The sequence below is a fragment of the Diaminobutyricimonas sp. LJ205 genome (assembly GCF_009755725.1).
GTDB lineage: Bacteria > Actinomycetota > Actinomycetes > Actinomycetales > Microbacteriaceae > Ruicaihuangia.
The window spans coordinates 57,222-113,820 of record NZ_CP046619.1; the positions used below are offsets into that span (position 1 = coordinate 57,222).

Consider the following 56,599-nt stretch of genomic DNA (forward strand, 5'->3'; position numbering starts at 1 on the left):
CAGGGCGGCAACCGTGGTGGCGGCGTACTGGCCGGTGCCGACCAGCAGCACGCGGGCTCCAGCCCAGTCGGCGATCCGGCTGGCAGCCAGTTCGAGGGCGAGTCGCACGAGCGAGCGACCGGCGCCGCCGAGGGCGGTCTTGGTCTTCACGCCGCGGCTGGTCTTGGTCGCAGTCTGGAACAGTTTCTCCAGCGACGGCGTCGAACTCCCCGCCTTGCGTGCGGTCTGCAGCGCCCGGCTGACCTGGCCGGAGATCTCGTCCTCGCCGACGACGACCGACTCCAGGCCCGCGCTGACGGAGAACAGGTGGTGGGTGACCGCGTCGCCCTGCAAAACCGAGGCGGACGAGCGAAGTTCTTCGGTGCTCACCCCGGCCGCCTCGGCGACGAGGGCGACGGCATCCGGATGTTCGGTGTCGAGGTAGACCTCGAACCGGTTGCAGGTTGAGAGCACGACCGCGCCGTCCACATTCGCGCCAAAGTTGCCGGCAACACTCGGCGCGCCGACCGACAACTGTTCAAGCAGGTCGAATCCGGCGTTCCGGTGATTGGAGGTTACGCAGACGAGCACGTCTGACATTTTATGCTGAGGTTCCTGTGTCTACGCTTATGCGGTGCCCCTCATCGACACTCACCCGCTCATGGACGGCCATACGGCGTCGTCTCCGCTGATTCGCGCCTACCGCGGAGACCGTCCCGACACGCTCCCGGTGTGGTTCATGCGCCAGGCCGGCCGCTCGCTGCCGGAGTACCGCGAACTCCGCGGCGACGGCAGCATGCTCGATGCCTGCCTGACCCCGAGCCTGGCCAGTGAGATCACCCTGCAGCCGGTGCGCAGGCACAACGTCGACGCGGCGATCTTCTTCAGCGACATCGTGATCCCGGTCAGGCTCGGCGGCGTTGCCGTCGACATCGTCCCCGGCCGGGGCCCGGTGCTCGAGTCGCCGATTCGCTCGGCAGCGGATGTCGCCGCCCTGCGCCCGCTCGACCCGGCAGTGTTCGACCCGATCCGTGAGGCGGTCGCGCTGACCGTCGCGGAACTGGGCAGCACCCCGCTGATCGGATTCGCCGGCGCACCGTTCACGCTCGCCGCCTACCTCGTCGAGGGTGGTCCCTCCAAGGAGCACCTGCGGGCGCGCACCCTCATGCACTCCGACCCGCACACCTGGGCGACGCTGATGAACTGGGCCGCCGACGCGAGCGGCCAGTTCCTGCGCGCCCAGGTCGAGGCCGGCGCGTCCGCGGTGCAGCTGTTCGACTCCTGGGTGGGCTCGCTCAGCGAGACCGACTACGTGCGCCGGGTCAGGCCGCACTCGAAGCGGGCGCTGGACCACCTGCGCGGGCTCGACGTGCCCAAGGTGCACTTCGGAGTCGGCTCGGGCGAACTGCTGCCCGCGATGCGCGCGATCGGCGCCGACGTGATGGGTGTCGACTGGCGGCTGCCGCTCGACGAGGCCAACCGCCGACTCGGCGGGCAGACCCCGCTGCAGGGCAACATCGACCCGGCACTGCTGGCCGCCCCGTGGCCGGTGCTTGAGGCGCACGTGCGGAGCGTCGTCGAGGCTGGCCGAGAGGCACCGGCGCACGTGGTGAACCTCGGCCACGGTGTGCCGCCTGACACTGACCCGACAGTGCTGACCCGTATCGTGCAACTCATCCACTCACTGTGATGGGCCGGTCGGACGCATGAACGCGGACTTCGTCATCGTCGGCGGGGGAGTGGGCGGCCTCGTCGCCGCCCGCGAGCTCGCTCACGGCGGCGCCCGTGTGATCCTGCTGGAGGCCAGCGACCGGCTCGGCGGACAGGTGCTTCGGCACAACGTCGGCGGGCTTGATCTCGACGCGGGGGCGGAAGCGTTCGCCACCCGCGGCGGCGCTGTTGAGCGGCTGGCCATCCGGCTCGGGCTCGGCGGCGACGTTGTCTCGCCCGCACCGGTCGGCTCCTGGCTGCAGCGCGCGAACGGCAGCGCAGTGCCCCTGCCGGCGACCAGCCTGCTTGGAATCCCGGGCTCGCCGCTGGCCGAAGACGTCATCGCGGTCACCGGATTCGGCACCGCGTTCCGGGCCTACTTGGAGTCGCTGCTGCCCGCGACGTTCGGCGCGAAATCCGCCACCCTCGGTGAATTGGTGCGCCGCCGAATGGGCAAGGGGATGCTTGAGCAGCTCGTTGCCCCGGTGACCACCGGCGTGCACAGCGCGCACCCCAATGACCTGCCGCTCGATCGCGTCGCTCCCGGGCTGCGCATCGCCCTGCTGCGCGAGGGCTCGTTGGCGCGCGGCGTGCGCGACCTGCGGGCGAAGGCACCGGCCGGCTCGCTGGTGCAAGGCCTGCGTGGCGGAATGGGACGCCTGGTCGACGAACTCGTCGCTGACCTGAAGCTCTACGGCGTGGATGTGCGCTTCGGCGCCACCGTCACCTCGGTCGAAGCCGAGGCTGCGACCGTCGGCGGTGAGCAAGTGACCGGACGTGTGATCGTCGCCGCCCCCGGCCTGCTCGCGCCGGCCGTCACCCGTCGGGCAGTGGTCGCCACCCTCGTCGTCGACGCTCCCGAGCTCGACGCGGCGCCCCGGGGATCTGGCGTGCTGGTCGCCGCCGGGGCTCCCGGCATCCGAGCCAGGGCGCTCACCCACCAGAGTGCGAAGTGGCCGTGGCTGGCGGAGCGCGCGGGCGGCCACCACGTGCTGCGCCTGTCCTACGAGCAGGAGCATCCTGACTTCGCCAAGGTCGCTGCTGCCGACGCCGCTGCCCTGCTCGGCACGCCGCTCACCAAGGTCGACGACTTCGCCCAGGTCACCTTGCAGCGGGCATCCGTGACTGAACATTCCGATACCGGCATACTCGCGGTCGGCGAATCGGTCGCCGGAACCGGGCTCGCCAGTGTGGTTGGCCAATCCCGTGAGCTAGCTGGGAACTTGCTGCAAGCCAGCAGCGATTGAAGAAGGCTAGGGTTGTCACCAACTTACGGAACGGAGACCCCCGTGAAAGGCAAGATCCTCTTCGTCACCGGCCTCGCAGTCGGATACGTCCTCGGCGCTAAGGCCGGTCGGCAGCGTTACGAGCAGATCAAGACCCGTGCTGAGAAACTCTGGAATAGCCCCGGAGTGCAGGAAAGGGTCGAGCAGGTCGAAGAATTCGTCAAGGACAAGGCTCCGGATGTCGCGGGCTTCGTCACCGAGAACGCGAAGAAAGTTGCCTCGCAGGTGAAGTCCCGGCGGTCGAGTACCTCCGGTGTAGTGCCGGGGAGCACCACAACCTCGACCTCGAGCAAGCCCGCCTCGACCACCGAGTAGCCATGGCCGACGCGCAAGAACCTCGCCGCGGCCGGCAGCGATCGCTGTTCCAGCTGATCGCCGACGTTCCGGATCTGGTCAAGGAACTGGTGCGACGGGAGTTCGACCTGCTCAAGGCCGAGCTCGCCGCCAAACTGAAGCTCATCGGCGTCGGCGCTGGGATGATCGCCATCGCCGCCGTACTGCTCCTGCTGTTCGTTGGTGTGCTGCTCACCGCCGCGATCCTGGCCCTCTCGCTGGTCATGCCCGGGTGGCTGGCCGCGTTGCTGGTGGGCCTGGTGCTTCTCATCATCATCGCGGTGCTGGTGTTCATCGGTTACCGGTCGATCAAGCAGGCGATGCCGCCCACCCCGACCGAGACCATCGACAGTGTCAAGCGGGACTACTTCGCGCTGCGGGGGATCATCGCCAGGGAGAGCAAGCCGAATACGACCAAGGGGGCTACCCGACTGTGAACGACACCGACCGCTTCAAGGCGGAGGCCACGCGCGCCCGCGCTGACCTGGCCGAAACGCTGGACGCCATCGAGGACAAGTTCAATATTCCGAAGCAATCCAAGCTGTTCGCGGAGCGTGCCAAGACGTCGTATCAGCGGAACCCGGTGCCGTGGATCATCGGCGCAACTGCGGCGTCTATCGTGGTGGTGGGAATGGTGGCTTGGGCCATCTTTTCCGACGACTAAATAGGCAACACAAGGAGCGTCGCGAACACCGTGGCAACTGACAGCGAGACAACTGAAACCCCCGAACTCGGTTACACCCTCTGGGCAGTGTTGCGGCGTGACCCGCTGCGCGCGGCAGCGGGCTCCATCGACGACCTGGCCGACATCGTCACCCGGGTGGACGCCGCAGGCGTCGACATCCGCGGTTTCTACGATGTCTCCGGGATGCGAGCGGATGCCGACCTGATGGTCTGGCTGCACGGGCCGGTGCCCGAGACACTGCAGTGGGCGCTGCGCGAGCTGCGCCGCGCCGGGCTGCTGTCCACGCTGCTGCCGACCTGGAACGTGATGGGCGTGCACCGCGACGCGGAGTTCACCGCCAACCACCTGCCGGCGTTCATGCGCGGCAAGGAGCCGAAGCAGTGGCTCACCGTGTACCCGTTCGTGCGTTCCTACGAGTGGTACCTGCTGCCGGACGACGAGCGGCGGGCAATGCTCGGCAGCCACGGGCGCAAGGGCGCCGAGTTCCCACAGGTGCTCGCCAACACCGTCGCCAGCTTCGCGCTCGGTGACTACGAGTGGATCCTCGCCCTCGAAGCCGATGACCTGGTCGACCTGGTCGACCTGATGCGGCACCTGCGGCAGACCGAGGCCCGGCGCCACGTGCGCGAAGAGGTGCCGTTCTTCACCGGACGCCGCATCGAACTAGCCGACATCGCCGAGGTGCTGGCGTGAGCACCGTGAATCAGGTGCTCGGCGCGACCGAAGCCGCTGCATCCGGAGTCCCGCATGTGACCGAGCCGGTCGCTTACGACGCCATCCTGCTCGCCGGGTTCGGCGGGCCAGAGGGTCAGGACGACGTCATCCCGTTCCTGCGCAACGTCACCCGCGGTCGCGGAATCCCCGAGGAGCGGCTCGAAGAGGTCGCCCAGCACTACCGCCACTTCGGTGGGGTCAGCCCGATCAACGACCACAACCGCGAGCTGAAGGCCGCGCTCGAGGCGGAACTCGCCGCGCGGGGTGTAGAGCTGCCGGTCATCTGGGGCAACCGCAACTGGGAGCCCTACATGAAGGACGCGGTGCTCGAGGCGCACGAACGCGGCTTCAACCGGCTGATCGCCATCGCCACGAGCGCCTACAGCTCGTTCTCCAGCTGTCGGCAGTACCGCGAAGACTTCGCCATGGCCCTCGAGGAAACCGGGCTGCTCGGCACCGTGCAGATCGACAAGGTGCGCCAGTTCTTCGACCACCCCGGTTTCGTCACGCCGTTCATCGAGGGTGTCGAGCGTGCATACGGGCAGCTCGCCGAAGACGGGATCACCCCGGATCAGACGCACGTGCTGTTCGCCACTCACAGCATCCCGAGCGTTGACGCCGAACGCAGCGGTCCCCGCGATCGTGACTTCGGCGAGGGCGGCGCGTATGCCGCGCAGCACCTGGCCGTCGCCGAGGTAGTGATGGCCGCGGCCGCTTCTTCGGTGGTCGAGCCTGCCGAGACCGCTGCCAGCGCGCCCTGGTCGCTGGTTTACCAGTCCCGCTCCGGCCCGTCGAGCATGCCGTGGCTGGAGCCGGATATCAACGACGCGATCGCCGCGCTCGACAAGGACCAGATCAAGGCGGTCATCATCGTGCCACTCGGCTTCGTCAGCGACCACATGGAAGTCATGTGGGACCTCGACAACGAGGCCATGGAGACCGCGAAGGAGAACGGTCTCACCGCGATCCGCGTGCCCACCCCGGGTGTGCACGCCGAATACGTGAAGGGCCTTGTCGACCTGGTGCTCGAGCGGGTCAACGGCACGCCGGTCGAGGAGCGCCCTGCACTGACCGATCTCGGTCCCTGGTACGACGTCTGCCGACCGGGCTGCTGCGAAAACGTGCGAGCGGGCTTCAAGCCGGCCGCTGCGGGGGTGGCCCCGTGACCGCCCTCCGCATCGGCACCCGGGGCAGCGAACTCGCCATGTCGCAGACCCGCCAGATCGTCGAAGAGCTGAAGAAGAAGACCGGGCACGAGGTCGAGATCATCTCGTTCACCACGCAGGGCGACCGGTCCAAGGAGTCGCTGGCTTCGCTCGGCGGTACCGGCGTGTTCGCGGCCGAGCTGCGGAAGGCGCTGCTGAACGGGGAGTGCGACGCAGTCGTGCACTCGCTAAAGGACCTGCCGACCGCTGTGCTGCCTGGCCTCACGATCGGTGCGATCCCCAAGCGCGCCGACGCGCGGGATGCGCTCTGCGCCCGCGACGGGCTGACCATCGACACCCTCCCAGAGGGTGCACGGGTCGGCACCGGCTCCCCGCGGCGCCAGGCGCAGCTGAAGGCGCGCCGGCCGGATATCGAGATCGTCGACATCCGTGGCAACGTCGACACGCGGCTGGGACGCGTGGCATCCGGCGATCTGGATGCCGTCATCCTCGCCGTAGCCGGACTCACCCGCCTCGGCCGCACCGAGCACATCACCGAGATCCTCGAACTCTCCGAGTGGCCGACCGCGCCCGGACAGGGAGCGCTCGCGCTCGAGGTGCGAACCGGCGACGAGAAGCTGGTCTCCGCGGTCGACCACAAGCCCACCCGCATCATGGTCGAGGCCGAACGCGGCGTGCTCGCCCACCTCGAGGCGGGCTGCTCGGCCCCGATCGGTGCCCAGGCGATGATCGAGGACGGCATGCTGTTCGTCTCGGCCCGCGTCTACCGGCCGGACGGCTCGGGTCACCTGACCAGCTCGCACGCCCTGTATGTCGCCGATTCGGCGGATCCTGCCGGCGAGGTCTCGGTGCGGATCGGCGATGAGCTACTCGCCGACGGTGCGGGCGAGATCGTCCCGCTCGGCGGGCGGTCATGACCAAACCCCTGTCCGGCTGGCGCGTGCTCGTGCCCCGTGGCGGTCGCTGGGGCGACTCGGTCGGCTCGCGGCTGCGCACCCTCGGCGCCAGCCCCGTGGTGGCGCCGATGATCAACTTTGCGAGCACCACCGAACCGGAGGAGCTCGCCGCCGCGCTGCGGTCGCTGGAGGATGGCCACTTCGACTGGCTCGTCGTCACCAGCGCGACCACCGTCGACGTGCTCGCCAGCCACGGAACCAAAATTCCCGCGAACACGAAGGTCGCCGCGGTGGGCGAGACGACCGCGGCCGCGCTGGGCCTGGCCGGCTACCGCGCCGACTTTATTCCGGTCGGAGAATACTCAGCGCGCGGCCTGGTTCGCGAATGGCCGATCGACGGTGCGAAGCGAGGACGGGTGCTGCTGCCGCAGTCCGAGATCGCCGAGCCCACGCTGCTCGCCGGACTCACCCGGCTGGGCTTCGAGGTGACGTTCATCTCGGCGTACCGCACCGTCGGCGTTCCCGTCGCGGCGCAGGTGAAAGCGGATGTCGCGGCCGGAGACATCCGCGCGATCCTGGTCAGCTCAGGCAGCGTGGCACGCCAGGTGGCCGAGCAACTCGCGCCGCTGCCGTTGCAAACCGTGGTCGCCTGCATCGGCCCGCGCACCGCGTCTGATGCGCGCGCGGCCGGACTGCCCGTCCACGTCATCGCCGAGACCCGCTCGGCCGATGCCCTGATCGACGCCCTCGTCGAGTATGCGGAGACCGAAGCGTGACCCAGCCCATCGAGCGACCCCGCCGACTGCGGACCACCCCGGCGATGCGCCGACTGGTGGCGGAGACCCGCCTGCACCCGGCCGAGCTGATCCTGCCCATGTTCGTGCGCGAGAACATCACCGAGCCGGTGCCGATCGGCTCGATGCCAGGGGTCATGCAGCACAGCCTGGACTCCTTTCGCGCCGCGCTCACTGAGGCGGCCGAAGCCGGAATCGGCGGGGTGATGTTGTTCGGCGTGCCCGAGCACAAGGATGCGATCGGTTCGGGCGCTACCGCCGAGAACGGCATCCTGAACGTCGCCACCCGGATCGCCGCCAGCGAGGTGGGCGACGCGCTGGTCGTGCAGACCGACCTCTGCCTCGACGAGTTCACCGACCACGGGCACTGCGGAGTTCTCGACGCCCACGGCCGCGTTGACAACGACGCCTCCCTCGAGCGTTACGAGCAGATGGCGCTCGCGCAGGCCGCCGCCGGTTCGGCGCTGGTCGGGCTCTCCGGCATGATGGACGGCCAGGTCGAGGCGGTGCGGACCGCGCTGGACGGGCACGGACTCACGGATGTCGCGATCCTCGGCTACGCGGCCAAGTACGCGTCCGCCTTCTACGGACCGTTCCGCGAAGCGGTGGACTCCTCGCTGGTCGGCGACCGGCGCACCTACCAGCAGGACCCGGCCAACCGTCGCGAGGGTCTCCGCGAGGCCCGCCTCGACATCGAGCAGGGCGCCGACGTGATCATGGTCAAGCCGGCGATGAGCTACCTCGACGTACTCGCCGACGTCGCCTCCATCAGTGACATTCCGGTCTGGGCATATCAGGTCAGCGGTGAGTACGCGATGATCGAGGCGGCCGCCGAGCGGGGCTGGATCGACCGGGAGCGGGCGGTGCTGGAGAGCCTGATCGGCATCCGGCGCGCCGGCGCAGACGCAATCCTGACCTACTGGGCGGTGGAGGCAACGCAATGGCTGAGATGACCGGTATCAACGAGCGGCAGTTCGCCCGCGCCAAGCAGTCGATCCCCGGTGGTGTGAACTCACCGGTGCGCGCCTTCGGCTCGGTCGGCGGCACCCCACGCTTCCTGGTCAAGGCCCAGGGCGCCTACGTCACCGATGTCGAGGGCCGCGAGTACGTCGACCTGGTCGCCTCGTGGGGCCCGTCGCTGCTAGGTCACGCGCATCCGGCGGTCGTCTCCGCGGTGCAGGAGGCTGCCGCAAACGGGTTGTCCTTCGGCGCGTCCACGCCCGGAGAGACCGAGCTGGCCGAACTGGTGCGAGAGCGCGTGCACTCCGGCAGCCACCGGGAGCAGGCGGCGGCCCACCCGGTTGAAAAACTCCGGCTGGTGTCGACCGGCACCGAGGCCACCATGACCGCGATCCGACTGGCGCGCGGTTTCACCGGCCGGGACCTCCTTGTGAAGTTCTCCGGCCACTACCACGGCCACTCGGACTCGCTGCTCGCCGAGGCCGGCTCGGGCGTGGCGACGTTGGCGCTGCCCGGCTCGGCCGGGATCCCCGCCGCTGTTGCCGCGCAGACACTGGTGCTGCCGTACAACGACCTCGCTGCGGTGGAAGAGGCGTTCGCCGAGCACGGGCACCGGATCGCCGGCGTCATCGTGGAAGCGGCCGCCGCGAACATGGGCGTGGTTCCTCCGGCTCGCGGATTCAACCGGCAGCTGTCCCGGATCGCCACCGCGCACGGCGCGCTGCTAATCCTCGACGAGGTGCTCACCGGTTTCCGCGCGGGTCCCGCCGGCTGGTGGGGACTCGAGGCCGCCGAGGTAGTGCCGGATGGCGCCGGCTGGGTGCCCGACCTGATCACATTCGGCAAGGTCATCGGCGGCGGAATGCCGCTGGCCGCGATCGGCGGACGGGCCGACGTGATGGACTACCTCGCGCCGACCGGCCCGGTCTACCAGGCGGGAACACTGAGCGGCAACCCGCTCGCGGTCGCGGCCGGTATCGCCACGCTGCGCGCCGCGGACCAGACCGTCTACGCCCGACTGTCGCAGGTGGCCGACACGGTGTCGTCGCAGGTCTCCGCGGCCCTCGCCGCGGAAGGAGTCGAGCACACCGTGCAGCGCGCGGGCACACTGTTCTCGTTCGTGTTCGCCGGTACGGCGCCGCGGGACTACGCCGACGTGAAGCGGCAACAGGCGTTCCGCTACCCGCCGTTCTTCCACGCCATGCTCGAGGCAGGGGTGAACCTGCCGCCGTCGGTGTTCGAGGCGTGGTTCGCGATGGCAGCGCACGATGATGCCGCTGTGAACCGCATCATCGACGCGTTGCCCGCCGCGGCGAAGGCCGCGGCATCCGCCCGCCCGGCATCCTGACCAACGCAGCGGGCCTCGTTAGAACCCCACCGCAGCCAGCACGTCGGTGAGCGTTTGCGGGCCACCGACGTTCCCCGGCACGACCACGTAGAGCACCTGGTGCCCATCGAACGCGGTCAGGTCCCACACCGAGATGCCCGGGAGCACTTGACCGAGCACACGGGCCGACTCTGCGCCCAGCCCGATGCGGGCGACGTCGGCTGACGTGATGCCGCCCTTGGCAATGACGACATCGACCCGGGGTGCGACGGCACGCACTGCGAGGGTCAGCGACTCCATGACACGACTGCCGTGATCGAGGCTGTTGTGCTCACTCAATCGGTTTCGCTCAGACATGATCATGGCCAGTCCGCGTTCATCGAGCTGTTGCGCTGCTGCCCTGGCCGCTCGGTCGGCGGTCCGGGCGCTGTCCGACAGCGCGTCGGCCGTCGGTACCACCACAGGGTCGCCCCAGATGTCGATGACCGGCTCCATCTGCCGGCTCGCGCCCGCCGTGTGCGAACCGCAGACCAGCAGGGTACGCCGACGCTCGGTCACCAGTGGCGTCGAAAGGAAACCGTCGCTGACGACACCCGCAAGTGCCGCAGCAAGTGGTGCCGCAGAACGCACGACGATGTCACGCCCGGCCTGTTGGGCCGCGGTGATGGCCGCGGCGATCACCGCGATGTCGTCGTCATCGCTGACATCCGGAACCACGACGCTGCCCGCGGGTGCCGAGCCCAGCACCGCCAGGAACAGGCCGTCGCGGATAGCATCCAGCGGGACGTGCACGGCCGGATGGCTGGACTTCTCGGCGACGTAATCGACGAGCCGGCCGCTCGAGAATGGGAACACGGGGTCGGCGGCGTACTCCGTCTCGTGGGCCGGGATCGCCACGCCATCGACCGTGACCAGGTGCATGCCGTCGACGGTGATGCGGCCGCCGGCCGGAAATGCCGGCACGAAGACCATGATCGACCCCTCGTTCGAAAAGACCTCGCTCTCGGCGAAGACGTGCCCACGCAACGTCGAGTCCCCACGGAGAACAAATCGGACGTCCTGACCCAGGCGTTGGGCCGCCTCGAGTCCGTCTTCCCGTACCGATCGAACGAGCGCCACCGCGCTCTCCTCGCTGATGGCTCGCGAGTTGGTCTGGACGTAGACGCTGTCCTCCAGGCGCAGCGCCTCGGTGAGCAAGTCGGCGTCAGACTTCAGCAGCACAGTTACGCCGGCGGCCGACTGTGTGCCGGTTGGGTCGTCGTCGAGAACGATCGTCTTCACGGGGGAGCATCCTTCGCATTCAATTGGTCTGACCAATGTTGACATACCTGACGAGGGCGTCCTAGGGTCGACTCCGGATTGACCACGCGGGGCACCGAGGCGCCGGGGTCGGGTGGAGCGGCATGAACAACAACTTCGAGGATTTCGTTGAACACCTCATCCGGCTCACGACTCCCGATGAGGCTGGGGTTCGCCGGTTGCCCCCTGAGCGCGACTTGTGCGCCGCCCTCGACGTCAGTCGCGCGACCTTGCGCGAACACCTGGCGATGCTCGAGAACCTCGGCGTGTTGCACCGCCGGCAGGGCCACGGCAGCTCCATCGAAGCATCCGACGCCTCGTTCATCCGGACGTCCTTCTCGCTGATGCGTCGCCTGGGTTACCTGAGTGACGACGAGGTCACGCGGGCGCGCGAGTTGATCGAGGGAGCCATCGCGGGCGAGGCAGCGAGGCGAGTCGCCGACGCGGATCTCGACGACCTCCGCAGGTTCGCGACCGACATCGTGAGGGAATCCAGCGCGGGCAACGACGATGCCGCACTCGATGCCGACCTCGCCTTTCATAACCGGCTGTACGAGATCGTCGACAACCCCATCCTCACCATGCTCAATGAGGGACTCAGCCCGGTTCTGCGTGAGCATGTGCGATCGCGCCGTGCCCTGGCAATGCGCGCCGATCCGAAGAAATCGGATGGCCCGATCGTCACCGACACGGTGCACCAGGAAGTCGTCGACGCGCTCGCGAGTCGCGACCCGGAACGCGCGACCGCCGCCATGCGCAAGCACTTTGTCGATTACGAACTGCTCACCACAAACACCGCGACTCCTGGAGACCTGTCATGACTGCCATCAATTTCGTTGGACTCGGAGCGATCGGATTGCCGATGGCGATCCAGCTCGCTCGAGCCGGACACGACGTCACCGGGGTCGATCCGATTCCGGCAGCGCGGGACCGTGCGGAATCCGAGGGCATCACGGCGGTGGCCTCGATTTCGGATGCCGGGGCAGCAGACCTCGCGATTGCGATGGTGGCGACGCCCGACCAGCTCGAGGTGCTCATCACCCAGGCGGCGGACAGCGTCGCTGGCCAGACCTGGGTGATCATGTCAACCGTCGGTCCCGAAGCGCTCGTCGCGCAGTCGAAGCGCCTCCAAGCGGCAGGCGCGACGATCGTGGACGGACCGGTCACCGGGGGCGTGGCGCGCGCGTCGATCGGTGATCTGGTGATCTTCGCGTCCGGCGACCCGGACCTGATCGCCGAAGTTTCGCCCGTGCTGTCCGTGCTCGGCACGGTTCGGATCGTCGGGACGCGACTCGGCGACGGGCAGAGCATCAAGGTCGTGAACCAGCACCTCGCTTCAGTGCACATCGTCGCCGCGGCCGAGGCGCTGAGTCTCGCACGGTCCCTCGGCCTCGATGAGGCAGCAGTCCTGGACCTGGTCGGACCAGGCGCGGCCGGGTCGTGGATGCTCTCCGACCGGGGGCCGCGCATGCTCCTCGGCACCGATGCGCCGGTCATGAGCACTATCAACATCTTCGTCAAGGACAGCGGGCTCGTGAGTTCGGCGGCTGCCGCGGTGAACGCTGACGTGCCGCTGTTGAAGGCCGCGCAGGAGCGCTACCTCGCCGCCGAGGCTGCCGGGTTGGGCCTGCGCGACGACAGCCGGGTCATCGAGACCTACCAGGCCTGACGAACCATGCAGACAGGATTACAGTTTCAGGTTCCGCCCATCGTCCTGGGCACCATGACGTTCGGCGACACCGTCGACCGGGCGACAGCAGCCGAGATCGTCGACGCGGCGCTCGAGAAGGGCGTGCGGTGGTTTGACACCGCGAACAGTTACAGCGACGGGGCGAGCGAGGAGATGCTGGGCGGCATCCTCGGGGCCAGGGACGATGTCATCGTCGCGACGAAGGTCGGCCAGCCGCAGTCGAGTGTTGGCGAAGACCGCCTTCTCTCGCGAGAGAAGGTGCGGCGATCGGTCGAGGCGAGCCTGCGGCGGCTCGGACGCGATCACGTCGACGTGCTCTACCTGCACAAGCCTGATCGCTCCACGCCCATCACGGAGACGTTGGACGAGGTCGCGGCGCTCGCGAGCGAGGGAAAGGTGCGCCAGCTGGGTATCTCGAACCATGCAGCGTGGCAGATCGCGGCGGTGAGATCGGTGGCCGCTGAGGTGGGTGCACCCCCGGTTGCGGTGAGCCAGCAGCTCTACAACGCGGTCGCGCGCCGACTGGAAGAGGAGTATCAGGAGTACGCAGTCACCACCGGATTGCCGACGGTCATCTACAACCCGCTCGCGGGTGGGCTGCTGACTGGTCGCTATCACGCGACGACCGATGCCGCGCAGGGACGCTTTGGGGATGCGCGTAACGCCAAGGAGTATCGCGCGCGGTACTGGAACGAGCGATTCTTCTCAGCGGTGACAACCCTCGCGCAGGTCGCGGACGACGCCGGGATGCCACTACCCGAGCTGGCCCTGCGGTGGACCATCGGCCGTCCCGCGGTGCAGGGGGTGCTCATCGGGGGATCCCGTGTGACGCATGTGGAAGAGAACATCTCCGCGCTCCTGCGGGGGCCGTTGCCCGCCGACGTGTCGGCTGCAGCCGACGAGGTCGGTGCGGAACTCCGCGGGCCGATGCCCGCCTACAACCGCTAGGGCGCAGGATTCCTCTGTTCATCGCTGGTCCTTTCGCGCCCTGGTTAGCGGCAAGATTATCTTTCCTATAGGATTCTTGACCAAGCGGTGAACATCACGCTGAAATCTCGAGTGCAACGGAGCAGTACGCATGCCGACCGAACAGAACGCATACACAGCCGAGACGTGGCCCATCGCCACCTGTCTGCATGGCTTCCCCTCAGTCGATCGAAACGGTTTGGCGATGCACGACGCGCCCGCCGAGGTCTGGGATGACATGCTGGCCCAGGTCGAGGCGGTGGGCTTCTCGATGATCGAGCTGGCCGACAGCCACATCCGCCCGGCCGATCTCGAGCCGGCGCGCCGCGACGAGTTCCTGGCCATCGCGGCCTCGCGCGGCGTCAGCGTGCCCTCGGTGCACCTGCAGCGGCAGAGCGTCATCATGCCGGGTCACGAAGAGCGCAACCTCGCTTACGCGCACCGCACGATCGACGCGGCGGCAGAGTGGGGCATGCAGGTGTTCTCCACCGGACTGCACCAGCCGTTCAGTGACGCGCAGAAGAAGGCGCTCTGGTTCTGGACCGCCGAAGGGCCCAAGGACCCGGACGACAAGGATGTCTGGAACGCCGCAGTCTCGCGGATTCGCGAGCTCGGAAAGCACGCAGCCGACGTCGGGCTTCCGCTCTCGCTCGAACTGTACGAAGACACGTACCTCGGTACCGCCGACAGCGCAGTCCGCTTCGTTGAGGAGGTCGGGCTCGACAATGTTGGCCTGAACCCGGATGTCGCCAACCTGATCCGTCTGCACCGCCCGGTCGAGGACTGGCGTGAACTGTTCGCCAAGACCCTGCCGTACGCCAACTACTGGCACGTGAAGAACTACACCCGTGATGAGTCTGCCGACAAGAGCTGGGCCACCTCGGTGCCCTCGACCATGGAAGCCGGCTTGATCAACTATCGCGAAGTGTTCCGCGATGCGATGGCCCTCGGTTACAGAGGAATCATCATGACTGAACACTACGGCGGAGACAGCCTCGGCATGTGCGCCACGAACCAGAAGTACATCCGCACGCTGCTGCCTCGCGCCTGAGAGAGAAGGAAGAACAATGACACAACGTAAGATCGCCGTCGTCGGCTCGGGATACATGGGTGGCGGTATCGCTCAGGTGTTCGCCCTCTCTGGCGCCACGGTTCGCATCGCCGACATCTCCGAAGAGATCGCCGTCACGAACTACAACCGCCTCATCGAAGAGGCCAGGCAGTTCGTCGCCGATGGATTGTTCCCGGCCGACGCCGTCGAACGACTCGAGGCGAATCTGTCGCCCGCGGCATCCATCGAAGAGGCAGTGGCGGACGCCGACTTCATCGAAGAGGCCGTGCCCGAGAAAATCGAGATCAAGCACGAGACCCTTCGCCGGATCAGCGCGGCGGCGCGCGCCGACGCCATCATCGGCTCGAACACCTCGACCATCCTGATCGGCTCGCTGGCGGAGGCCGTCACCGGCCCGGAGCGATTCCTCGGCGTGCACTTCTCGAACCCGGCCCCGTTCATCCCGGGCGTCGAGTTGATTCCGCACGCCGCCACCGATGACGCGGCCGTCGTGGTCGTCGAGGAGATCGTCGCGGCGACCGGCAAGGAAACCGCGCGGGTCCAGGACTCGACCGGGTTCGTGCTCAACCGCCTGCAGTACGCGCTCTTCCACGAGGCGACGCAGATCGTCGACGAGGGCATTGCGACGCCTGAGGACATCGACACCATCGTGCGCACGACCTTCGGGTTCCGCCTGCCCGTGTTCGGCCCCTTCGCGATCGCCGACATGGCCGGCCTGGATGTTTACGCGTTCTGCTACGCATCGCTGCAGACCCGCTGGCCCGAGCGGTTCGCCACGCCCGAGTCGTTGCAGGCGCTGGTTGATGCCGGCAAGTTCGGCACCAAATCCGGCGCCGGCTACCTGGACGTTCCCGCCGACCGCACCGCGGAGCTGGTCGCCTACCGGAACAAGGCGTACGTGGCCATCAAGAAGCTCATGGACGAGCTTGGCCCCGCGCCGATCCACCCCGCGAATTGAGACTGGAGTACCAACATGACTGCATTTCCTGAAACGCGCACCGTTGTCCTGACGGGCGCCGCATCGCCGCGGGGCATCGGACGGGCGTCCGCCCACTATCTCGCCGAACACGGCTGGAACATCGGAATCATCGACCTGGACGCCGAGGCCGCACAGGCCGTGGCAGCCGAGATCGCCGCCCAGCACGGGGTCAAGGCCGCGGGTGCCGGGGCCAACGTCGGTGACGAGGCCCAGGTTCGTGCCGCCTTCGACAAGCTGGAGGCGGAGCTTCCGCAGATCGTCGGCCTGGTGAACTTGGCCGGTGTGTCCTCCCCCGTTCCCTACCTCGAGGTCACTGCCGAGGAGTGGAACCGCGTGATGGACATCAACATGAACGGTGTCCACTACGCCACTCGTCGGGCGGTGGAGTCGATGGTGAAGAACGGTGTCGGCCGCGTCGTGAGCCTGTCCTCGGTTTCCGCCCAGCGTGGCGGCGGCACGTTCAGCAAGACCGTCTACTCCGCGGCGAAGGCCGGCGTCATCGGGTTCTCACGGAGTGTTGCGCGTGAACTCGGCCACCAGGGAATCACCGTGAACGTGATCTCGCCCGGGCCGATCGACACCGACATCATGGGTGGCACCCTCACCGAAGAGCGCAAGACGCAGATGGCCGCCGATGGGGTGCTTCCTCGTATCGGGACCCCGCGCGACATCGCCGCTGCGATCGCCTACCTCCTCAGCGAGGACGCCGGATTCGTGACGGGGCAGACCCTGAACGTTGACGGCGGCCTCTACATGCATTAGGAGGCGACTGGTATGTCAAGCCCCTGGTCCAAGGGACGCATCCTCTTTCTCGCCCTCGGGATCATTCTCGTCGGCGTCGGGGTCTTCATGATTGCCCCGTCCGTCCTCAGCTGACAGCAGCTGCCCTAACGCAATTCTTTCCACCCATTCATCTCATCCCTCAAAGGAGAGCGGTTTGTCTTCGACATCCACCAATGTCGGCACCGTCGACGTGCTGAATAACCCAACCCTGAAATCGGCCATCTCGAAGGCTGCCAGGCACCTGATGCCGATGCTGTGCATCCTGTACTTCGTCGGATTCCTCGACCGAACCAACGTCGGCTTCGCCCAGGAAGCACTGCAGGTTGACCGCGGCATCTCCGCGGGAGCGTTCGCGCTGGGCGCCGGCATCTTCTTCATCGGCTACGCGATCTTCGAGATTCCCAGCAACCTCCTGCTGAAGAAGTTCGGGGCGCGGTTCTGGCTCGCACGCATCGCGATCACCTGGGGTATCGTCGCGTCGCTGTTCGCGTTCACCACGAACGACACCATGTTCATCGTTCTCCGCTTCCTTCTGGGTGTGACCGAGGCCGGTCTGTTCCCGGGCGTCATCATGTTCCTGTCGGAGTGGTTCCCGAACAAGGTGCGCGTCCAGATGATCGCCATCTTCTACCTGGCGCAGCCGCTCTCGCAGATGCTCGGTGCCCCGCTCAGCGGTGGGCTCATCAGCTTCGGTGACACACTCACGCCTTGGCACGGCTGGCAGGTCATGTTCTTCGTCGAGGGAATCATGGCGGTGATTGCGGGTATTGCCGCAGTCTTCCTGCTCACCAACAGCCCGCAACAGGCGAAGTGGCTCAACAACGACGAGAAGCTGGCACTGACCTCTGCCATGGCCAAGGAGGACGAGGCGAGGTCCTCGGAGGGGCCGACGGGCACCTGGCGCGCGATGACGAACTGGAAGGTGTGGTACTTCACCGTCATCTACTTCTGCCTGCAGATCGCCGTCTACGGGACCACCTTCTACCTCCCGCAGCAGGTCTCGGCGCTGATCGGCCAGGACATCGGCTGGCAGGTAGGGCTGATCTCGGCGATTCCGTGGCTGGTGGGTCTGATCACCTGCTACTACGTGGGCAAGAACGCGAACACCATCCTGCGCCGCCGCACCTGGGGAACGATGTTCTACATCTTCACCGGACTGTTCATCCTCGGCTCGGGTTGGGCCGGTGCGAACGACCAGCCGCTGCTCGGCATCCTGTTCATCACCCTTGCCGTCGGCAGCTTCCTCGCGGTCGGCCCGATCACCTGGTCGTACCCGACGGCGTTCCTCACCGGAACCGCGGCTGCAGCCGGTATCGGTCTGATCAACTCGCTCGGTAACCTCGGTGGATTCGTCGCGCCGATCATGCGCACCGGCGTGAACGAGGCCGTCCCAACCGAGAGCGGCGTGTGGGGTGTCGTATCGCTTGGCGTGTTCGCGTTCCTCGCTGCGGCAATGTTCCTCGGAACGAAGTGGTTCAAGACCTCCAAGGCGGACGAACTGCTCGAAACTCCCGCAGAGCGTTGATCGCCAGAGGCGACTGACGAAACGAAAGCCGGGCCGGATCCGAAAGGATCCGACCCGGCTTTCTTCGTTGCAGCTGATCAGGCGCGCGGTCCGAGAACGTCCTCAGTTCCGCGGCGTGCTCAGTGCGAAATGCTCCTGGATCGTCCGCGCACCATCTCGATGTGCGTACGCATGGCGGCCGCAGCGGCTTCAGGGCCCATCGTGAATGCCTCGACGATTGCGGTGTGTTCGGCGACCGCGTGATCGGCATCGGTGACTCCGCTGAGCACCGTCTGCCGCATCCGGTGAACACGGGTGGAGATCGTCTCGGACATGTCGAGAAGAAACGGATTGTGCGTGCTCTCGAAAATGAGGTGGTGGAAAGCCCAGTCCACCGCGAAATACTCGGTCAGCAACTGAACGGAGACCGGTCCATCCGCGACTCCCGCCTGCACCTGGGCCGCCACACGGCGGTGCTGCTCGAGCGAATCCTCCAGCAGGGGAACCAGAGTCTGCGCGTCACGGGCGGCCAGCTCGGTGGCGCCGACCTCGAGGATCATCCGCGTATCGAACAGCGCCTCGAGTTGATCATCGGCGATCGGTGGGGCGACGCGGTAACCCTTGTGGGCTTCTCGCGTGACCAGGCCGGTGCGCTCCAGCTGAACCAGCGCCTCGCGCACGGGCGTGGGGGACACGTTGAGGTTGCGCGCGATCATGTCGATCGACAGGCGTGATCCGGGTTCGAGGTTGGAACTCATGAGCATTTCCAACACGAGATCGTAGACACGATCTCGCAGACCTCGCCGTTCCAGCGCGAGACCGTCGATTAACGGGTAGACGGTTTCAGGCATCTATACCTCCGAGCCTCAGATCGTATCAGCCGCGGTGATCGGCACGATTCAGCTCGTGCGCCTCATCGAGGATGCTGGAAACCGCCGCCGGGTCATGGGCGAACCGGCCGAGAAAGAGTCCATCCACCGAGTCGCCGATCTCGGTGAGGAGCCCAGGACCCGCGCTGCCTCCGTAGATGACAGCGGAGTTCGGGAAGTCGGTGAGCGCGCGCACGTGTTCCCGCAGGTCGGTGCACACCGCACTGATGTACGCCGGCGAGGCCGGCTCCTCGGCTCCGATCGCCCAGTACGGTTCGTACGCGACGATCACCCTGCCGAGGTGGCCCCGTTCGCGGGCCAGCGCGAGTGCGTCATCGAGCTGCCGGATGCATTCGGCAGCGGCGTCCGACGGGGTGCCCTGCACTGCCTCACCGATGCACAGGACCGGCGCGAGGGAGTTGCGCAATGCGGCATCCGTCTTGGCGCGCACCGTCTGCTCGGTCTCGCCGAACAGGCGGCGCCGCTCGGCATGGCCGACTTCGACGACTCGGCATCCGAGTTCCGCGATCTGGGCGCCGCTCACCTCACCGGTGTAGGCACCGACATCCTCGGTGGCCAGATCCTGGGCTCCGACCAGCGCCAGATCACCGAGGATCTCCCGGGCTGCGGGAACCGACAGGTAGCTGGGCACCACGAACAGCTCAGCCGTGCCTTGAGCGATCGCAGGGTGGGTGCGCGCGATGTCCTCCACCGCGCGGCACCACTCCAACGTTCGGGCGTGGCTGAAGTACATCTTCAGGCTCACGCCGATGATGTAACCGTCGGCCTCGCGGACCGTCACGGTCACACGCCCTCGTAGCTGCAGATTTCCTGGACCTTCTCCTGCGAGGAGCTGGTCTCGTCGAACTCGTAGGTGAGCCACTCGCGAACGTTGCGACGGGCGGACTCGATGCCGATCACGCGCTGCCCCATGCAGAGGACCTGCGCGTTGTTGGACAGGATGGAGCGCTCGACCGAGTAGCTGTCGTGTGCGGTGACCGCCCGAATGCCCTTGACCTTGTTCGCAGCGATTGCGACGCCGAGACCGGTGCCGCAGATCAGGATGGCCCGGTCGGCCTCGCCGCGGGCGACCATCTCCGCAGCCGCGGTGGCGATGCTCGGGTAGTTCTCGGTTCCATTCGCGCCAACTCCGACGTCGGTGACGGATGCCACCAGGTCGTTCTGTGCCAGATCCTTCTTGAGGATCTCCTTGTAGTCGAAACCGGCGTCATCCGACCCGATGACGATTCGCCATGTGTTCATCCCGTGCTCCTTCTGTGCTGGTGGGCGTGCTTCTGCGGGGCGTGCTAGCTGAGAGTGCCGTGGACCCGTTCGGCGATGAGCGCCAGGGAGACGGCACCGGGGTCGGGCACACCCAGGGACTTCTCGCCGTGGTTCCGGGCGCGACCGAGGCCGGGCATCATGCCCGCGGTCGCCTGCGCGGCTTCCGTTGCGGCGGCGGCGGCGGCACGCCAGGAGTCCGCGAGCGGCTTGCCCAGCTGTACCTGCTCGGCAAGGGTGTCAGCGAACGGCACGAGCGCGTCGACGAGGGTCTTGTCGCCGACGCTGGCCTTCCCGTAGTCCATGACGGCCTGCGCGGCGGCGGAGACGCCACTCGCGATCGCCGTCGAGGAAGCGGCATCCGTGTCACTGAGGTGAGCACCGATCGTGCGAAGGATGACGCCCCACAGCGCGCCCGACGTGCCACCCGCACGATCGGACCAGGCGTGGCCCGCGTGCAGCAGCAGAGTCTGGGCTCCGGCGCCTTGCTCGAGCACAGCCGTGGCGGTCTCAGCGGCTGCGCGGGCGCCGCGCTTCATGCCGATGCCGTGATCGCCATCGCCGGCGATCGCGTCCATGCGCCCGAGCTCATCGGCGTTCTCGTCGATCACCTGGCGTGTTGCGGCCAGTGCTGCGGCGAGGCGCTCCGCAGCCACGCGGGACTCGTTCGACGCCTCGGGGAGTGCGGCGGCGACATCCTCTTCGGCAGCCGCGACGATTTCGAGAGCCTGCGCGCTGACCGATCCGGTCCGGAACGCCGGAGTGTCTGCCGGCGCGCCCCAGAGCGTCTCGAGTTCGTCGTCGAGCCACAGCAGGGTGAGGGAGGCGCCGGCCATGTCGAAGCTCGTGCAGAACTCGCCGACCTGGGGGTCGACGAGGGTGACGCCCGCGGCCTCGAGGAGCTCGGCGACCTTCGCGAAGACGACGTAGAGCTCCTCGTTCTTGACCGACCCGAGGCCGTTGAGAATCGGAACGACGCGAGCACCATCGAGGGTGACCCCTTGCGGGACCTCGGCTTCCACGAGCAGTCGCTCGACGAACAACTCGGCGAGACCGTCAGCAGTCGGAATGTCGGTTTCATCGATACCGGGCTCGCCGTGGATGCCGAGGCCGATCGCCATCCGGCCCTCGGGGACCGAGAACAGCGGCTCGTCGGCACCGGGCAAGGTGCACCCGGTGAACGCGACACCCATGGACCGAGTGCGCTCGTTGGCCAGAATCGCCGCCCGTTCCACGCCGTCGAGGTCATAGCCGGATGCCGCGGCAGCGCCGGCCACCTTGAACACGGTCAGGTCGCCGGCGATGCCGCGACGCTTGTGCTTCTCGTGCGGCTGGGCGCTGAAGATGTCGTCGGTGACTGCGACCGAGCGGCAGTCGATTCCGTCCGCGCGGAGGGCGTCCTGCGCGGCAGTGAAGTGCAGGACATCGCCGGCGTAATTGCCGTAGCTCAGCAGCACGCCCTTGCCGTTCTCGCTTGCCCGGGCGACCGACTCGACCTGGTTTGCCGACGGCGACGCGAACAGGTTGCCCATCGCTGCGCCATGCGCGAGCCCAGGACCCACCAGGCCACCGAAGGCCGGATAGTGGCCCGACCCGCCGCCGATGACGAGCGCCACCTCGGGCTCGACCGACCGGTTCACCCGCGAGACGCCTCCCGACACTCGACGGACCCAACGTCCGTTGGCGCGGACAAAGCCGTCGATCATCTCATCGGCGAACGCCGCCGGGTCATTCCATAGTCGAGTCATTCCGCTAACACCTCGTCCTTGAGCTCGTCAAAATACCGATCTCCTATAGGATATTGGAAATTGGACGAGGTGTCACACCGGGCGAGACGGGCCTTGCGGGGACAGGCCGAGCGACACACGGGTGGGCGCCGGCGTCCGTGACGTCGTCGACGTGAGAGTGGCGCTACAGAATCGGCCTGCCGCTAGCGAAACTTCACCCGCGGAAGGTCAATTCGCTAGCGCCAGTGGGCTGCGCGGGGAGAACGAGCGCAGGCGGGAAGTGCGGAGGCTGCGCGAACGAATGGGCGCAGAACCGGCCGGCGCAGAACCGCCGGCGCAGAGCCGGCTTCCGCGGAGCCAGCTAGCGGCAGAGTCGGCCGGCAAGAGCCAGCTAGCGCTTGTCGGCGCGGAACTTAGAGCGCGTAGGCCGGACGAGTACCAGGGGTGCCGGTCGGGTCCGCGGCATCCGTGCCCAGGTGCACGATGCGGTTGTCCGCGTCGACGTGCACGATCGAAGGCTGGAACTCGCGGGCCTCTTCGGGGGTCATCTGTGCGTAGGCGATCAGGATGACGGTGTCGCCCGGATGCACCCGATGCGCCGCCGCGCCATTGATGCCGAGCACGCCGCTGCCGGGCTCACCGGCGATGGTGTAAGTCTCCAGCCGGGCGCCGTTCGTGACATCGACGATCGCCACCTGTTCGCCGGGCAGGATGCCGGATGCCTCGAGCAGGTCGCTGTCCACGGTCACCGAGCCGACGTAGTGGAGGTCGGCGTGGGTCACCGTCGCGCGGTGGATCTTGGACTTCAGCATGGTGAGCAGCATGACTCGTCCACGATACTCGGGTCGAGACATCCTCGGTCCGATTACTGAGCCAGTACGTCGCGTCTGAGCCACGGCGAGGTGGCTCAGACGCGACAGACTGGCTCAAACACCGGATGGGTCAGCCGGGAGGCTCAGCCGAAGAGGATGCGCGCCTCGTCGTAGCGGTCCTGCGGCACGGTCTTCAGCTTGCCGAGCGCCGCCTCGAAGCCGACCGCGATGATCTCGGTGCCGCGCAGCGCGACCATTTTGCCCCACTGCTTCTCGAGGGCCAGGTCGAGCACCGCCATCCCCAGCCGGGTGGCGAGCACGCGGTCATACGAGGTCGGGGTTCCGCCGCGCTGGATGTGACCGAGCGTCGTGGCGCGGGTCTCGATCCCGGTGGCCTCCTCGATCAGTGGCGCCAGCTTCTCACCGATGCCGCCGAGCCGCGGCCGGCCGAAGGCGTCGAGGCCGCGCTCGTGGTGCGGGTCATCCATGGTGTCGAGCTCGAAGCCCTCGGAGACGACGATCAGCGGCGCACGACCCCGGTCGTGAGCGCTGCGCACCCAGGACACGATCTGCTCCATCGAGGTCTTCTGCTCGGGGATCAGGATGGCGTGCGCGCCGGCGGCCATGCCCGAGTGCAGGGCGATCCAGCCGACGTGCCTGCCCATCACCTCGGCGATCATGCATCGGCCGTGCGAGTCGCCGGTGGTGCGCAGCCGGTCCATCGAGTCGGTCGCGATCTGTACGGCCGTGTCGAAGCCGAACGTGTAGTCGGTTGCCGAGATGTCATTGTCGATGGTCTTCGGCACGCCGACGATCGGCAGCCCGGCGTCCGCCAGCCGTTTCGCGGCGGCCAGCGTGCCTTCGCCGCCGATCACGATGATCGACTCGATCTCGTTGCGGTCCATCACTTCGCGGATGCGATCCGGCCCGCCGTTGCTGCCTTCGAATGGGTTCGTGCGCGACGTGTTGAGGATCGTGCCGCCCTGCTTCGAGATACCGCGCACCTCGTGTCGGCCGAGCGGGACGATGTCTTCTTCAAGAACGCCTTTCCAGCCGTTCTTGAACCCGACGAACTGCTGGCCGTGGAGTTGCTCGCCCTTCAACACGGCGCCGCGGATCACCGCGTTCAGGCCGGGGGCGTCGCCGCCGGACGTGAGGATGCCGATCTTCATCTAAGCCTGCCTTCTGGGTGGTGTGCGGGCGCGATTACGCCCGCCAGGGGGTCAGGAAACTACGCTGCTGAGCCTATCGCGAGCGGGTTGCGGGCTCGGTGCGAGCGGTGACTCCGGGTGCCGCCGCACCGTCCGTGCCCGTTCGGTACGACTGTGCCCGCTCGAACGGGCACGGATGCACCGAACCGGCACAGACGCACGAGGACGAACGGACGCTCAGCCCGAGCCGACGGATGCCGCGGCGGTGGCATGCACGGCGCAAGCCACCGCGTCACAGTCCTCACACACCACGAACTGCTCACGGCAAGATTGGTCGACACAGTTGCTCATCCGGCGGGTGGCCGCACCGCAGCCGACACAGCGGCCGAGGACAGCGGCATCCGGGCTGAACTGCACCGACTGCCGCCCGTCGAAGACGTACAGCGATCCCTGCCACAGCCCGGCGTCGCCGAAGCGCTCGCCGTAGCGGACGATCCCGCCGTCCAACTGGTACACCTCGCTGAAGCCGCGGTTCACCATCAGCGACGACAGCACCTCGCAGCGGATGCCGCCGGTGCAGTAGGTCACCACCGGCTGGTCTTTGAGGTGGTCGTACTTGCCGGAGTCCAGCTCGGCGACGAAGTCGCGTGTGGTGGCGACATCCGGAACCACCGCGCCCTCGAACCGGCCGATCTCGGCCTCGAACGCGTTGCGGCCGTCGAAGAAGATGACCTCCTTCTCGGCGACCAGCTCGTGCAGCTCGTCGGGGGAGAGGTGCCGCCCGCCGCCGACGACACCGGAGTCGCCGACCTCGAGCTCGCCGGGAGCGCCGAAGCTGACGATCTCGTCGCGCACCTTGACCACCAGTTTGGGGAAGTCGTCGCCCTCGCCCTCGCTCCACTTGAAGTCGATGTCCTTGAACGGCGCATAGTCGCGGGTCTTGCGCACGTACTTCTTAACCGCGCGGATGTCGCCGCCCACGGTGACGTTGATGCCGTGCTTCGAGATCAGGATGCGGCCCTTCAGGCCAAGCGACTCGCAGAGGTCGCGCTGCCAGAGCCGGATCGCTTCGGGGTCGGCGAGCGGCGTGAAGACGTAGTAGAGCAGGATCTTCGGGGTAGCCACGGCCGTCCAGTCTAGGCTCCCGCGCCCTCTGAACTCGCACCCATGAGGGCGATGGTCACCGGGTGCGCGTAGCCTTCCTGCATGCAACTCGAGTCGACCTACGCGCCCCGCGAGAGCGTCGACCTCAGAGCAACACTCGCCCCGGTCGGGCGCGGCACCTACGATCCGACCTTCCGCTGGGAAGGCCAGAACGCCTGGCTCACGCTGCGCACCGCCGACGGGCCGGCGACCCTGTTCCTGCGCGCCGGACGCGAGATCGCCGCCACCGCGTGGGGGCCTGGCGCCGAGCGCGCGCTCGACTCGGTGCCCGCCCTGTGCGGAGCGGGGGATGACTGGTCGGCCCTCGATGTCAGCGACAACGCGCTGCTGGCCGAGACCTGGCGGCGGATGCCCGGACTCAGGCTGCCCCGCACTGGCCGAGTCTTCGCGGCCCTGGTACCGGCGATCCTCGAGCAGAAGGTCACCGCGGTCGAGGCGTTGCGCGCCTGGCGCCAGCTGGTCGCCAGACACGGTGAAGAACCGCCCGGACCGGCCCCGCTCGGCATGCGCGTGATCCCCACCGCCGCCGGCTTCAAGCGAATCCCCTCGTGGGAGTGGCACAAAGCCGGCGTCGGCCCGCAACGCTCCGCCACGGTGATGCGCGCGGCCGCCGTCGCCGCCTCGATCGACCGGCTCGCCGACAAGGAGGACGCGGGCACGCGCCTCCGCAGCATCCCCGGCATCGGCATCTGGACCGCCGCAGAGGTGACCCAGCGCACACACGCCGACCCCGACGCGGTCAGCGTCGGCGACTACCACCTTGCCGCATTCGTCGGCTGGGCGATGGTCGGCGCTCCGGTCGACGACGACGGCATGCTTGAACTGCTCGAGCCCTGGCGCGGGCAGCGGCAGCGGGTGGTGCGGCTACTGCTGGCCAGCGGCATCCGGAAACCCTCGTTCGGTCCCCGCATGGCGATCCAGGACCACCGCCGGTACTGAAGAGCTGTATGCCGGCCGGTGTTTGATTCACTTCGTCGTGCTTGAGCCGGTGCGCGCTGGATCAATCCCGACGAACTGGCTCAGAACCATAAGAAGGCCTGGCGATCAGGTCGCGTGGACGACCGTGCCCCCGACGATGGTGGTCGTCACTTCTGTGGCGCCGATCTCGTCAATCTCGCATACGAACGGATCCCGGTCGAGAATCGCCAGGTCCGCATGCGCGCCTGGGCGCAGCGATCCGATGTCGGGCCACTGCAGCACTTCCGCGCCACGCGATGTCCACGTCGCGAGTGCCTCTCGCCTGCTCAAGCGGTGCTCGGGCATATCGAGAACCCGGCCCGACTCGGCTAGTTCGAGGCGCTGGGCCAGTTGCACGTGGTCGAACGGGCGGTGCGGTCCCCAGTCGGTGCCAAGCGCCATAGGAACGCCGGCTTCGACCCACTTCGCGAGTGGGGTCGCGTCGCGCAGGAGATGCTCGCCGACTCGCGCGACATACATGTCTCCGTGCGACCACGTGAAGCCCACGCATGTCGTCGCGTTCACACCGAGCGCGGCAAAGCGCTCCATGTTGCGCGGCGACACGATGGGCGCGTGCTGGATCACCCATGCCTTCTCGCGGATCGACGCGGCGACGCGAGGATCTTCGAGCACCCGGAAGACCGCGTCATCGAAGCCGCCTCCGTCGAGCAGGTTGCCCCGAATGCCGTTCTCCGCGCAGAACTCGACGAACGCGCGCGTCTTGTCGAGCGGAACGAACCGCATGCCCGTCGTTGGCTGGCCGAAGGGATCCAGGTAGGGCTCCGCCGAGGGGGCGGTTCCCATCCAAATCATTCCGCCGACGCCTGCCGAGAGGGAATCGAAGCGAAGCCACTCGTCGCCCGGCGAAAGGTGGGAAGCGAGTTTTCCGAGGTTGTCGACGTACTCGTCGACGCTCAGCGGTTGGCGCAGCACGTCGCGAATCTCGTCCTGAAGCGCCCCCGCGACACGCACGGTGAGCGCACCGTCGCTGCGCAGTTGGCGGTAGAGGTCGAGTTCGCCGACCGTCATGTTGTGGGGCTCGTAGATCGTCGTGACGCCGAGCGCGTTAAGCGCCGCGAGCGACGCAATCACCGCGTCATTGCGCTCCTGAGGCTCGAGACCAGCGCGAGGGATTTTGGAGGTGACCTGGCCCCAGTACGGGTCCATGTTGTAGTCGAGGTTGACCGAACCGCGGAAGATCCCCGTCAAGCGGCCCTGAGCATCCTTGTCGGCCCACACGTTCGATACGCGGTCGGGCGTGCGATCGTTGAGTCCCAGAAGCCTCATCGCCATGGAGTTCATCGCGCAGACGTTGGGAACCCGCGGGGCGATGGCGCCGATGATGACGGGGTGTTCGCCAGCCGCCGCGTCGAGCACATGCCGGTCGGGCATGAGCCGTTCCTTGAGGTCTCGGTACGTTCGTTTCACATAGGTGCGGTGCTCGCCGATGGGAGTCGTGATGATCCACGTTCCCGCCGGAATGGTGCGAGCATGCTTCGCGATGCGCTCGGCAATGTCGCGGTGGTCGATCGCGTCGGAGATGTCGATGAGGCTCGCCTCGCGCATGCCGTTATGAAGGGCGTGCGGATGCGTGTCGATGAGTCCCGGAATGACGGTTCGCCCGTCGAGGTCGACTTGGAGCGCTGACTTGCCGGCGCGGGCGCGTAATTCTTCAGCGGTCCCGAGCGCGCTGATCCGGCCGTTCTCGACGAGCACCGCGTCGTACACGCTTTCGTCGTCGCCCATGGGGTGAATCGGCCCGCCATAGAGAAGCGTCGAGCCTTTCGCCGTGATGTCCGACGTCGCTGTCATGTCTCTTCCTCACTAGGTATGAATGCGTACCGATCACAACGCGGCGACACCGTCCAACCGAGGTTGGTGGTGCCACCGCGCCGTGATCGCTAGCGTGAGCCGGCTGGGCGCCCGATCACTTCTTGCTGGTCAGAGGCGCCCAGTCACGACCCTCGAGGGCGAGGAAGCCGTCGAGGTTGTCCCAGCGGTCGTTGCGCACGAAGGTCCGCGCCTGGTCCTCCGCGATGGGAGCGGCGAATAGGACCTCAGCAGCGAGGTGCTGCGCCTCCGAGTAGAACTCGGCGCGCGCCTCGCGCCCATTCGCCTCAGCGCCCTTTTGAAGCACTTCCTCCAGCTCCGGTGTGCACATTCCGGAGTTGTTCGAGTTGGGAATGTTGTCGGGGTTGCAGCGGTAGTAGCGCACGGTGCCCTGCGTCGGGTCCTGGAAGGAATACCCGTTCCACATGATCAGGTCGAACTCGCGGTTCGCCATGCCCTTCTCAAGGAAGATCGGCGGATCCAGGACCTCGAGGTTCACGGCCACACCGATCTCCTCAAGATTGGACTTGATGTACTCCGCAGACGCGATCGCCGTCTGCGCGTTGGCGATGACGACGAGGTCGAGAGAGAAACGCTCGCCACTGGCCGCCGCCGGGTAGCCGAGACGATCAAGTTCGGCCGCGGCGCCCTTCGGGTCATAGGGGAAAAGCTTCCGATAGTCCACGGCGGGGTCATATGCCCACTGGACGCCGAGGGGAATCATGCTGCGAGGCTCCTTCGTGACGCCGCTCAGAGCCTTCGAGCTGACACCCGCGCGATCGATCGCCGTGTAGAGCGCCTTCCGCACCTCCGCGTCGGCGAGGATCGGGTTCTCCGTGGTGTTGAAGTTCATGTTGACGACCGTCGACATGCCCGAATGGTCGTTCTCCCAAACCCACAGCGGGTCGGCAAGAGTGTCGACTAGAGCGGTCGTCGTGAGGAACGGGCTGTACATGCCGTCGACCTCACCGCTCTGGAGCACGAGCCCACGCGAGTTCGCATCGGGGATGATCTGGAAGAAGACCCTCTCAACGTCACCGGTCTCGCGCCAGTAGTCATCGTACTTGGCGGCGACCACGGCCTGGCCGGAAGTGTAGGACTCAAACATAAAGGGCCCCGTGCCGATGGGGTCGAAGTTGAAGTCCGCCGTCAGGATGTCTTGGCCAGCGAGAATGTGCTCGGGGAGCATGCGCTGTCCCGTGAGAATCTCGATGAAGGGACCGGATGGGCGCGTGAGGTGCACCTTCACGGTGTGATCGTCCACGATTTCAACGTTTTCGAGGACCCGCTTGATGTTTCCGCCCGAAGGGTGCAGCTCCATGACGTTCTCGAAGTTGAACTTGACGTCATCGGCCGTGAAGTCTTCTCCGTCGTGCCAGGTGACACCTTCGCGAAGGTGGAACGTGTATTCGAGACCGTCCTCGCTGACATCCCAGCTCTCAGCGAGCGTAGGCACGAGCTCGTACTCGTTCGTAATTCGCACGAGCGGCTCATAGAGCGCCGAGGCCATTACCTGCACTTCGGGGCTCGTCGAGAGGGCAGGGTTCAGCGTGATGGGGTCCGAGGGGATCGGGAAGACGAACGTGACGTCTTCAGCCTCCTCGGTCGAGGGGGATCCGGAACAGGCGGCGAGCAAACCGACGAGCGCGATCGACGCGATGGCGGCGCCCAATCTGCGCTTGCGGCTCATCGTTGAGCGATTCAGCATGGCGACTTCCTCTTCATGGTTGTGCGGATAGTGAGATACAAGGGGTTCTAACGATCAATGGCATTGATTGTCCCGAATATAAGTATTGGATCCAACTTGGTCAAGCATTTATCCCGATCGAAACCGGGTCGTGATCGTCGCCTGTCATCCGGCGCGCTCCTATAGCGACGCGTGGACGAGCGGAACGTCGATGAGGCGCCCCAGCATCCGCTCGACCGCTCGCGCAACACTCAGCAGCCGAGCGTCGTCTCCATGCCGCGCGACGACCTGCACAGCGAGTGGTAGCCCTCGCGAATCGAGTCCGGCCGGGATGCTGATCGCGGGCGACCCGCTCATGTTGAACACGGCCGTGTACTGGCTGAGAAGATGCCGACGCGCGTGAAAGGCAGCGACATCGGTATCGTCACGGCCGGCAATCTCTCCGAGTCTCGGCGCCGGCATCGCGACCACCGGTGTCACGAGCAGGTCGAAGCGCTCGAGCGTCTCCTCGATCTGGGTCCTCACGCGCAGGAAATAGTCCTCGGCAGCCCGTTCTCGACCTGCATCAACTCCGAAGCCGTGGGAGACGTAGAGCCGCGCGTAATTGTTCAGTCGATCAAGGAGAAGCGAAGGGTCGCGTTCGCCGGAGAGCTGCGTGAACATGCGCGACGCCCCGAGGCCAGTGTGATCGAGTGTCGCCTGGAGGTACTCGTCGGTATTGAGCTCCAGGCGTACGTCGTCGATGGCGTGCCCGGCTCCCGCAAGATGCGTTGCCGTGCGTAGCACCGCGTCGCGAATCTCCGCGTCCAGTGGCGCGTCGAGCCAGGGTACGGCCGAGACGCCGACGCGCAAGCCCTCGGGCTCGGATGGCTCCACTATTTGATCCGCGAGCACCTCGAACAGTCCAATGGCGTCGTCGACGCTCCGGGTGAGCGCGAACTCTGCCGCCATGACGACGCCGGTCGTCGGGGCATCACCGCGACGTGGCACGGCGCCGCGGCTCGGCTTCAAGCCGACGAGCCCGCAGTAGGCGGCCGGGATCCGAATCGAGCCCCCAGCGTCATTGGCGTGGGCGAAGGGCACGACCCCTGCCGCAACTAGCGCGGCCGCTCCTCCGCTCGATCCACCGGACGAGTGATGCGGATTCCACGGGTTTGCAACGGGCGCCTGTGAGTCGGGCTCGACGGTTGTGTGAGCGCCGAGTTCGGCCGTGCGGCTGCGCCCTACGCTCACCGCGCCGGCCAGCCGCAGCCGCAGCCAGTACTCGTCGGTGACGTCGGAGACGTTTCCGCGGGCTACGGCGCTGCCCAGCTCGTATCTGCGCCCACGTTCGCGCACGCCGAGGTCCTTACGGAATGTCGGCACACCCTGCAAGGTTCCCGTGGTGGATGGCCGGTCGCCGACGTCGTAATTCGCGTCTGGATTCTCGTAGACCTCATCGATGGCGTGAATCTGCGGCTCGACCCGGTCCGCTGCCTTGAGCGCAAGGGCGCGCACTTCGGCTCCGGTCACTGCGCCGCTGCGGACCTGTTCGGCGAGGTCGAAGACGCCGAGTCGCGAATAGCCGGCGACGTCGAGCATCAGGATTCCCGTGCGATCTCAGAGAGGACGAGCTCCCACACCGAGGAGTCCGGGTCGATGAACTCGAAGTGCCCCACGTTCTCGGCAATCTCCAACCGGACGGAGGGAACCGCGCGAGCGAAGTCCTCCGAGTGAGCGACGGGCACAATGTCGTCGTCGGTACCGTGAATCACGATTACGTCGGCCGCACCGTCCGCCATCGGCAGCCATGGCGCCGCGTTCTCGTAGGCGTCAGGGTGCTCGCGTGGGTCGCCAAGGAACTCTTCGGCCGCACCCTGCCCGAGGTCTTCGCTCCAGGTCCGATAGACGTCAGTCACGGGTGCGAGCGCGATGACGCGATCGATTCCCGTGTGGCGGCTCCCGTGCCAGAGCGCGAGGTGGCCGCCCGCGGAGTGGCCCACGAGGATCGTGCGGGCGATCCGATGTCCGAGCCCCTCCACATAGCGCTTGGCGGCAGCGATGGCGTTCGTCACGTCATTGAAGGTCGTCGGCCAGCCGCCGGCCAACTGACCGATCCCCCCGCTTCGGCGGTATTCGATCGTCATCCCGATTGCCCCCGCGTCGGCCAGGGTTCGCGTGATCCGGCGCGAGCGCGAGCGATTGACCGTCGCCCGCCAGTAACCGCCGTGAATGTAGATGACGAGGTCGAGCTCGGCGCCCACATCAACATTCGCCGGCAGGTAGACGTCGATGACGGCATCCTCGTGAGCGTCGTACGAGATGGCGGCATCGGGCAATGGGTCGCCGAGCTCGCTGTCCACGGCAATGGGCAGCGGCGTCGCTGTCGTCATCTGTGCTGGCCTATTCCGTCAGTCCGCCGAACTCGTCCAGCTTGGCGCGACGGAACAGCTCCTGAACCGTTCGAGTCGCGTCGTCGCGCACGACCTTCTCATCGATGTGGAGGAGTTCGCCATCACGCTTGAGCAGTTTGCCCGCGACCATGACAGTGTCCACCTGCGACGGCTGGACTGAGTTCACGAGTGCGTGGTACGGGTCGACCACGGGAGCGAGGCCGAGCTGGCGCAGGTCCACCATGATGATGTCCGCCGACTTGCCGGGCGTGAGGCTTCCCGTCGTCTCCTCGAGCGCGAGGGCCTTGGCTCCTCCGAGCGTCGCGTACTCCACGAGCTCGCGGGGAGTGATGACCTCCTTCGAGAACCGTGCCTGCTGGTGGCTCATGTGCATGAGCCGGAAGGTGTCGGCCGAACCGGGCGCACTGAGGTGGTCGTAGGAGAGACTCACAACGATGCCGGAGTCGCGCAGGGCATTGAAGGGCATGGGAGTCGAGTACCCCATCGAGGAGTACGGCGACAGGCTGAGCTTGGTACCCATGTCGGCGTGAATCTTCCACGCCTCGTACCCCCACTGGTAAGCGTGCACGAACAGCACGTCGTCGCCTCCGTACTTCACTTCCTGCTCGTAGGTCGTGAAGTTGGTGCCCGCATGGTGAGTGATGCGCAGTCCGTGGCGGCGCGCCTCGACCCACTCCTGCTGGCGGACCTCCTCGGTCGCGGTCGGGAACCAGAAATCCAGTGGCACGTAGGCCACTCGCGATGCGAAGCCGACGGTGGTCAGCTCGTTCTCCCACTGGCTGCGTGCGCGCACGATGTCGGCGAAGTCAGTGATCTGCTCCGGCTTGAAGTCGTGGTGATAGCCGTAGGAGTAGTGGGTTCGAATGCCGACCTCGCGAAGGGCTTCGAACTCGGCATCGACGTGCTCGGGGGTGCGGCAGTTGTGCTCCCAGGCGTGGACGGTCGTCACGCCGCCGTTGATCATGTCCGATGCGGCAAGCCTCACCCCGACATGCGAGTCCTCGGGGCGGTAGTGGGCGCCAAGGTGACTGTGCACCCGGGGGTAGGGGTGCGGAACCGTGCGCCAAAGCGAGTTCCACATGTGGGTGTGGGTGTCGATGAACCCGGGCATCACGATGTGCTCGCTCGCGTCGATCACGGGCACGTCGGCCTGAATGTTCTGACCGACCTCGACGATCTTTCCGTCGCGGACGAGTACGTCGCCCCCGTCGAAGTCCCCGAGCGCGGGGTCGATGGTGAGGACGTGACCGCCCTTGATCAGATAATCGCGACTATTCTCGATGCCGTTCATTGGTTCCCTTTCGTGCATGGTGTTCGTCTGTGCCTGCCGACCTCAGTCGGTCGTTGTCTTCCACTGGTGCGCGTGACTCTGGGTCACTTCACCGCGATCACTCGCCGCACTCTGCACGAGTAGCTCGGGCGATGCGGCGAGGAGCTCCCGCGTGTACGGGTGCTCGGGGGAGTTGAAGAGCTTGTCTTTGGTTCCGTGCTCGACGAGCTCGCCGTGCCGCATGACATAGATGTAGCTCGCGACCTTTTTCACGACGGGCAGATCGTGCGTGATGAAGACGTATCCGATGCCCATGCTCTCGTGAAGGTCCCGCATGAGCTGGAGGATGCCCGCCTTGATCGAGACGTCGAGCGCCGACACCGCTTCATCGGCGACGATGAGCGCGGGCTCGAGTACGAGTGCGCGCGCAATGAGCACACGCTGCCGCTGGCCTCCGCTGAGCTCGTGGGGGTAACGGTGAAGGTACAGGGCCGGATCGAGTCCCACTTGCTCCAGCACCTGCGCGACTCGCTGGGTCGTGTCTCGGCGGCCACGCACGATCTTGTGGAGCCGGATGACCTCGGCGAGCGACTTCTCGACGGTCTTGCGGGGGTTGAGTGAACCCGAGGGGTCTTGAAGCACCGCCTGCACGGAGCGCCGGAATTGCTTCAGGCTCTTCCGATCGATCTTGCTCAGGGGAACATCGTTGAAGAACACTTCTCCGCCGGTCGGCTCGATCAGGCCCAGGAGCATGCGGGCAAGCGTGCTCTTGCCGCTGCCGCTCTCTCCGACGATGGCGACAAACTCGTTCTGACGCACACGGATGTCGGCGTGGCTCACTGCGGCGACGCCCTCACCCCGTCCCCGGCGAGTGCCGAAGACCTTCGTCACATCGTCGGCGCGCAGTTCGACGGCGCCTTCGCCGTTCGCCCATCGCTCGTCGGGGTTCATCGCGATCGAAACGCGGTCTTGTGTTGTCATTCGTCTCGCACCTTTCTCAGCTCGAGTGGAGCTCGTTGGTGTCATCGCTCAGGCTGACCACGCTTCGGATGAGCGCCGCCGTGTACGGATGCTGCGGGTTTCCGAAGACTTTCGCAGTGTCGCCGCTTTCGACGACTTCACCGCGGTAGAGCACGTATACGCGATCGCACATTTGTGAGACCACCGCGAGGTCATGGGTGATCATCATGAGCGTCGTCCCGAGCCGCGATACGCCGTCTGACAGTGACTGGAGGACTTTGGCCTGCACGGTGACGTCGAGCGCCGTCGTCGGCTCGTCCGCGATGATGAGCTCGGGGCTCTTGGCGAGAGCAATTGCGATGAGCACACGCTGACGCATGCCACCGCTGAGTTCAAACGGGTAGCGCCGTCGAAGTTCGCTCACGTTGTTGAGCCCGGCGAGCTCGAGGTACTGATCGATGAGGTGACCGCGTTCACCCTGCTTGACGCTCACGGGCAACGCTTCGTCAACCTGCCTCTCGATGCGCATGGTCGGGTTGAGGAAGCTCAGCGGGTCCTGGAAGATCATCGATATCCTCGACCGGCGAAGATCCTGCACGGCGCTACGGCTCGCGCCGACCATTTCTTTCCCGCGGTAGCGGATCGACCCTTCGACGAGGACCCTTTTCGACTGGGGAAGCAGTCCCGCTATAGCGCGGCCCGTGATCGACTTGCCCGATCCGGACTCGCCCACGATGCCGACTCGCTCGCCCGGGTGAATGGTCAGCGACACGTCTCTCACTGCCTGCACGCTGTCGCGCTCACCGGTAGGGAGGCGAACCGCGAGGTTGCTGACTTCGAGCAGCGGTGCGTTCTCCTGGGACTGGGCGTCCCGGATGCCGGACGCTTCGACTATCGATGTCATCGAGTGCTCCCTTAAGACTTCACGCGGCTCAGCGCCGGGTTGAGGGCGTCGTTGAGGTAATCGCCGAGCATGTTGGCTGCTAAGACGACCACGAAGATCGCGGCACCCGGGAAGACGGCCACCCACCACGCGACCTGCATGAACTGCTGGGCTGAGTGCAACAGGGCGCCCCAGCTCGGGTGGTTGGCGTCACCGAGTCCGAGGAAGGAGAGCGCGGATTCGATCAGGATGGCCCGGCCCACCGTCATCGTCGTGGCGACGAGCACGGGCGGCAGTGCGTTGGGAATGACGTCCGACCAGAAAATCCTGAAGGATCCGAACCCGGCCGCTCTCGCGGATTCGATATAGCCCAGTTCGGAGATCTTCATCGCCTCGGCGCGCATGACGCGCGCGACCTGCGGCCACATCGTGAGGCTCAGGATGATGATGATGAGTCCGACGTTCGTGCCCAGGATCGCCGTGGCGGCTAGCGCAAGAATGAGTCCAGGGATGACCTGGAAGAACTCGGTGATCTTGGTCAGCACCGTGTCTGCGAACCCACCGAAGTAGCCCGCGAGTCCGCCGGCGAAAATCCCGATCGTGAGGCAGATGACGGCGACCGTGAATCCAACGAGCAGCGAAATTCGCCCGCCGTAGAGCATTCGGGCGAAGAGGTCGCGGCCGAGGTTGTCCGTCCCCATGATGTGGTTCATGTTCGGTGTGAGGTGCACGTCGAACGCGGCCGAGTTCGGATTTGGTGCGATCAGGGGCGCGAGAACACAAAGGATCGTGATGATCCCTAGAATCGCGGCGAAGAAGATGACGCTCGGACGCCCAAGCATCTTTCTCAGAAGGGTGTCGCGTCGCGGCCCCCTTTCTCCGGGGATGCTGTGCAGTGAGATCAGTCCCGTACTCATGTCCCTATTTCCTTATCCCCGGCGCCGCATCTTGGCGCGGACTCTCGGATCGAGAATCCCGTAGGTCACGTCGGTCAGCGCGTTCACGATGACGATGATGACGGTCATGATGATGACGATTCCGATGACGACGAGGTTCTCGCCCTTGGTGATCGAGTCGTAGAGCAGCAGGCCCATCCCGGGCCAGCTGAACACCTTCTCGATCACGACCGAGCCGGCGATCACAAAGCCGAGGCTGTAGCCGATGACGCTCACCATGGGGAGCATCGCGTTCAGCACTCCATGGCGGCGGAGGACCTGCAGGCTCGTCAGCCCTTTGGAACGCGCGGTGTCGATGTAGTCCTGACCGAGCACTTCGATCATGCTCGACCGCATGATCCTCGTTTTGAAGCCGAGTTCGGCGACGCTGAGCGCGATGAGCGGAAGGATGAGGTACTCGATTTGGAGTCCGGGTCGACCGAACGGTGCCATTCCTTGCGACGGCAGCCAGCCCAGCCAGAGGGAGAAGACCAGGATGAGCAGCAGCGCGAGCCAAAAGCTCGGGAGGGAGAATCCGACGATCGCCCCGATAGACACCGCGTTGTCGAGTGCGGGCTTGCGGGTGCGGGCGGCGATCGTGCCGAGGATGATGCCACCGAGCGACGAGATCACGAGCGCGGGCAGTGTCAGGATCAGCGTGTTGCCGAGCCTCTCGAGGATCACGTCGGCGACCGGCCGCTGGTGCACGATCGAGTGTCCGAGGTCGCCTGTGAGGAGATTCCCGAGGTAGAGGAAGAAACGCTCGAAGGGCGATTTGTCGAGACCGTAGGCCGCGATCATTCGCTGCTCGAACTCCTCACTGACGGGAACATCCCCGATGAACGCCTTGAGGGGATCTGCGGGCGAAAGCTCCAGCAGGATGAAGATCAACACGATCACCGTGAAGATCAGCACGAGCGACGAGCCGATCAGCCGCAGCAGTCGCAGGGTCCATTGCTTCACCGCTGTACGCTCCTTTGCGCGCTAGTGGGTTGCCGTGTCACGAGAGGTGAGTGGTGCGGATCGGACTCACGCGGAGCGGATCGGCGTGAAGTGCTCGACCCATTCGATCGGAGGGAGGGCGCCCCACTGGTTGACGACCTTCCAGTTGGAGAGATTTTCTCCGGGCTCAGAAATTCGCACTGGGTCGTCCGCGTTCATGACTTCCATCTCGGCGATGCACTCGATGAGGAAGCCCGCTGAGTCGTGGTAGTAGAGGAACAGGTTGTCGCCCGCACCGTGTCGGCCAGGGCCCCACACAAGGCGCCGCTCTTCGGGGATCAGGCTGTCGCTGAGCACCTTCATGTCCTCGAAGGCGTCGAACTCCCAGCTGATGTGGTGCACGCCGCCCGAGTGGCTCTTCACGGCCGCGACGGTGTGGTGGCGGCCGTCGCTCGCTCGCATCCAGGAGATCTCGAACCCTGTCGTCCGCTCGCTGAGCAGGAAGCCACAGCTCGCAGCCATCTCTTCGGTCCACTTCTCGGGGTCAGCAGCGGTGAAGTTGACGTGATCGAGGCACTTCGGGTGCACGCCCGGGCCGTGGTAGCGCATCGCACGATCGCGCGGCATGGGCGTGTGGACCTCGAAGACGAGTCCTTCAGAGGTGCGGAAGGTGACGGACTTGTCGATAACGGGCAGTGACGGCTCTCGAGTGATGATCTCGAGTCCGTACTCGCGGCTGCGTCGCTCGACCTCGTCAACCGCCTCAGCGCTGATTGCTTCGAGGCCACACGCGCGGAACGCGTTTTCCGAGCTGCGGTGGATGACGAACTCCGCGTGTCTGCGGTTCGACGACATCAGGATCTTTTCGTCGTCACGACCCACCTCGCGTGCCCCGACGGTGTTGGCGGTGTCCTGCGCCAGCCGGTCTGCATCAATGGCATCGACGGCCAGGTAGCTGAGTCGCTGAACAAGTGGTCCCACGGGAAGTTCTCCTCTCCGACGTCCTCGTCGGTTCTGTTGGATAGTCGATGCGTCAGGGGAGCTTCTGAAGTCCACGCTGCCCTTCGCATTCACTGTATCTAATATTGTCGATCGTTTCTACTCGGTTGTATCCCTTTTCCGCAGGAGGGAAACTCAACGGCCAACCGCATACCCGAGCCCGCCACGAGGGTCGGCGGCGGCGGTGAGGAATCCGCCTTCGTCACGCGCAACCATGAACACCTTGCCGATGGAACCTGCGGGGCTCGCGGTGACCTTGTGGCCGCGTTTCTCGAGGGCTGCGATCACGCCGGGACCGACGCTCTCCTCGATCGACACCTCGCCGAGAACTTCTCGTCGCGGATAGAAGGAGCCCGGGAAATGCCGGGTATGGAATTTCGGTTGCTCAATGGCGCGCTGCGCGTTCGCCTCACCGCGGAGAACGGTCGCGAGGAACGCGAACTGCCACTGGTCTTGCTGGTCGCCGCCAGGCGATCCGAAGGCAAGCGCGGGGCGGCCGTCGCGGAACGCGAGTGTTGGAGAGAGCGTCGTTCGCGGCCGCCGACCAGGAACGAGCGAACCGGGTAATCCTTGCTCGAGCCACATCATCTGCATGCGAGTGCCGAGCGCGAAACCCAACTCGGGGATGATCGGGGACGAGTGCAGCCATCCGCCGCTCGGCATCGCCGACACCATGTTTCCCCAGCGGTCCACAACATCCAGGTGCACCGTGTCACCGGCGGTTGCCCCCGGAGTCGGCGCCGGATGGGTGAAGTTGGGCTCCGCAAAGGCCGGATTCTCGTAGTTTCTCGTGTCGAAGTGATGGACGTCGGGCATTCTCGGGGATCGCCCATTGGGCGACCCCGGTCGAAACTCGTGCGAGGCGGCATCGCAGATGAGCGCGCGGCGCTCATCGGCGTAGCCGGGGGAGAGCAGGGTTCCGAGGGGGACATCCGTGCTGTCTCCGTACCACGCCTCGCGATCCGCGAAGGCCAGCTTGGCTGCCTCGATGACGAAATGGATGCTCTCTTCATCTCGGGGATTGAAATCGACGCCTTCGAGCAGCGCGAGCTGCTGCAGGAGGACCGGACCCTGGCTCCACGCTCCCGCTTTGAACACGGTGTGTTCGCCCGAGGTGACCGACAGTGCAGCCTCATACGTGGGGCTCCATGCCTGCATGTCCTCGCCGGTAAGGAGCCCTCGGTGTTCCATGCCGTTCGCGTCGCGCTGCTCGCGCCCGCTGAACTGGTCGATCGTTTGCGCGATGAAGCCGGAACTCCACGCCTTGAGCGCCGCATCCAGTTGCGCCTCGCGCCCTGCGGAGCCGGCTTCGGCCTCGCGGACCAGCCGCTCGTAGGTGTCGGCGAGGGCGCGGTTCGTGAACCGTTCACCGGGTGCTGGAACGCGGCCCGCGGGAAGGTAGGTGGCATAGGAGGTCGGCCAGTGCGCGTTGAAGACCTCGGCAAGAGCGGCGATCGTGATGCTCGCCTTCTCGCCGAGCGGGTAGCCGCCCCGCGCGAGCGCGATCGTCGGTTCGAGGACCGTGCGCAGCGGTAGCGTGCCGTAGTCGCGCAGCATCATGAGGAGGGCGGGCGTCGCACCTGGCACGGTGGCGGGCAGGAGCCCTGAACCCGGGATGAGGTCGAGACCGAGCGCATCGAACGCTTCCGGCGTTGCGCCAGCGGGCGCGACACCCTGGCCGCAGAGCACCGTCGGCTGTTCGTCGTTGCCGCGTGCGAACAACGCGACCATGTCCCCGCCCGGGCCGCTCTGATGCGGCTCGATCACCTGAAGGGCAAAGACTCCCGCGACCGCCGCATCGAACGCATTTCCGCCGAGTTCAAGCATTCGCATCGCCAGCGAACTCGACAGCCAGTGGGACGACGATGCCATCCCGAAGTCACCGATGAGTTGAGGCCGAGACGGTTCTGAGTGCATTTCTAGCTTCCTGACGGAGGGGACAGAAGTGGGGCGTTACCTTGCAATACCGACATGCTCGATCGCCCGAGGACGCTCCCGTCATTGGTCACGGGAGTTCCGGCGACAAACGTTGCGAGGCCCGTGATCTTGCTCAGGTCGCTCAACTCGCACTCGAGCGGATTGCGGTCGAGGACGGTGAGATCTGCGGAATAGCCAGGACGGATTCTGCCGCGCGTGGCATCCTCGCCCGTCAGGACCGCGCCGTTGACGGTGATGAGTCGAAGCGCGTCATACCGTGACACCGCCTGGTCGGGCGCAACGACGACTCCGCGTTCGTCTTCCCTGGTCACGACGTGGTGAACGCTGTCCCACAGCGAGATGGGTCGATTGTCGGAACTCAAGACGACAGGTACGCCCGCGTCGGTCAACGACTTGACTGGAACGATGTCATTCTCACGATCTGTTCCGATGAGGTCGCGCGTGTACACACCGCGGTGAAGGTTGTGTCCGGTGACGGTCGTCATCATGATGCCGCACGCCGCCGCGTCTTCTACCTGTCGCGGACTCAGTGAGGCTTGGTGTCCCAGCGTCCACCGCAACCCGTCGATGGGGGCGCTCTGGTGAACCCGCACCATCGCGTCGAGCAGCTCGCTGGTGATACCCGAGACGCGAATGCCTTCTCTCGCGCAGGCGAGAAGGATCTCCTCGAGTCGATCGGCGGGCACCACGGCACCGCTGGAGAATCCCGCCCACCCGGTTCGCGGGTGGTTCGCCGCCTGGATGGAGGCGCGGCGCATGTCGGCGGATGCTTCGAGATAGATTCCGTCGACGCTCGCGAATCCGCGAGCGCGGCGCTCGAGGCGATCATTCCAAGCGGCGAGCGTCGACGAGATGTCCTCGATCTCCGGCCAGTGCGGGCTCAGTGGCAGACGCCCGCGCAGCACTGGGCCGCCTGCGCCATAGCTTTCGGCGTAGGCGTCGAGAACTTCACCGGCCACCCCGTGACCCTCGTAAAAGGCGGTTGTCCCGAACGATGCGTACCGCTCGAAAGCGCGCCCGATCGCGGTGGCGCGCTGCTGAAGACTGAATCCTGGTGCAATGGCCAGCAGGCTGTGTTCGATCAGAGGTTGTTGTGAAGCCTCGACAAACATCCCCGTGGGTTCGCCGCGAGCGTCGCGCACAATTGTGAGGTCTTCATGGGGGGACGGGGTATCGGCCGTGATTCCCGCCAAGCGCAGCGCCATCGAGTTTGCGAACGAGACCTTCCGGGCCTTCATGTTCCAGAAGCCCCAGATTGGCCTGATGAAGACCGGATTGTCGGGGCTCACGAGATCGAGGAGGTGCCGGTCAGGCAGGCGTCCCACAAAGGGCAGGTCGGCATCCGGATAGTCGGGCGGCGTGCCCAGCGGGCGGGTGACCACCCACTCGCCCGGCTCCGAGCCTGCGACGGCCGCGGCAATGACATCCAGCACGTCCCAGACGCTCGAGGCGCCGGCGAACCCGGGGAGATCGTCACCGAGGGTCTCGCGGTCGAGATGAGCGTGCCCGTCGGTCAGCCCCGGCAGGACTGGCCGACCTCCGATGTCGAAGCGGCGCACGCCGCCAAGTTCGTCGGGCAGGGCGCTGCCGTTGCCGTGCACTGATTGGATGACGCCGTCGCTGATCACGACCGCGGCTTCGCGTACCTGCTGGGGAAGTTCCTCATCCATGGCGATCAGCGTCGCGTTCGTCAGGATGAAGGTCGTCGGAAACTCGTCCCCGTGACGACGAGATTCCTGTCGAATGGTGCCCCCGGTCATCGAAGTCTCAACCGACGATCGAACGGCGATGCAGGGTGGAAGCGTCGGTGCAGTTCGGAGACATCTCGCGAGCGCCGGTCATGCGTGCTGCCCTAACCAATAACGGCGGTGGCTTCGATTTCCACGAGCAGCGTGGGGAGCGCGAGTCCGGCCACCTTCACCATCGTCTGCGGAGGGCTCTGGACATCGCCCGTGACCTCTTTGATCGCACGCGCGATCGTGCCGGGCTCGCCAAGCTCCGTCGCGTAGACGGTGCGTCGCACGATGTCGTGCCACGTTGCACCGACCGCGTCCATGGCGATCTTGAGGTTGTTCATGCACGCGATCACCTGGGCTCGCAGGTCGCCTTCGCCGATGACGTTTCCGTCGGCGTCGAACGCCACCTGTCCGGCGAAGTGAATGACTGTCTGCCCCGTTCCAATCGCAACGTGTGTGTAGGCGTCAAGAGCTTTGAGGCCGGCGGGGTTGATCAATATGCGACCCATCGTGATTCCTTCCGTAGAGGCGCCGCCGCTGGCGACCCCGAGGGTTCGGATCCGGAAGGTCCGGTCGGCGTCGTTGCGTGCGTTGAATTCCAACTGGCCAAGATTGTACACACTTTTGGTTGCACGGTATGACGCAGTGATAGTTCGATGGGGTGTCGATCGTGGGCCGGTGGCGCCGCCAGCGTTGCTCGGGAAGCGTCAGCCTGATGTGACCCCGGCGCACACATTCCGAGGCTGATGTGCCGTTATGGAACGGTTGTCTCGCTGCCCTCGAGCGGGAGCGGTTCTCGTCCCGGCGCTCCTGCTATTCCTCGAGGCTCGCGAGAATGAGGTCACCTGAACTAAGGACGTGTTCCATGATTGCCCGCCGGGCGCGAGCCGCGTCGCCGGCCTCGATCGCCTCGCGGATCGCGCGGTGCTGCTCGACATTGCGCCTCATCGAGCGAATGTCCCGACTCAGTTCATTCCAGGTCAGGTTGCGCGGAAGCTGGTGGTGAATCCAGGCGAGTGCCGACGCCAGCGTGTGGTTGCGCGCGGCCTGCAGGATGATCTCGTGAAACTCGTCGTTGGCCTGCGTCCATCGCTGTCGGCCGGCGTCGAGGCTCACATTGTCTTGGGCAACCTCGCGGACGGCGGCCTCGAAGAGTTCCTCCGCGGCGCGGAGGCGATCGATCTGCTCTTGGGTCGCGAACGTTGTGGCGAGTTCCACCGCGAGTCCCTCGAGTTCCGCACGCACGCGGTAGCCCTCTTGGACTTCTCGTGCGGACGGAACCCGGATGCGCGCGCCGCGATTTGGGATCATCTCGGCGATTCCTGTTGCGCTGAGGGATTGGATCGCCTCGCGCACGGGCGTGCGGCTCGTGCCGAACTCTTCGGCGATCTTGTTCTGTCGAAGCCATGTGCCGAGCGGCAACTCGCCCGAGGACACCCGCCGACTGAGTTCAGCTGCGATGCGGTCAGACAGGCCGACACCGTCGTCAGCTTGCCCGTCGTCGCGCGTTTTCGTCACCTGTGTGGACACTGCTCAATAATATCGACTTACCCACGACCTGGCTACATACCGTTGCTTTCTGCATCCGACTCGGGCTTAATAGGATACAATTTTCGTAACCGTCATTCGTGCCATCAGTAAGCGAGATGCCCATGCCCCAGCTCGACCTGCTCCAGATTGCCCTGCTTGTCGTGGCCGGCCTGGGTGCCGGCCTCATCAACACGGTGGTGGGATCCGGGTCTCTCATCTCGTTTCCTGCTCTGCTCGCGCTCGGATACCCGCCCGTGCTCGCGAACGTGACGAACAACGTGGGGGTCCTACCCGGCTCGATCAGCGGGGCGATCGGCTACCGTCACGAGATTCGCGGGGAGTGGAGATCGTTCATTCCGCTCGTCATCTTTGCCGGGATCGGCGGCGCAGCGGGCGCGCTCCTACTGCTCGTCCTGCCTGCAGAAGTCTTCAAGGGTGTCGTGCCCGCGCTCATCGCTCTCGCGTGCGTGCTCGTCATTCTCGGCCCGACCCTTAAGCGTCGGATCGCCGCACGGCAGGTTTTGAGGGGCGCCGAGGGCGGCTACCGAGGGCGACAGCGCGAGCTCGGGCCCGGGGTCCTCACCGCCACCCTGCTGACGGGAACTTACGGCGGCTATTTCGGTGCCGCGCAGGGCGTCATCCTTCTTTCCATTCTTTCAATCGCGCTGAAAGGCTCCATCCAGCGAGCAAATGCCGTGAAGAACATGCTGGCGGCGGCAGCCAACTTCGCGGCCGGCGCCGTCTTCGTCGTCATGACGCCGATCGACTGGTGGGCAGCGGCGATCATCGCCGTCGGTGCGGTGATCGGCGGTCAGCTCGGCGCGAAACTCGGCCGTCGGATCCCCGAGCTCGCACTCCGCATCACCATCGTCGTGGTCGGCTCACTCGCGATCTTCGTGCTCCTGGCCAACTGAGGACGCGCCCGTGGCGAGCCCACCGAGCAAGTTGCAGCGGACCGCACTCTACGCGGGGGGATTTCTCGGTCCCTTCGGCGGGATGATGACCGCGACAATCCTGCCCGAACTCGGTGAGTCCTACGGCATCGAACCCGACCAGGCCGCCGCGTCGATCATGTTCTACCTGTTGCCATTCGCGACGACGATGCTCATTTCGAGCTCGTTGGGTGCGCGATGGGGGGTGAGACGCATGATCCTGATCGCATACGCCACTATCTGTCCCGCAGCCATCCTTTGCGCAATGGCACCGACTTGGCCGGTCTTCCTCCTCGGCTATACCGTGTTGGGCGTCAGCAACGCATTCACAACGCCGCTCATCCTGTCGCTATTCAGTAGCTTCACGAGTCCGGACCGACTCGGTCGAACGCTGGGGCTGTACGGTGCCGTCAACGCCGTCGGGCAGCTCTCCGCACCGCTTCTTAGCGGCGTGCTTGCCGAGTTCTCATGGCGTTACACATTCGTTTGCGTCGCGGGGTTCGCGGTGGTCCTCTGTGTGATTGGGGTTCCCCGGATCCTTGAGCAGCGCAAAGAGCGTGCGCGCGTCCGGTTCTCCTGGGCGCTGGTGTGGCTCTGTGTCACGAACCTCTCCGTCGGCGCGTGCGTTACAGGACTCGGGTTCCTCGTTGCGCTACTGGCGTTCGAGCGTTTCGAGTCGAGTTCGGCTGAGCGCGGCATCATTCTGATGGTGGGTGGCGTCGCAGCACTTGTCCTTGCGCCCGCGACCGGTGCCATCGTGGACCGCTGGGGCTCTCACCGCGTGCTCGTTGCGAGTCTCTTCATCAGCGCTTTGTCGGTCGCCCTGATGCCCTGGGCACCGAACGCGCCGATACTCGGGGCGCTGTGGGGGTGTGCAACAGCCGCAGGTCTCGCCGCGTGGCTCGGCGTGAATAAATACGTACTCGGGAGTCCGTCGTCACGCGATGCCCTGTCATCGGTTCAGTCGTTCCGGTTCTTCGGCGCCGGCCTTGCTCCGATGGTGTTCCTGCCGATCTATGTTTCAGAGTCGGGATGGGGCTTCCTCGTGCCCGCGCTTCTCATACTCGCGACGTTGGCGGTCAACGCCGTGTTCCGGCCGACGAGCACGTCGTAGCGGTCAACTGCTCGTGAACAGGCAGCGGTTCGCACCGGCGAAACCGCATGATTTCGGACCACGTTTGACGCCCAGCTTGTGGCATGCCTACAGCGAAACCATGAAAGCGCTGCCGTATACGTACCCTGAACCCCGTGAATCTGCTCTGGCGCACCATCCTGCATTCCTGGCTTTCTGCCCGCCGACCGAAGGTTGGGCCGTTCGACGTCGTGAGCACCCCGTTCCGCGTGCTGCCCACCGACCTCGACATCTATCGGCACATGAACAACGGCCGCTACCTGTCGATCGCTGACATCGGCCGGTTCGACCTGCTGCGGCGGAACGGGCTGTACGCCACGATGACCAGGCTCGGCTGGTATCCGGTGGTGGCCAGTTCGACGATCAGCTACCGCCGCTCGCTCATGCCGTGGCAACGGTTCGTCGTCGAGAGCCGGTTCCTCGGCTACGACGAGCGCGCCGTGTACCTCGAACAGCGCTTCGTGGTCAAGGGCGAGGTGTACGCCCGCATGTACATCCGCGGCCGGTTCCTCAAGCGCACCGGCGGGCACGTCTCGATGGACGATCTCATCGCCACCATCGGCGTCGCACCCCACGAGGTCGAGGTGCCGGAATGGCTGCTGCAATGGGGCACGGATGTCGCGCTGCCCAGCACCCGGATCCCGACGCCGAGCCACTGGGAGTGAGCGGTGGGAGGGGCTACGCCGTGAAGCCGTTCGCCAGGCCGTAGGCGCGCGACACCAGCTCGCGCAGCACGGACTCGTCCACGTCCTCGAGCTTCTTCACGTAGACGCAGCCCTTGCCCGTGGTGTGTTTGCCCAGCTTCTCGAGCAAGGGCAGCAGCTCCTCGTGATCGAGCAGCCCATAGAACGTGATCGCGGCCTTGCGAGGCGCGAAGCCGACCTTCGGCCAGTCTCCCTCGCGCCCGCTGGCGTACTTGTAGTGCTGTGAGCCGTAGCCGATCATGGTCGGGCCCCACATGGTCGGAGCATCGCCGGTGGCGTCACTCATCAACGCCAGCACGCGCTCGCCCTGCTCGCGCCGCTTGTCCTCGGGAATCGTCTGAATGAACTCGGCGGGTGCGACCTCAGTCGGCACGGTCTTCGGTTCGTCTGCCATGGTCACATCTTCTCGTAGTACCCAACGAGCGCCGGGTAGTAGTCGTCCCAGATCGGCATCTCATCGCCGAGCCAGACCGCCGCCAGCCGGTCGAGGTAGTAGTCCCAGCCCGGGCCGATCTCGGCAAGCGCATCGCTCGGATGCAGGTAGTGCTGCAGGGTCAGTGTGGTGTTGCCATCCTGCTCGATCAGGGTGACCGCGAGCCGCCAGGTTCCGCCGCCGGCGGCGCCGAGCTCGAGGACCATATAGCGGGGCGGGTCGCAGCCTAGGATGGTAACCATCTCCGGGTCGTCGCCCTCCTCGGTCATCACGAAGGCGATGGTCTTGCCGACCCCCGCCCTGCCGGTCCAGGTTCCGATCCACTTCCCCAGCAGCGTGGACTCGGTCAGCAACGGCCACACCTCGAAGGCCTTGGCATCAAACGCCCGGCTCAGAGTCAGCGCGAGGCCCTGGCTGTCTTTCGCCAGGAAGCCGGATCCGCGGCGGTCAGTGGAAACCATGGTCGAACACTCCCTGGGGGTCGTACTGGGCACGGATGTCCGCCAGCCGGTTCACCGAGGGCAGCAGAACGGGTGCAATTCGGGTTTGCAAATCTGCAATATCGGGCATATTCGCCACAGTAGCGACGAGCGGCCCCCCACGATAGGGGGCAATCAACCGATCGAAGACTCCAGCACCGCCATCGCCGCATTGTGCCCGGCGATGCCGCTGACTGCGCCGCCGCGTCGGGCGCCGGATCCGCAGAGCAGCACGCGTTCGTGCTCGGTCGCGACCCCCCAGCGCTCGGCCGGGGTGCCGAGGTTGTCGTCGTCTTCGGCGAAGGGCCAGGCCAACGGGCCGTGGAAGATGTTGCCGCCCGGCAGGCCGAGGGTCGCCTCGAGGTCCCGCGTCGTCTTCGTCTCGATGCACGGATTGCCCGCGGCATCCGTCATCAACAGCGGTTCGATCGGCTCGGCGAGCACCGAGTTCAGCGAGCGGAGTGCGGCGGCTTGCCAGTCATCGCGGCTGGCGTCGATTCGGTCGGGCGCGTGCAGTCCGAACAGGGTCAGCGTCTGAGCCCCGGTCGCGCGCAGCTCGGGAGACAGGATGGTCGGGTCGGTGAGGGTGTGGCAGTAGATCTCCGCGGGCAGCAGCTCCGGCATCCGCCCTGCCGCCGCCGCATCGTAGGCGTCCTGCAGTTGCTGCCAGCCCTCGTTGATGTGGAAGGTGCCGCCGAACGCGGCGACCGGGTCGACGTCGCCGTGCAGCCGAGGCAGTCGGGACAGCAGCAGATTCACCTTGACCTGGGCGCCTTCGGGTTTGGGGCTCGACAGGCTCGACCCGAGGGATGCGGTCGAGCCGCCATCGAGCAACCCGTCCAGCGTCCACGGTGAGACGTTGGCCAGCACCGTCGTGGCCCCCAGACGCTGCTCGGTGCCGCCGACCACGTAGGTGACCTCGCCGTCCGGCGTGATGCCGGTCACTTCCGCGCCGGTGGCGAAGGATGCCCCGGCCAGCCGCGCTGCCCGGGCCAGCTCACCCGTGACCGCGCCCATGCCGCCAACGGGCACGTCCCAGTCCCCGGTTCCTCCGCCGATGACGTGGTACAGGAAGCAGTGGTTCGCCGCGAGGGTCGGATCGATCGTTGGCGCGAAGGTGCCGATCAGCGCGTCGGTGAGCACCACTCCGCGCACCAGGTCGCTCGTGAACGAGGACTCGATGGCCTGTCCGACGGGACGCTCGATGAACTGCTGCCAGACGCGTTCGTCTCCGACGGCGGTGCGGGCCTCGCTGCGGGTGAGCAGCGGGTCGAGCACGGTCGGGAACAGGGTCTGGCCGAGCCGGGAGGTTGCCGCGTAGAAGTCTCGCCAGGCCGCGGCATCCTCGAATGCGCCGATCGAGGCGAAGCTCGCGGTGGTCGCCGCCGGGTCTCCGTTGTCGATCAGCAGTCCGCCGTCGCCTCCGAGTACCGGCGTGTACGACGAGTAGCGACGTCGCTTCAGGTGGATGTCGAGGCCGAGGTCCTGCACGATGCGCTGGGGCAGCAGGCTGACCAGATACGAGTAGCGGGACAGTCGCGCGTCGACGCCGTCGAATGCCTGGGCGGACACGGCGGCCCCGCCGAGCGTGTCGAGCTTCTCGAGCACGATCACACGCTTGCCGGCAGAGGCGAGGTAGGCGGCGGCGGTCAGGCCGTTGTGGCCGCCGCCGACGATGGCGACGTCATAGAGATCGGACATGCCCCGAGCCTAGGAGGCGGCGCGCTCGTCCAGTTGGCAGGCCTCCGGGTTGATTGCGTCAAGCACCTTCACTGAGGCGCTCAGTAGTGCGGTCTTCTCGTCGTCGCTGACGACGTCGAAGAAGAGCTCGCGAATCGCCGTTACGTGTTCCCGCATGGCGCCGAGGATCGCGCGGCGCCCGTCGTTGGTCAGGCCGATCCAGGTGCCGCGCAGATCGTCGTCGCACTCGGTGCGCTCGACCAGCCCGCGGGAGGCCATCCGGGTGACCTGGTGCGAGAGCCGGCTCTTCTCCCAGCCGATCAGTTCGCCGAGTTCGCGGGCGCGCAGGCGCTTGTCACGGGCTTCGAACAGGGTGAGCAGTACCTCGTAGTCCGGGCCGGAGATACCGGCGTCCTTCTGCAGCTGATTCTCGAGGGCGCGGTCGAGTTGGCGGCGCATCGCGTAGAAGGTGCGCCAGACCTCCCAATCGCCATCACTGATTTCGGAAACTGCGGACATGCTGAACATTCTATCAACTAGTTGACACGTCATCTAGTAGTACTTATTGTTGACACATCACCTTCGTGATACATGAACTTTCAAGAAAGGGACATTCATTGTCTAACCTCAACATCGGCATCATCCTCGGCAGCACCCGCGAAGGTCGCATGGGCGACCAGGTGGGCGCGTGGGTTCTCGCTAACGCCAAGGCTGAAGGTGCTTCCTTCGAGCTCGTCGACCTCGCCGACTACCCGGCCCTGGGCGCCGAGTACCAGGCCAAGATCGACAGCTTCGACGGCTTCCTCTTCATCACCCCCGAGTACAACCACTCGATCCCGGGCACCTTCAAGAACTCGCTCGACTTCATCGCGCCGACCGCGTACAACAACAAGCCTGCCGGCATCATCAGCTACGGCTCGGCCGGTGGCACCCGCGCTGCCGAGCACCTGCGCGGCATCCTCGGCGAGCTGCAGGTCGCCGACGTGCGCACCCACGTCATGTTCTCGATCTTCACCGACTTCGAGGGCGTCTTCACCGGCGACGCGAAGTTCACCCCCGCCGAGATCAAGGCCAGCGAGCTGCAGGGTCAGATCGACCAGCTCCTCCCGTGGGCTGCCGCGCTCCGCACTGTCCGCGAGGACGCCGAGCGGGCCGCTGCGTAAGTAGCAATAACAACCCGTTCGTCCGGTGCCCCGCGGCCTAGCCGTGGGGCACCGTGCGTTAACGGCGCGGCTGGCCGAGGAAGCCCACCGCCTGCTCGAGCACCGACCGCACCGCCGTGATCGCCGGGCGTGATGCGCTCGCCTCGCGCACCGACGTGAACACCGTGCGCGCGGGGGAGCCGGGTAGCTCGACCATGTCGAGCACCGGTTCGTCGCCCGCCCACACCAGGTCGGGCAGCAGGGCCACGGCGTTGCCCGATTCGGTCAACCGGATGTGCGCCTGCAGGTCGGCGGTCTCGAAGCGCACATCGGGTTCGAAGCCTGCCGCCCGGCAGGTCTGCTCGGCCCAGTGCCTCGATGCCGTGCCCCGTGGCTCCATCACCCATGGCAGGCTTGCGGCATCCGCGATCGATCGGATGCCGCTTGCCTTCCTCGTCCCTAGCCGCAACCGGTCGTAGATGAGCACGTCGCGGTCGAGTTCCGGCAGACGAGGGGCGGAGTGCCCGGGGTACTGTTCGGCGATCACCAGGTCGAACTCCCGCGCCCACACCGAGGCCAGTGCGCTCTCGGGCTCGCGCTGGGTGACCTCGACCCGCAGCCGCGGGTAGCGCTCGGAGAGAAGCGTGAGCGACTGCGGGATGATGCCGAGCGCGGCCGACTGGAAGACGGCAAGCTTCACCGTGCCGGCGACCTCGCTGAGTGAGGCGTTCATCTCGGATTCCATCAGCTCGAGCCGCTCGAGCAGCCCGGTGGTGTGCTCGACGAGGATCTCCGCCTGCGGGGTGAGCAGCACGCGGCGGCCCGACTTGGTGAGGAGTGGCACGCCTGCCTCCTGCTCGAGGAGGCCGAGCTGTTGCGAGACCGCCGAGGGGCTGTATGCCAGCGCGTCGGCCACGGCGGCGAGGGTGCCGCGGATCTTCAACTCGCGCAGCAGGCGTAGTCTGCGAATATCGAGCACTGGTTACCTCCATTGGTAAGTAGAAGTGAACAATATCGTGCAAAACGAGTCGCTTTATCTAATGTGAGGGCTGGCGCAGACTGGTCGCATCCACCCTGATTTGTGAGGCTGATCCCCGTGAGCACGACCCCCACCTCGTTCACTCGTCCGGCGCTGCCCGAGACGCTCGCCGACGATGTCGTCAGCACCGTGCGGCGCTGGCTCGACGAGAGCCGCGACGTGCCGGCAGACAAGAGCGCCGAGCGACTCGCAGGCGTGCTCAAGGACCCGAAGGGCCTCGACTTCACCCTCGGCTTCGTCGACCGGGTGGTGCGCCCCGAAGACCTGCGGGTCGCCGGCAAGAACCTCGAGCGGGTCAGCCACCTGGTTCCCGGCTTCCTGCCCTGGTACCTGCGCACGGCCGTCGGCCTCGGTGGCTCCTTCGCGCCGCTGCTGCCGTGGCCGATCATCCCCATCGCGCGCGGGGTACTGCGGTCAATGGTCAGCCACCTGGTCATCGACGCCACGCCGGCGAAGCTCGACAAGAGCCTCGCGCACCTGCGTGAAGGCGGCGTCCGGCTAAACCTCAACCTGCTCGGCGAAGCCGTGCTCGGCGACGCCGAAGCCGACCGGCGGCTCGCCGGCACCCGCGCCCTGCTGGAGCGGGACGACGTCGATTACGTCTCGATCAAGGTGTCATCGATCGTCAGCCAACTGAACATGTGGGCGTTTGACGAGACCGTCGAGCGCGTGGTGACCCGGCTCACGCCGCTCTATGAGTTGGCGGCCTCCGCGGCGACCCCGAAGTTCATCAACCTCGACATGGAGGAGTACCGCGACCTCGACCTGACCATCGCGGTGTTCACCAAGCTGCTCGACCAGCCGCAGCTGAAGAACCTCGAAGCCGGTATCGTGCTGCAGGCCTACCTGCCCGACGCCCTGTCGGCGATGCAGCGACTGAACGCGTGGGCGACCGAGCGACGGCGCAACGGCGGCGCCGGCATCAAGGTGCGCGTGGTCAAGGGCGCGAACCTCGCCATGGAAACCGTCGACGCGACCGTGCACGGCTGGCCGCTCGCGACCTGGTCGAGCAAGGTGGAGACCGACACCAACTACAAGCGCGTGCTCGAATGGGCGCTCACCCCGGAACGCACCGACGCGGTGCGGATCGGCGTCGCCGGACACAACCTGTTCGACCTCGCTTTTGCCTGGCTGCTCGCCAAGCAGCGCGGCGCGCAGGACCGGGTCGAGTTCGAGATGCTGCTCGGCATGGCCACCGGACAGGCCGAGGCGGTCAAGCGCGAGGTCGGCGGGCTGCTGCTGTACACGCCCGTGGTGCACCCGCACGAGTTCGACTCCGCGATCAGCTACCTGGTGCGTCGGCTGGAAGAGAACGCCAGCCCCGAGAACTTCATGAGCGGCCTGTTCGACCTGGCCGAGCATTCCGAGGTGTTCGACCGCGAGGCGAACCGCTTCCGCGCGTCGATTGCCGCGCTGACCACCGAGGTGCCGAGCCCGAACCGCATTCAGGACCGGTCGGATGCTGCCGCCGAACTCGCCGCGCTGGAGAACCGGTCGCCCGACTTCAGCAACACTGCGGACACCGACCCCGCGATCGCCGCCAACCGCGTCTGGGGACGTGCGATCATCGCCAGGAGCGCAGACAGCACCCTCGGCAACCAGACGCTCGAGGCATCCGCCATTGCTGACGAAGCGCGCCTCGAAGAGGTGATCGCCACCGCCGTCCACGCCGGCGGCGCCTGGGGTGGCACGCCCGCCGCCGAGCGCGCCGCAGTGATCGACCGGGCCGGTGAGGTGCTCGCCGCCTACCGCGGCCGGCTGATCGAGGTCGCCGCCTCCGAGACCGGCAAGACCCTCGCCGAGGGTGATGTCGAGGTGAGCGAGGCCATTGACTTCGCGCACTACTACGCGGAGCAGGCGCGCCTGCTCGACCAGATCGAGGGCGCCCGGTTCGTGCCGTCGACTCTGACCGTGGTGACCCCGCCGTGGAACTTCCCGATCGCGATCCCGACCGGGTCCGTGCTCTCCGCGCTCGCCGCGGGCAGCGCCGTGATCATCAAGCCCGCCCGCACCGCCCGGCGCACCGCTGCGGTCATGGTGGAGGCGCTCTGGGAGGCCGGCATCCCGCGCGACCTGCTCGTGCTGGCGAACCTCGACTCGGGCACCCTCGGCAAGCAGCTGGTTGCACACCCGGCGGTCGACCGGGTCATCCTCACCGGCGGCTACGAGACTGCGGAGATGTTCCGGTCGTGGCGGCCGGACCTGCCGCTGCTGGCCGAGACCAGCGGCAAGAACGCCATCATCGTCACCCCGCACGCCGACCTCGACCTCGCCGTGAACGACGTGGTCAAGAGCGCCTTCGGGCACGCCGGGCAGAAGTGCTCGGCGGCGTCCTTCGTGATCCTGGTCGGCTCGGTCGCCCGCTCGGAGCGGTTCCGCCGGCAGCTGGTCGACGCCGTGAAGACCCTGCGGGTCGGCCTGCCGGATGACCCGACCACGATCATGGGCCCGATCATCGAGCCGGCCAAGGGCAAGCTGGCCACCGGGCTCACCACGCTCGGCGAGGGCGAGTCCTGGCTGATCGAGCCGAAGCAGCTCGACGACAGCGGCCGGCTCTGGTCGCCGGGCGTGCGCGACGGCGTGCGGCCGGGCTCCGAGTACCACCTCACCGAGTACTTCGGGCCAATCCTCGGCATCATGACCGCGAGCACGCTCGACGAGGCGATCGAGCTGCAGAACGCGCCGGCCTACGGGCTCACGGCGGGGCTGCACTCGCTCGACCCGGACGAGGTGTTGCTCTGGAGCGACCGTGTGCAGGCCGGAAACCTTTATGTGAACCGCGGCATCACCGGCGCGATCGTGCGCAGGCAGCCGTTCGGCGGCTGGAAGCGCTCGTCGGTTGGTGCGGGCGCGAAGGCTGGTGGCCCGAACTACCTGCTGACCCTGGGCTCGTGGCAGCCGGTGGAGACCGAACCAAAGCCGAACCTCAAGCTGACCGGAGTGCCCGAGTCCGTGGCATCCGTGATCACCGCCGCGCAGCCCGGCATGGACTACGTCGAGTTCGACCGGGTGCGCAAGGCCGCGGTGCTCGACGCCGCCGCCTGGACGTCCGAGTTCGGCATCTCGCGTGACGTGTCGCAGCTCGGCGTGGAGCGGAACGTGTTCCGCTACCGCAGCGTTCCGGTGACGCTTCGCCTGTCGGAAGGTGCGTCGATGGGCGACCTGGTGCGGTTGATCGTGGGCGCCACCATTGCACGCGCCCGCATCTCGATCAGCTCGGCCATCCCGTTGCCGGCCGACCTGGTGTCGCGGCTGACCGCGCCGGGCTCGCCGCTGTCGACCGACACCGCGATGGTGGAATCGATCACGGTCGAGACCGATTCCGCGTGGCTCGGGCGTGTCGCGTCCGGTGAACTGCGCACCCGGCGGGTGCGGCTGATCGGCGGCTCGGTCGAGGAGCTCGCGTCGGCTCTCGGCGGGTCACCGGATGTCGCCATCTACGCCGGCCCGGTGACCACGGCCGGCCGGGTCGAGTTGCTGGTCTTCGTGCACGAGCAGGCGGTGTCGCTCACCGCGCACCGGTTCGGCAACCCCGACCGGCCGATGGCGGAGCTGAAGCTGTAAACCCCGCACGGTTCAACGGGGGCGGCTCAGTCGCGCAGAGCCGCGGTGACCAGGGCGATCGCCGCATCGGGCGAGACGCCCAGGTGCCGGATGCGCGCGGCATAGTCCCGCGCGGCGAGTTGCGCGGCCCGCTCGGTCTCGTCGCCATGGGCCGACACGAACGACCCGTTCCGTCCGCGGGTCTCGATCACGCCGTCAGCCTCGAGTTCGCGGTAAGCCCTGGCGACGGTGTTCGCCGCGATGCCGAGATCCTCGGCCAGCCGGCGCACGGTCGGCAGCCGGGTTCCAGCGGCAAGCGTGCCGGCGCGCACCTGCTCGATCACCTGCAGCCTGAGCTGCTCGAACGGGGGAGTGGCACTCTTCGCGTCGATGCTGATGATCATGACGCCATCTCCGACCAGAGGCGGCGCTGGTAATGCAGCCGCGGGCGGGACGCGCGGGACACGACGCCGAGGACGAGAACGGCGAGGAACAACGGCACCACCGCGAACGGCAACACCACCGTCAGCATCGAGGGTAAGCCGGGAGCCGGAAGTACGAGTTCGATCGCGACGACGGCACACCCGCCCATGATCATGGCACCGTACAGGTCGCGCAGTACGGACGACCGCAGGGCGTCGTCCCATGCCAGGTCGATCGTGGTGCCAGCCGGCTGCGGACGAGCCACAACGCGGCTGCTCGTAAGCTCGACCGCCGCAAGCACGATGAGCGAGACGCATCCGAGCACTCCCGGCAGGACCGCATGCGTCGTCCATCCGCCGCTAGCGCCGTTGATCGCGGCGAGTCCGAGCCCGGTCAGACCCGCGAGGGACGCCGCGACTCGGCCGCCCCACCGCTCATACCCGGGGACGTAGTCCGGGGCGGTCGCGGACGGGATCCTGGCCACGCGCACTGTGTCATGCGGGCGATCGATCACTTCAGTCAAGGCGGCGTACCCGAAACCGATCGCGGTCGCCAGCGCGAGGGTGGCGATCACGATCATGCCGATGGGTCGGCCGGCGGCGACATCCGGTGCGAGCAGCAATATCCCGAAAAGAGCGAGGCTGCCTGCGGCAGTCGCCACCGCGCTGGCGCGCTGACGCCTGATCACGCGCTGTGTGATCCGCTCGGCGTTGCCGGAGTCGATCGCCAGGTTCACTGTCCGTGCGAACTGGTCGACCAATTTGTCCGGCTTGGCCAGTGGCGAGACCAGCGCTGCGACCAGCGCGACCGCCAAGACTGCGTAAATGATCCAGGGCATCGTGAGCCTTCCGTCCATGATTGTCCCGTTGTTTGTACCAATGTAGCACTACAAAGCGATTGACGGATGCAACAGACCGGTCAACGATGGCGGGGAGGGATTGGAGCCTGCAATGAACACCGTGGAGATCGCACAGCTCATCGCCGAGACCGGTGGCGCCGGCCGCTTCGAGGGGGACGACCACGGGTCGCCGGTGTCGTTCTTCTTTGTGACGAGCCCGCCGGGCAAGGGGGCTGCCAAGCATCGACACCCGTATGTCGAAACCTTCGTGATCATCGAGGGCGTGATCGAAGCAATCGTGGGCGGCGTCCAGGAGATGCTGCACGCGGGCACGATCGCGATGATCCCCGCGAACACCTGGCACGAGTTCAAGAACCGCTCCGAGCACAACGCGCTGATGGTGAACATCCACCCGGTGCCGCGGATGGTGCAGGAGAACTGGTCCGACCTTGTGGATATCGAGGCGCCGATTCATGCCGACCGTTGACGAGTACATCAGCGCCCTCGCGACGCCGCAGCGGGTAGTTGCCGGACGCCTGCAGGATCTGCTCGACGAACAGCTGCCGACTGCCACCGCCCAGCTCTGGCACGCTCACCCGGTGTGGATGGAGGGCAAGACACCCATCGCCGGTTTCAAGGCCTACCCGCGCTGGGTCACCCTCATGCTCTGGAGCGGGAAACGGATGTCGGACCCCTCCGGCAGGCTGGAGGCATCCGCTGGCTCTACCGACCTTGCCTCGGTGAAGTTCGCGCACGTCGACGAGATCGACGATGACCTCGTTCGGGACTGGCTGACGCAGGCGGCGGCACTCACCAACCGTTGATCAGCGGTTGCGCGACTTCTTCTCGGTGCCGTCCGAGTTGTAGTAGATCCAGTCGTTGCGTTTCTTGCCACGCACGTAGGTGCCCTGGTCGAGCGGCTTGCCGTTCGGATGCCAGCGCTTCCAGAAGCCGTCCTGCTCGCCGTCGACGAAGGCGCCTTCCTGCAGCCGGCTGCCGGTCTCGGTGAACCAGACCCAGAAGCCGGTGAGCTCGCCCGCGGCGAGG

General features: G+C 66.4%; 58 protein-coding genes (2 of these 58 only partly in view). 26 read left to right on the top strand and 32 right to left on the bottom strand.

Features of this window, described 5'->3' with window-relative positions; translation table 11 throughout:
• Positions 1-570, bottom strand: the beginning of a protein-coding gene (locus GO591_RS00285; RefSeq protein ID WP_157154981.1) for a glutamyl-tRNA reductase. It extends 639 nt beyond the left edge of the window; the window shows 570 of its 1,209 coding nt (coding positions 1-570); its start codon is at positions 568-570; its stop codon lies off the left edge, out of view.
• A gap of 70 nt (positions 571-640) precedes the next feature.
• Here GO591_RS00285 and hemE point away from each other — a divergent pair, with 70 nt between their 5' ends.
• The 11 genes from hemE to hemL are packed head-to-tail and all read left to right on the top strand — an operon-like array spanning position 641 to position 9,871.
• Positions 641-1,669 carry a uroporphyrinogen decarboxylase gene (gene hemE, locus GO591_RS00290; protein WP_157157695.1) on the top strand — a complete coding sequence of 343 codons (1,029 nt, stop codon included), beginning with the start codon at positions 641-643 and terminating at the stop codon, positions 1,667-1,669.
• 16 nt (positions 1,670-1,685) lie between these two features.
• On the top strand, positions 1,686-2,936 hold the full coding sequence (locus GO591_RS00295) for a protoporphyrinogen/coproporphyrinogen oxidase (protein ID WP_157154982.1): 1,251 nt from the start codon (positions 1,686-1,688) through the stop codon (positions 2,934-2,936).
• A gap of 42 nt (positions 2,937-2,978) precedes the next feature.
• Positions 2,979-3,290, top strand: a complete 312-nt coding sequence (locus GO591_RS00300) for a YtxH domain-containing protein (RefSeq protein ID WP_157154983.1) — start codon at positions 2,979-2,981, stop codon at positions 3,288-3,290.
• A gap of 2 nt (positions 3,291-3,292) precedes the next feature.
• The gene (locus GO591_RS00305; protein WP_157154984.1) at positions 3,293-3,745 is read left to right on the top strand and encodes a phage holin family protein; all 453 of its coding nucleotides are present in this window, start codon (positions 3,293-3,295) and stop codon (positions 3,743-3,745) included.
• Positions 3,742-3,972: a DUF3618 domain-containing protein gene (locus GO591_RS00310; RefSeq protein WP_157154985.1), complete on the top strand. Its 231-nt coding sequence runs from the start codon at positions 3,742-3,744 to the stop codon at positions 3,970-3,972. Before GO591_RS00305 ends, GO591_RS00310 begins: the two co-directional genes overlap by 4 nt.
• A gap of 30 nt (positions 3,973-4,002) precedes the next feature.
• The gene (hemQ, locus tag GO591_RS00315) at positions 4,003-4,686 is read left to right on the top strand and encodes a hydrogen peroxide-dependent heme synthase (protein WP_157154986.1); all 684 of its coding nucleotides are present in this window, start codon (positions 4,003-4,005) and stop codon (positions 4,684-4,686) included.
• Positions 4,683-5,873 carry a ferrochelatase gene (locus GO591_RS00320; protein ID WP_370455311.1) on the top strand — a complete coding sequence of 397 codons (1,191 nt, stop codon included), beginning with the start codon at positions 4,683-4,685 and terminating at the stop codon, positions 5,871-5,873. The genes hemQ and GO591_RS00320 overlap by 4 nt, the downstream gene beginning before the upstream one ends.
• Positions 5,870-6,790, top strand: coding sequence for a hydroxymethylbilane synthase (hemC, locus tag GO591_RS00325; protein ID WP_157154987.1), 921 nt, complete (start codon positions 5,870-5,872; stop codon positions 6,788-6,790). The genes GO591_RS00320 and hemC overlap by 4 nt, the downstream gene beginning before the upstream one ends.
• Positions 6,787-7,545, top strand: a complete 759-nt coding sequence (locus GO591_RS00330; RefSeq protein ID WP_157154988.1) for a uroporphyrinogen-III synthase — start codon at positions 6,787-6,789, stop codon at positions 7,543-7,545. Before hemC ends, GO591_RS00330 begins: the two co-directional genes overlap by 4 nt.
• A gap of 44 nt (positions 7,546-7,589) precedes the next feature.
• Positions 7,590-8,516 (top strand): porphobilinogen synthase, encoded by a 927-nt coding sequence (hemB, locus tag GO591_RS00335; RefSeq protein WP_232466426.1) that lies wholly within the window; start codon positions 7,590-7,592, stop codon positions 8,514-8,516.
• A complete protein-coding gene (gene hemL, locus GO591_RS00340; RefSeq protein ID WP_370455312.1) occupies positions 8,504-9,871 on the top strand; it encodes a glutamate-1-semialdehyde 2,1-aminomutase in 1,368 nt (455 codons plus the stop codon). The genes hemB and hemL overlap by 13 nt, the downstream gene beginning before the upstream one ends.
• Before the next feature lie 18 nt (positions 9,872-9,889).
• On the opposite strand, the gene GO591_RS00345 is transcribed toward hemL, so the two are convergent.
• On the bottom strand, positions 9,890-11,131 hold the full coding sequence (locus GO591_RS00345; protein ID WP_157154990.1) for a four-carbon acid sugar kinase family protein: 1,242 nt from the start codon (positions 11,129-11,131) through the stop codon (positions 9,890-9,892).
• A gap of 122 nt (positions 11,132-11,253) precedes the next feature.
• Here GO591_RS00345 and GO591_RS00350 point away from each other — a divergent pair, with 122 nt between their 5' ends.
• The 7 genes from GO591_RS00350 (at position 11,254) to GO591_RS00380 (ending at position 18,164) form a co-directional block, all read left to right on the top strand.
• Positions 11,254-11,970 carry a FadR/GntR family transcriptional regulator gene (locus GO591_RS00350; RefSeq protein WP_157154991.1) on the top strand — a complete coding sequence of 239 codons (717 nt, stop codon included), beginning with the start codon at positions 11,254-11,256 and terminating at the stop codon, positions 11,968-11,970.
• Positions 11,967-12,818: an NAD(P)-dependent oxidoreductase gene (locus tag GO591_RS00355; protein WP_157154992.1), complete on the top strand. Its 852-nt coding sequence runs from the start codon at positions 11,967-11,969 to the stop codon at positions 12,816-12,818. Before GO591_RS00350 ends, GO591_RS00355 begins: the two co-directional genes overlap by 4 nt.
• A 6-nt stretch (positions 12,819-12,824) precedes the next feature.
• Entirely contained in the window at positions 12,825-13,787 is a 963-nt protein-coding gene (locus tag GO591_RS00360; RefSeq protein ID WP_157154993.1) for an aldo/keto reductase, read from the top strand.
• Between the two features lie 223 nt (positions 13,788-14,010).
• Positions 14,011-14,856 carry a sugar phosphate isomerase/epimerase family protein gene (locus GO591_RS00365; protein ID WP_232466216.1) on the top strand — a complete coding sequence of 282 codons (846 nt, stop codon included), beginning with the start codon at positions 14,011-14,013 and terminating at the stop codon, positions 14,854-14,856.
• 16 nt (positions 14,857-14,872) lie between these two features.
• A complete protein-coding gene (locus GO591_RS00370) occupies positions 14,873-15,835 on the top strand; it encodes a 3-hydroxyacyl-CoA dehydrogenase family protein (protein WP_157154995.1) in 963 nt (320 codons plus the stop codon).
• A 15-nt stretch (positions 15,836-15,850) separates the two neighbouring features.
• Complete coding sequence (locus GO591_RS00375) at positions 15,851-16,618, top strand: SDR family NAD(P)-dependent oxidoreductase (RefSeq protein WP_157154996.1); 768 nt, start codon at positions 15,851-15,853, stop codon at positions 16,616-16,618.
• A 175-nt stretch (positions 16,619-16,793) separates the two neighbouring features.
• Entirely contained in the window at positions 16,794-18,164 is a 1,371-nt protein-coding gene (locus tag GO591_RS00380; RefSeq protein ID WP_232466217.1) for an MFS transporter, read from the top strand.
• 119 nt (positions 18,165-18,283) lie between these two features.
• On the opposite strand, the gene GO591_RS00385 is transcribed toward GO591_RS00380, so the two are convergent.
• From GO591_RS00385 to trhO, 7 genes are all read right to left on the bottom strand, one after another.
• Positions 18,284-18,994 carry a GntR family transcriptional regulator gene (locus GO591_RS00385; RefSeq protein WP_157154997.1) on the bottom strand — a complete coding sequence of 237 codons (711 nt, stop codon included), beginning with the start codon at positions 18,992-18,994 and terminating at the stop codon, positions 18,284-18,286.
• A 25-nt stretch (positions 18,995-19,019) separates the two neighbouring features.
• On the bottom strand, positions 19,020-19,820 hold the full coding sequence (locus GO591_RS00390; RefSeq protein ID WP_255446913.1) for a triose-phosphate isomerase family protein: 801 nt from the start codon (positions 19,818-19,820) through the stop codon (positions 19,020-19,022).
• Positions 19,817-20,275, bottom strand: coding sequence for a ribose-5-phosphate isomerase (locus tag GO591_RS00395; protein WP_157154998.1), 459 nt, complete (start codon positions 20,273-20,275; stop codon positions 19,817-19,819). The genes GO591_RS00390 and GO591_RS00395 overlap by 4 nt, the downstream gene beginning before the upstream one ends.
• Positions 20,276-20,319: 44 nt before the next feature.
• Positions 20,320-22,041, bottom strand: a complete 1,722-nt coding sequence (locus tag GO591_RS00400; protein WP_157154999.1) for a dihydroxyacetone kinase family protein — start codon at positions 22,039-22,041, stop codon at positions 20,320-20,322.
• Between the two features lie 392 nt (positions 22,042-22,433).
• Positions 22,434-22,844, bottom strand: a complete 411-nt coding sequence (gene panD, locus GO591_RS00405; RefSeq protein ID WP_157157700.1) for an aspartate 1-decarboxylase — start codon at positions 22,842-22,844, stop codon at positions 22,434-22,436.
• Positions 22,845-22,975: 131 nt separating this feature from the next.
• Positions 22,976-24,004 (bottom strand): 6-phosphofructokinase, encoded by a 1,029-nt coding sequence (locus tag GO591_RS00410; RefSeq protein ID WP_157155000.1) that lies wholly within the window; start codon positions 24,002-24,004, stop codon positions 22,976-22,978.
• 216 nt (positions 24,005-24,220) lie between these two features.
• Positions 24,221-25,108, bottom strand: a complete 888-nt coding sequence (gene trhO / locus GO591_RS00415) for an oxygen-dependent tRNA uridine(34) hydroxylase TrhO (protein ID WP_157155001.1) — start codon at positions 25,106-25,108, stop codon at positions 24,221-24,223.
• Positions 25,109-25,189: 81 nt separating this feature from the next.
• Here trhO and GO591_RS00420 point away from each other — a divergent pair, with 81 nt between their 5' ends.
• The gene (locus tag GO591_RS00420; protein WP_157155002.1) at positions 25,190-26,086 is read left to right on the top strand and encodes a DNA-3-methyladenine glycosylase family protein; all 897 of its coding nucleotides are present in this window, start codon (positions 25,190-25,192) and stop codon (positions 26,084-26,086) included.
• A 105-nt stretch (positions 26,087-26,191) separates the two neighbouring features.
• Here the strand turns inward: GO591_RS00420 and GO591_RS00425 are convergent, their stop codons facing one another.
• The 14 genes from GO591_RS00425 to GO591_RS00490 all read right to left on the bottom strand — a co-directional run bounded on the left by GO591_RS00425 (position 26,192) and on the right by GO591_RS00490 (position 43,207).
• Complete coding sequence (locus tag GO591_RS00425) at positions 26,192-27,916, bottom strand: amidohydrolase (RefSeq protein WP_157155003.1); 1,725 nt, start codon at positions 27,914-27,916, stop codon at positions 26,192-26,194.
• Between the two features lie 115 nt (positions 27,917-28,031).
• Positions 28,032-29,642 carry an ABC transporter substrate-binding protein gene (locus GO591_RS00430; RefSeq protein ID WP_157155004.1) on the bottom strand — a complete coding sequence of 537 codons (1,611 nt, stop codon included), beginning with the start codon at positions 29,640-29,642 and terminating at the stop codon, positions 28,032-28,034.
• Between the two features lie 159 nt (positions 29,643-29,801).
• Positions 29,802-31,202 carry an amidase gene (locus tag GO591_RS00435; protein WP_157155005.1) on the bottom strand — a complete coding sequence of 467 codons (1,401 nt, stop codon included), beginning with the start codon at positions 31,200-31,202 and terminating at the stop codon, positions 29,802-29,804.
• On the bottom strand, positions 31,202-31,993 hold the full coding sequence (locus GO591_RS00440) for an alpha/beta hydrolase family protein (protein ID WP_157155006.1): 792 nt from the start codon (positions 31,991-31,993) through the stop codon (positions 31,202-31,204). The genes GO591_RS00435 and GO591_RS00440 overlap by 1 nt, the downstream gene beginning before the upstream one ends.
• Positions 31,994-32,003: 10 nt before the next feature.
• A complete protein-coding gene (locus GO591_RS00445; RefSeq protein ID WP_157155007.1) occupies positions 32,004-33,305 on the bottom strand; it encodes an amidohydrolase family protein in 1,302 nt (433 codons plus the stop codon).
• Between the two features lie 42 nt (positions 33,306-33,347).
• Positions 33,348-34,265: an ABC transporter ATP-binding protein gene (locus GO591_RS00450; protein WP_167137363.1), complete on the bottom strand. Its 918-nt coding sequence runs from the start codon at positions 34,263-34,265 to the stop codon at positions 33,348-33,350.
• 16 nt (positions 34,266-34,281) lie between these two features.
• The gene (locus GO591_RS00455; protein WP_157157701.1) at positions 34,282-35,148 is read right to left on the bottom strand and encodes an ABC transporter ATP-binding protein; all 867 of its coding nucleotides are present in this window, start codon (positions 35,146-35,148) and stop codon (positions 34,282-34,284) included.
• A gap of 11 nt (positions 35,149-35,159) precedes the next feature.
• On the bottom strand, positions 35,160-36,044 hold the full coding sequence (locus GO591_RS00460) for an ABC transporter permease (RefSeq protein ID WP_157155009.1): 885 nt from the start codon (positions 36,042-36,044) through the stop codon (positions 35,160-35,162).
• A gap of 12 nt (positions 36,045-36,056) precedes the next feature.
• Positions 36,057-37,025: an ABC transporter permease gene (locus tag GO591_RS00465; RefSeq protein ID WP_157155010.1), complete on the bottom strand. Its 969-nt coding sequence runs from the start codon at positions 37,023-37,025 to the stop codon at positions 36,057-36,059.
• Positions 37,026-37,091: 66 nt separating this feature from the next.
• On the bottom strand, positions 37,092-37,985 hold the full coding sequence (locus tag GO591_RS00470; RefSeq protein ID WP_157155011.1) for a hypothetical protein: 894 nt from the start codon (positions 37,983-37,985) through the stop codon (positions 37,092-37,094).
• Positions 37,986-38,138: 153 nt separating this feature from the next.
• Complete coding sequence (locus GO591_RS00475) at positions 38,139-39,875, bottom strand: gamma-glutamyltransferase family protein (protein WP_198295507.1); 1,737 nt, start codon at positions 39,873-39,875, stop codon at positions 38,139-38,141.
• 47 nt (positions 39,876-39,922) lie between these two features.
• Complete coding sequence (locus GO591_RS00480; RefSeq protein ID WP_157155013.1) at positions 39,923-41,542, bottom strand: amidohydrolase; 1,620 nt, start codon at positions 41,540-41,542, stop codon at positions 39,923-39,925.
• Positions 41,543-41,793: 251 nt separating this feature from the next.
• Positions 41,794-42,279: a RidA family protein gene (locus tag GO591_RS00485; RefSeq protein ID WP_157155014.1), complete on the bottom strand. Its 486-nt coding sequence runs from the start codon at positions 42,277-42,279 to the stop codon at positions 41,794-41,796.
• Between the two features lie 211 nt (positions 42,280-42,490).
• Complete coding sequence (locus tag GO591_RS00490) at positions 42,491-43,207, bottom strand: GntR family transcriptional regulator (RefSeq protein ID WP_157155015.1); 717 nt, start codon at positions 43,205-43,207, stop codon at positions 42,491-42,493.
• Between the two features lie 122 nt (positions 43,208-43,329).
• Here GO591_RS00490 and GO591_RS00495 point away from each other — a divergent pair, with 122 nt between their 5' ends.
• The 3 genes from GO591_RS00495 (at position 43,330) to GO591_RS00505 (ending at position 45,936) form a co-directional block, all read left to right on the top strand.
• A complete protein-coding gene (locus GO591_RS00495; protein WP_157155016.1) occupies positions 43,330-44,121 on the top strand; it encodes a sulfite exporter TauE/SafE family protein in 792 nt (263 codons plus the stop codon).
• Positions 44,122-44,131: 10 nt separating this feature from the next.
• A complete protein-coding gene (locus GO591_RS00500; protein WP_255446914.1) occupies positions 44,132-45,253 on the top strand; it encodes an MFS transporter in 1,122 nt (373 codons plus the stop codon).
• A 134-nt stretch (positions 45,254-45,387) separates the two neighbouring features.
• The gene (locus tag GO591_RS00505) at positions 45,388-45,936 is read left to right on the top strand and encodes a thioesterase family protein (RefSeq protein ID WP_198295508.1); all 549 of its coding nucleotides are present in this window, start codon (positions 45,388-45,390) and stop codon (positions 45,934-45,936) included.
• A gap of 13 nt (positions 45,937-45,949) precedes the next feature.
• On the opposite strand, the gene GO591_RS00510 is transcribed toward GO591_RS00505, so the two are convergent.
• The 5 genes from GO591_RS00510 to GO591_RS00525 are packed head-to-tail and all read right to left on the bottom strand — an operon-like array spanning position 45,950 to position 49,086.
• Entirely contained in the window at positions 45,950-46,369 is a 420-nt protein-coding gene (locus GO591_RS00510) for a DUF1801 domain-containing protein (RefSeq protein ID WP_157155018.1), read from the bottom strand.
• 2 nt (positions 46,370-46,371) lie between these two features.
• The gene (locus GO591_RS00515) at positions 46,372-46,869 is read right to left on the bottom strand and encodes an SRPBCC domain-containing protein (protein ID WP_157155019.1); all 498 of its coding nucleotides are present in this window, start codon (positions 46,867-46,869) and stop codon (positions 46,372-46,374) included.
• Positions 46,856-46,978 carry a hypothetical protein gene (locus GO591_RS16000; protein ID WP_255446915.1) on the bottom strand — a complete coding sequence of 41 codons (123 nt, stop codon included), beginning with the start codon at positions 46,976-46,978 and terminating at the stop codon, positions 46,856-46,858. The genes GO591_RS00515 and GO591_RS16000 overlap by 14 nt, the downstream gene beginning before the upstream one ends.
• A 44-nt stretch (positions 46,979-47,022) precedes the next feature.
• Positions 47,023-48,588, bottom strand: coding sequence for a phytoene desaturase family protein (locus GO591_RS00520; RefSeq protein WP_157155020.1), 1,566 nt, complete (start codon positions 48,586-48,588; stop codon positions 47,023-47,025).
• 9 nt (positions 48,589-48,597) lie between these two features.
• A complete protein-coding gene (locus GO591_RS00525) occupies positions 48,598-49,086 on the bottom strand; it encodes a MarR family winged helix-turn-helix transcriptional regulator (RefSeq protein WP_157155021.1) in 489 nt (162 codons plus the stop codon).
• A 98-nt stretch (positions 49,087-49,184) separates the two neighbouring features.
• Between GO591_RS00525 and GO591_RS00530 the strand changes: the two genes are divergently transcribed.
• Positions 49,185-49,730 (top strand): NADPH-dependent FMN reductase, encoded by a 546-nt coding sequence (locus GO591_RS00530; RefSeq protein ID WP_157155022.1) that lies wholly within the window; start codon positions 49,185-49,187, stop codon positions 49,728-49,730.
• 58 nt (positions 49,731-49,788) lie between these two features.
• On the opposite strand, the gene GO591_RS00535 is transcribed toward GO591_RS00530, so the two are convergent.
• On the bottom strand, positions 49,789-50,688 hold the full coding sequence (locus GO591_RS00535; RefSeq protein WP_157155023.1) for a LysR family transcriptional regulator: 900 nt from the start codon (positions 50,686-50,688) through the stop codon (positions 49,789-49,791).
• Between the two features lie 117 nt (positions 50,689-50,805).
• Between GO591_RS00535 and GO591_RS00540 the strand changes: the two genes are divergently transcribed.
• Entirely contained in the window at positions 50,806-54,312 is a 3,507-nt protein-coding gene (locus GO591_RS00540) for a proline dehydrogenase family protein (RefSeq protein WP_232466218.1), read from the top strand.
• Between the two features lie 26 nt (positions 54,313-54,338).
• On the opposite strand, the gene GO591_RS00545 is transcribed toward GO591_RS00540, so the two are convergent.
• Positions 54,339-54,695 (bottom strand): GntR family transcriptional regulator, encoded by a 357-nt coding sequence (locus GO591_RS00545; protein ID WP_157155025.1) that lies wholly within the window; start codon positions 54,693-54,695, stop codon positions 54,339-54,341.
• Positions 54,692-55,552 (bottom strand): hypothetical protein, encoded by an 861-nt coding sequence (locus tag GO591_RS00550; RefSeq protein ID WP_157155026.1) that lies wholly within the window; start codon positions 55,550-55,552, stop codon positions 54,692-54,694. The genes GO591_RS00545 and GO591_RS00550 overlap by 4 nt, the downstream gene beginning before the upstream one ends.
• Before the next feature lie 112 nt (positions 55,553-55,664).
• Here GO591_RS00550 and GO591_RS00555 point away from each other — a divergent pair, with 112 nt between their 5' ends.
• Positions 55,665-56,039: a cupin domain-containing protein gene (locus GO591_RS00555; protein ID WP_157155027.1), complete on the top strand. Its 375-nt coding sequence runs from the start codon at positions 55,665-55,667 to the stop codon at positions 56,037-56,039.
• Positions 56,026-56,376, top strand: coding sequence for a DUF1801 domain-containing protein (locus tag GO591_RS00560; protein ID WP_157155028.1), 351 nt, complete (start codon positions 56,026-56,028; stop codon positions 56,374-56,376). Before GO591_RS00555 ends, GO591_RS00560 begins: the two co-directional genes overlap by 14 nt.
• Here GO591_RS00560 and GO591_RS00565 read toward each other — a convergent pair whose 3' ends face one another.
• On the bottom strand, positions 56,377-56,599 hold the 3' portion of the coding sequence (locus GO591_RS00565) for a toxin-antitoxin system YwqK family antitoxin (RefSeq protein WP_157155029.1). 167 nt of this gene lie beyond the right edge of the window; 223 of the gene's 390 nt are visible here — the last part of the coding sequence; its start codon lies off the right edge, out of view; its stop codon occupies positions 56,377-56,379.

What these genes read in the sequence shown, in the direction of transcription:
- hemE (WP_157157695.1), top strand. Translation starts at nt 641, where the DNA reads ATGGACGGCCATACGGCGTCGTCTCCGCTGATTCGCGCCTACCGCGGA.
- GO591_RS00295 (WP_157154982.1), top strand. Translation starts at nt 1,686, where the DNA reads ATGAACGCGGACTTCGTCATCGTCGGCGGGGGAGTGGGCGGCCTCGTC.
- GO591_RS00305 (WP_157154984.1), top strand. Translation starts at nt 3,293, where the DNA reads ATGGCCGACGCGCAAGAACCTCGCCGCGGCCGGCAGCGATCGCTGTTC.
- GO591_RS00330 (WP_157154988.1), top strand. Translation starts at nt 6,787, where the DNA reads ATGACCAAACCCCTGTCCGGCTGGCGCGTGCTCGTGCCCCGTGGCGGT.
- hemB (WP_232466426.1), top strand. Translation starts at nt 7,590, where the DNA reads ATGCGCCGACTGGTGGCGGAGACCCGCCTGCACCCGGCCGAGCTGATC.
- hemL (WP_370455312.1), top strand. Translation starts at nt 8,504, where the DNA reads ATGGCTGAGATGACCGGTATCAACGAGCGGCAGTTCGCCCGCGCCAAG.
- GO591_RS00350 (WP_157154991.1), top strand. Translation starts at nt 11,254, where the DNA reads ATGAACAACAACTTCGAGGATTTCGTTGAACACCTCATCCGGCTCACG.
- GO591_RS00355 (WP_157154992.1), top strand. Translation starts at nt 11,967, where the DNA reads ATGACTGCCATCAATTTCGTTGGACTCGGAGCGATCGGATTGCCGATG.
- GO591_RS00360 (WP_157154993.1), top strand. Translation starts at nt 12,825, where the DNA reads ATGCAGACAGGATTACAGTTTCAGGTTCCGCCCATCGTCCTGGGCACC.
- GO591_RS00365 (WP_232466216.1), top strand. Translation starts at nt 14,011, where the DNA reads ATGCACGACGCGCCCGCCGAGGTCTGGGATGACATGCTGGCCCAGGTC.
- GO591_RS00370 (WP_157154995.1), top strand. Translation starts at nt 14,873, where the DNA reads ATGACACAACGTAAGATCGCCGTCGTCGGCTCGGGATACATGGGTGGC.
- GO591_RS00375 (WP_157154996.1), top strand. Translation starts at nt 15,851, where the DNA reads ATGACTGCATTTCCTGAAACGCGCACCGTTGTCCTGACGGGCGCCGCA.
- GO591_RS00385 (WP_157154997.1), bottom strand. Translation starts at nt 18,994, where the DNA reads ATGCCTGAAACCGTCTACCCGTTAATCGACGGTCTCGCGCTGGAACGG.
- GO591_RS00395 (WP_157154998.1), bottom strand. Translation starts at nt 20,275, where the DNA reads ATGAACACATGGCGAATCGTCATCGGGTCGGATGACGCCGGTTTCGAC.
- GO591_RS00400 (WP_157154999.1), bottom strand. Translation starts at nt 22,041, where the DNA reads ATGACTCGACTATGGAATGACCCGGCGGCGTTCGCCGATGAGATGATC.
- panD (WP_157157700.1), bottom strand. Translation starts at nt 22,844, where the DNA reads ATGCTGCTCACCATGCTGAAGTCCAAGATCCACCGCGCGACGGTGACC.
- GO591_RS00410 (WP_157155000.1), bottom strand. Translation starts at nt 24,004, where the DNA reads ATGAAGATCGGCATCCTCACGTCCGGCGGCGACGCCCCCGGCCTGAAC.
- GO591_RS00420 (WP_157155002.1), top strand. Translation starts at nt 25,190, where the DNA reads ATGCAACTCGAGTCGACCTACGCGCCCCGCGAGAGCGTCGACCTCAGA.
- GO591_RS00425 (WP_157155003.1), bottom strand. Translation starts at nt 27,916, where the DNA reads ATGACAGCGACGTCGGACATCACGGCGAAAGGCTCGACGCTTCTCTAT.
- GO591_RS00430 (WP_157155004.1), bottom strand. Translation starts at nt 29,642, where the DNA reads ATGCTGAATCGCTCAACGATGAGCCGCAAGCGCAGATTGGGCGCCGCC.
- GO591_RS00435 (WP_157155005.1), bottom strand. Translation starts at nt 31,202, where the DNA reads ATGCTCGACGTCGCCGGCTATTCGCGACTCGGCGTCTTCGACCTCGCC.
- GO591_RS00440 (WP_157155006.1), bottom strand. Translation starts at nt 31,993, where the DNA reads ATGACGACAGCGACGCCGCTGCCCATTGCCGTGGACAGCGAGCTCGGC.
- GO591_RS00445 (WP_157155007.1), bottom strand. Translation starts at nt 33,305, where the DNA reads ATGAACGGCATCGAGAATAGTCGCGATTATCTGATCAAGGGCGGTCAC.
- GO591_RS00450 (WP_167137363.1), bottom strand. Translation starts at nt 34,265, where the DNA reads ATGACAACACAAGACCGCGTTTCGATCGCGATGAACCCCGACGAGCGA.
- GO591_RS00455 (WP_157157701.1), bottom strand. Translation starts at nt 35,148, where the DNA reads ATGACATCGATAGTCGAAGCGTCCGGCATCCGGGACGCCCAGTCCCAG.
- GO591_RS00460 (WP_157155009.1), bottom strand. Translation starts at nt 36,044, where the DNA reads ATGAGTACGGGACTGATCTCACTGCACAGCATCCCCGGAGAAAGGGGG.
- GO591_RS00475 (WP_198295507.1), bottom strand. Translation starts at nt 39,875, where the DNA reads ATGGCATCGTCGTCCCACTGGCTGTCGAGTTCGCTGGCGATGCGAATG.
- GO591_RS00495 (WP_157155016.1), top strand. Translation starts at nt 43,330, where the DNA reads ATGCCCCAGCTCGACCTGCTCCAGATTGCCCTGCTTGTCGTGGCCGGC.
- GO591_RS00510 (WP_157155018.1), bottom strand. Translation starts at nt 46,369, where the DNA reads ATGGCAGACGAACCGAAGACCGTGCCGACTGAGGTCGCACCCGCCGAG.
- GO591_RS00515 (WP_157155019.1), bottom strand. Translation starts at nt 46,869, where the DNA reads ATGGTTTCCACTGACCGCCGCGGATCCGGCTTCCTGGCGAAAGACAGC.
- GO591_RS16000 (WP_255446915.1), bottom strand. Translation starts at nt 46,978, where the DNA reads ATGCCCGATATTGCAGATTTGCAAACCCGAATTGCACCCGTTCTGCTG.
- GO591_RS00520 (WP_157155020.1), bottom strand. Translation starts at nt 48,588, where the DNA reads ATGTCCGATCTCTATGACGTCGCCATCGTCGGCGGCGGCCACAACGGC.
- GO591_RS00525 (WP_157155021.1), bottom strand. Translation starts at nt 49,086, where the DNA reads ATGTCCGCAGTTTCCGAAATCAGTGATGGCGATTGGGAGGTCTGGCGC.
- GO591_RS00545 (WP_157155025.1), bottom strand. Translation starts at nt 54,695, where the DNA reads ATGATCATCAGCATCGACGCGAAGAGTGCCACTCCCCCGTTCGAGCAG.
- GO591_RS00550 (WP_157155026.1), bottom strand. Translation starts at nt 55,552, where the DNA reads ATGCCCTGGATCATTTACGCAGTCTTGGCGGTCGCGCTGGTCGCAGCG.
- GO591_RS00555 (WP_157155027.1), top strand. Translation starts at nt 55,665, where the DNA reads ATGAACACCGTGGAGATCGCACAGCTCATCGCCGAGACCGGTGGCGCC.
- GO591_RS00560 (WP_157155028.1), top strand. Translation starts at nt 56,026, where the DNA reads ATGCCGACCGTTGACGAGTACATCAGCGCCCTCGCGACGCCGCAGCGG.